62 protein-coding genes and 1 tRNA gene (1 of these 63 cut by a window edge) are annotated in these 54,514 nt (G+C 69.2%); 34 read left to right on the forward strand and 29 right to left on the reverse strand.

The features are described 5' to 3' along the window. Window positions 1–333 precede the first annotated feature (333 nt). Window positions 334–1,242 (forward strand): SDR family NAD(P)-dependent oxidoreductase, encoded by a 909-nt coding sequence (locus SH203_RS11120; protein WP_087121018.1) that lies wholly within the window; start codon window positions 334–336, stop codon window positions 1,240–1,242. 108 nt (window positions 1,243–1,350) lie between these two features. Beyond that, window positions 1,351–2,553, forward strand: a complete 1,203-nt coding sequence (locus tag SH203_RS11125; RefSeq protein WP_087121019.1) for an acetyl-CoA C-acyltransferase — start codon at window positions 1,351–1,353, stop codon at window positions 2,551–2,553. Between the two features lie 150 nt (window positions 2,554–2,703). Here the strand turns inward: SH203_RS11125 and SH203_RS11130 are convergent, their stop codons facing one another. The 4 genes from SH203_RS11130 to SH203_RS15350 form a co-directional block, all read right to left on the reverse strand. Beyond that, complete coding sequence (locus SH203_RS11130; protein ID WP_087121020.1) at window positions 2,704–3,267, reverse strand: demethoxyubiquinone hydroxylase family protein; 564 nt, start codon at window positions 3,265–3,267, stop codon at window positions 2,704–2,706. A 5-nt stretch (window positions 3,268–3,272) separates the two neighbouring features. Next, the gene (locus SH203_RS11135) at window positions 3,273–3,818 is read right to left on the reverse strand and encodes a disulfide bond formation protein B (RefSeq protein WP_087121021.1); all 546 of its coding nucleotides are present in this window, start codon (window positions 3,816–3,818) and stop codon (window positions 3,273–3,275) included. Window positions 3,819–3,858: 40 nt separating this feature from the next. Next, window positions 3,859–4,434 (reverse strand): YqaA family protein, encoded by a 576-nt coding sequence (locus SH203_RS11140; RefSeq protein ID WP_087121022.1) that lies wholly within the window; start codon window positions 4,432–4,434, stop codon window positions 3,859–3,861. Window positions 4,435–4,639: 205 nt separating this feature from the next. Next, entirely contained in the window at window positions 4,640–4,792 is a 153-nt protein-coding gene (locus SH203_RS15350) for a DUF805 domain-containing protein (protein ID WP_143275724.1), read from the reverse strand. A 202-nt stretch (window positions 4,793–4,994) separates the two neighbouring features. On the opposite strand from SH203_RS15350, the gene SH203_RS15655 reads away from it, so the two are divergent. From SH203_RS15655 to SH203_RS11155, 4 genes are all read left to right on the forward strand, one after another. Continuing rightward, on the forward strand, window positions 4,995–5,135 hold the full coding sequence (locus SH203_RS15655; RefSeq protein WP_200808917.1) for a hypothetical protein: 141 nt from the start codon (window positions 4,995–4,997) through the stop codon (window positions 5,133–5,135). Window positions 5,136–5,146: 11 nt separating this feature from the next. Continuing rightward, window positions 5,147–6,103, forward strand: coding sequence for a DUF5694 domain-containing protein (locus SH203_RS11145; RefSeq protein WP_234989479.1), 957 nt, complete (start codon window positions 5,147–5,149; stop codon window positions 6,101–6,103). A 139-nt stretch (window positions 6,104–6,242) separates the two neighbouring features. Continuing rightward, a complete protein-coding gene (hppD, locus tag SH203_RS11150) occupies window positions 6,243–7,343 on the forward strand; it encodes a 4-hydroxyphenylpyruvate dioxygenase (RefSeq protein ID WP_087121023.1) in 1,101 nt (366 codons plus the stop codon). Between the two features lie 6 nt (window positions 7,344–7,349). Then, window positions 7,350–7,529, forward strand: a complete 180-nt coding sequence (locus tag SH203_RS11155; protein WP_234989480.1) for a hypothetical protein — start codon at window positions 7,350–7,352, stop codon at window positions 7,527–7,529. 89 nt (window positions 7,530–7,618) lie between these two features. Here the strand turns inward: SH203_RS11155 and SH203_RS11160 are convergent, their stop codons facing one another. Beyond that, complete coding sequence (locus SH203_RS11160; protein WP_087121025.1) at window positions 7,619–8,734, reverse strand: RelA/SpoT domain-containing protein; 1,116 nt, start codon at window positions 8,732–8,734, stop codon at window positions 7,619–7,621. A 433-nt stretch (window positions 8,735–9,167) separates the two neighbouring features. On the opposite strand from SH203_RS11160, the gene SH203_RS11165 reads away from it, so the two are divergent. The 7 genes from SH203_RS11165 to SH203_RS11195 all read left to right on the forward strand — a co-directional run bounded on the left by SH203_RS11165 (window position 9,168) and on the right by SH203_RS11195 (window position 13,760). After that, the gene (locus SH203_RS11165) at window positions 9,168–9,785 is read left to right on the forward strand and encodes a DJ-1/PfpI family protein (protein ID WP_087121026.1); all 618 of its coding nucleotides are present in this window, start codon (window positions 9,168–9,170) and stop codon (window positions 9,783–9,785) included. A gap of 17 nt (window positions 9,786–9,802) precedes the next feature. Then, complete coding sequence (locus SH203_RS11170) at window positions 9,803–10,864, forward strand: isoaspartyl peptidase/L-asparaginase family protein (RefSeq protein ID WP_087121027.1); 1,062 nt, start codon at window positions 9,803–9,805, stop codon at window positions 10,862–10,864. A 103-nt stretch (window positions 10,865–10,967) separates the two neighbouring features. Next, window positions 10,968–11,234: a hypothetical protein gene (locus tag SH203_RS11175; RefSeq protein WP_087121311.1), complete on the forward strand. Its 267-nt coding sequence runs from the start codon at window positions 10,968–10,970 to the stop codon at window positions 11,232–11,234. Window positions 11,235–11,277: 43 nt separating this feature from the next. Then, window positions 11,278–12,297, forward strand: coding sequence for a fumarylacetoacetate hydrolase family protein (locus SH203_RS11180; protein WP_087121028.1), 1,020 nt, complete (start codon window positions 11,278–11,280; stop codon window positions 12,295–12,297). A gap of 60 nt (window positions 12,298–12,357) precedes the next feature. After that, window positions 12,358–12,894 carry a CcdC protein domain-containing protein gene (locus tag SH203_RS11185; protein ID WP_087121029.1) on the forward strand — a complete coding sequence of 179 codons (537 nt, stop codon included), beginning with the start codon at window positions 12,358–12,360 and terminating at the stop codon, window positions 12,892–12,894. A gap of 273 nt (window positions 12,895–13,167) precedes the next feature. After that, entirely contained in the window at window positions 13,168–13,620 is a 453-nt protein-coding gene (locus SH203_RS11190; protein ID WP_087121030.1) for a hypothetical protein, read from the forward strand. A gap of 55 nt (window positions 13,621–13,675) precedes the next feature. Further along, window positions 13,676–13,760: transfer RNA gene (locus SH203_RS11195), tRNA-Leu, on the forward strand. A 359-nt stretch (window positions 13,761–14,119) separates the two neighbouring features. On the opposite strand, the gene SH203_RS15975 is transcribed toward SH203_RS11195, so the two are convergent. From SH203_RS15975 to SH203_RS11215, 5 genes are all read right to left on the reverse strand, one after another. Beyond that, window positions 14,120–14,386: a DUF6289 family protein gene (locus tag SH203_RS15975; RefSeq protein ID WP_143275726.1), complete on the reverse strand. Its 267-nt coding sequence runs from the start codon at window positions 14,384–14,386 to the stop codon at window positions 14,120–14,122. 221 nt (window positions 14,387–14,607) lie between these two features. Continuing rightward, on the reverse strand, window positions 14,608–14,868 hold the full coding sequence (locus SH203_RS11200) for a hypothetical protein (protein ID WP_087121312.1): 261 nt from the start codon (window positions 14,866–14,868) through the stop codon (window positions 14,608–14,610). 107 nt (window positions 14,869–14,975) lie between these two features. After that, window positions 14,976–15,827, reverse strand: coding sequence for an alpha/beta hydrolase (locus SH203_RS11205; RefSeq protein ID WP_087121031.1), 852 nt, complete (start codon window positions 15,825–15,827; stop codon window positions 14,976–14,978). A 59-nt stretch (window positions 15,828–15,886) separates the two neighbouring features. After that, window positions 15,887–17,932 carry an AsmA family protein gene (locus SH203_RS11210; RefSeq protein ID WP_087121032.1) on the reverse strand — a complete coding sequence of 682 codons (2,046 nt, stop codon included), beginning with the start codon at window positions 17,930–17,932 and terminating at the stop codon, window positions 15,887–15,889. A gap of 142 nt (window positions 17,933–18,074) precedes the next feature. After that, a complete protein-coding gene (locus tag SH203_RS11215; protein WP_087121033.1) occupies window positions 18,075–20,198 on the reverse strand; it encodes a S9 family peptidase in 2,124 nt (707 codons plus the stop codon). Between the two features lie 109 nt (window positions 20,199–20,307). Between SH203_RS11215 and SH203_RS11220 the strand changes: the two genes are divergently transcribed. The 10 genes from SH203_RS11220 (at window position 20,308) to SH203_RS11265 (ending at window position 31,518) form a co-directional block, all read left to right on the forward strand. Further along, entirely contained in the window at window positions 20,308–20,553 is a 246-nt protein-coding gene (locus SH203_RS11220) for a type II toxin-antitoxin system Phd/YefM family antitoxin (protein WP_087121034.1), read from the forward strand. After that, window positions 20,550–20,936, forward strand: a complete 387-nt coding sequence (locus tag SH203_RS11225; protein WP_087121035.1) for a type II toxin-antitoxin system VapC family toxin — start codon at window positions 20,550–20,552, stop codon at window positions 20,934–20,936. Before SH203_RS11220 ends, SH203_RS11225 begins: the two co-directional genes overlap by 4 nt. A 99-nt stretch (window positions 20,937–21,035) precedes the next feature. Further along, a complete protein-coding gene (locus SH203_RS11230; protein WP_087121036.1) occupies window positions 21,036–21,890 on the forward strand; it encodes a 1-acyl-sn-glycerol-3-phosphate acyltransferase in 855 nt (284 codons plus the stop codon). 13 nt (window positions 21,891–21,903) lie between these two features. Further along, window positions 21,904–22,362: a tRNA (adenosine(37)-N6)-threonylcarbamoyltransferase complex ATPase subunit type 1 TsaE gene (gene tsaE, locus SH203_RS11235; RefSeq protein ID WP_087121037.1), complete on the forward strand. Its 459-nt coding sequence runs from the start codon at window positions 21,904–21,906 to the stop codon at window positions 22,360–22,362. After that, the gene (gene amgK / locus SH203_RS11240) at window positions 22,355–23,446 is read left to right on the forward strand and encodes an N-acetylmuramate/N-acetylglucosamine kinase AmgK (protein WP_087121038.1); all 1,092 of its coding nucleotides are present in this window, start codon (window positions 22,355–22,357) and stop codon (window positions 23,444–23,446) included. The genes tsaE and amgK overlap by 8 nt, the downstream gene beginning before the upstream one ends. A 32-nt stretch (window positions 23,447–23,478) precedes the next feature. Then, window positions 23,479–24,174, forward strand: coding sequence for an N-acetylmuramate alpha-1-phosphate uridylyltransferase MurU (gene murU, locus SH203_RS11245; protein ID WP_087121039.1), 696 nt, complete (start codon window positions 23,479–23,481; stop codon window positions 24,172–24,174). After that, window positions 24,171–27,239, forward strand: a complete 3,069-nt coding sequence (gene addB / locus SH203_RS11250; protein WP_087121040.1) for a double-strand break repair protein AddB — start codon at window positions 24,171–24,173, stop codon at window positions 27,237–27,239. Before murU ends, addB begins: the two co-directional genes overlap by 4 nt. Beyond that, window positions 27,236–30,658: a double-strand break repair helicase AddA gene (gene addA / locus SH203_RS11255; RefSeq protein ID WP_087121041.1), complete on the forward strand. Its 3,423-nt coding sequence runs from the start codon at window positions 27,236–27,238 to the stop codon at window positions 30,656–30,658. The genes addB and addA overlap by 4 nt, the downstream gene beginning before the upstream one ends. Window positions 30,659–30,915: 257 nt before the next feature. After that, complete coding sequence (trxA, locus tag SH203_RS11260) at window positions 30,916–31,251, forward strand: thioredoxin (RefSeq protein WP_087121042.1); 336 nt, start codon at window positions 30,916–30,918, stop codon at window positions 31,249–31,251. A 72-nt stretch (window positions 31,252–31,323) separates the two neighbouring features. After that, the gene (locus SH203_RS11265; RefSeq protein ID WP_087121043.1) at window positions 31,324–31,518 is read left to right on the forward strand and encodes a hypothetical protein; all 195 of its coding nucleotides are present in this window, start codon (window positions 31,324–31,326) and stop codon (window positions 31,516–31,518) included. 203 nt (window positions 31,519–31,721) lie between these two features. Here SH203_RS11265 and SH203_RS11270 read toward each other — a convergent pair whose 3' ends face one another. The 11 genes from SH203_RS11270 to SH203_RS11320 form a co-directional block, all read right to left on the reverse strand. Beyond that, window positions 31,722–33,008 carry a folylpolyglutamate synthase/dihydrofolate synthase family protein gene (locus SH203_RS11270; protein WP_087121044.1) on the reverse strand — a complete coding sequence of 429 codons (1,287 nt, stop codon included), beginning with the start codon at window positions 33,006–33,008 and terminating at the stop codon, window positions 31,722–31,724. A 157-nt stretch (window positions 33,009–33,165) separates the two neighbouring features. After that, window positions 33,166–34,056 carry an acetyl-CoA carboxylase, carboxyltransferase subunit beta gene (gene accD / locus SH203_RS11275; RefSeq protein ID WP_087121045.1) on the reverse strand — a complete coding sequence of 297 codons (891 nt, stop codon included), beginning with the start codon at window positions 34,054–34,056 and terminating at the stop codon, window positions 33,166–33,168. A gap of 10 nt (window positions 34,057–34,066) precedes the next feature. Next, window positions 34,067–34,906: a tryptophan synthase subunit alpha gene (gene trpA / locus SH203_RS11280; RefSeq protein ID WP_087121313.1), complete on the reverse strand. Its 840-nt coding sequence runs from the start codon at window positions 34,904–34,906 to the stop codon at window positions 34,067–34,069. Beyond that, the gene (locus tag SH203_RS11285) at window positions 34,903–35,370 is read right to left on the reverse strand and encodes a hypothetical protein (RefSeq protein ID WP_087121046.1); all 468 of its coding nucleotides are present in this window, start codon (window positions 35,368–35,370) and stop codon (window positions 34,903–34,905) included. Before SH203_RS11285 ends, trpA begins: the two co-directional genes overlap by 4 nt. Further along, the gene (gene trpB / locus SH203_RS11290; protein ID WP_200808931.1) at window positions 35,367–36,569 is read right to left on the reverse strand and encodes a tryptophan synthase subunit beta; all 1,203 of its coding nucleotides are present in this window, start codon (window positions 36,567–36,569) and stop codon (window positions 35,367–35,369) included. The genes SH203_RS11285 and trpB overlap by 4 nt, the downstream gene beginning before the upstream one ends. A 73-nt stretch (window positions 36,570–36,642) precedes the next feature. Then, window positions 36,643–37,284: a phosphoribosylanthranilate isomerase gene (locus SH203_RS11295; RefSeq protein WP_087121047.1), complete on the reverse strand. Its 642-nt coding sequence runs from the start codon at window positions 37,282–37,284 to the stop codon at window positions 36,643–36,645. Next, window positions 37,281–37,694 carry a type II toxin-antitoxin system VapC family toxin gene (locus SH203_RS11300; protein ID WP_087121048.1) on the reverse strand — a complete coding sequence of 138 codons (414 nt, stop codon included), beginning with the start codon at window positions 37,692–37,694 and terminating at the stop codon, window positions 37,281–37,283. The genes SH203_RS11295 and SH203_RS11300 overlap by 4 nt, the downstream gene beginning before the upstream one ends. Then, entirely contained in the window at window positions 37,691–37,954 is a 264-nt protein-coding gene (locus SH203_RS11305) for a type II toxin-antitoxin system Phd/YefM family antitoxin (RefSeq protein WP_200808918.1), read from the reverse strand. Before SH203_RS11305 ends, SH203_RS11300 begins: the two co-directional genes overlap by 4 nt. A gap of 19 nt (window positions 37,955–37,973) precedes the next feature. Next, window positions 37,974–38,708: a pseudouridine synthase gene (locus SH203_RS11310; protein WP_087121049.1), complete on the reverse strand. Its 735-nt coding sequence runs from the start codon at window positions 38,706–38,708 to the stop codon at window positions 37,974–37,976. Between the two features lie 181 nt (window positions 38,709–38,889). Then, window positions 38,890–39,789, reverse strand: coding sequence for a class I SAM-dependent methyltransferase (locus SH203_RS11315; protein ID WP_087121050.1), 900 nt, complete (start codon window positions 39,787–39,789; stop codon window positions 38,890–38,892). A 7-nt stretch (window positions 39,790–39,796) separates the two neighbouring features. Then, window positions 39,797–40,597: an undecaprenyl-diphosphate phosphatase gene (locus SH203_RS11320; RefSeq protein ID WP_087121316.1), complete on the reverse strand. Its 801-nt coding sequence runs from the start codon at window positions 40,595–40,597 to the stop codon at window positions 39,797–39,799. 138 nt (window positions 40,598–40,735) lie between these two features. Between SH203_RS11320 and SH203_RS11325 the strand changes: the two genes are divergently transcribed. Beyond that, on the forward strand, window positions 40,736–41,722 hold the full coding sequence (locus SH203_RS11325; protein ID WP_087121051.1) for a cation diffusion facilitator family transporter: 987 nt from the start codon (window positions 40,736–40,738) through the stop codon (window positions 41,720–41,722). A 44-nt stretch (window positions 41,723–41,766) separates the two neighbouring features. Then, on the forward strand, window positions 41,767–42,453 hold the full coding sequence (locus SH203_RS11330; RefSeq protein ID WP_087121052.1) for a glutathione S-transferase family protein: 687 nt from the start codon (window positions 41,767–41,769) through the stop codon (window positions 42,451–42,453). Window positions 42,454–42,457: 4 nt separating this feature from the next. Here SH203_RS11330 and SH203_RS11335 read toward each other — a convergent pair whose 3' ends face one another. Further along, window positions 42,458–42,790 carry a GIY-YIG nuclease family protein gene (locus tag SH203_RS11335; protein ID WP_087121053.1) on the reverse strand — a complete coding sequence of 111 codons (333 nt, stop codon included), beginning with the start codon at window positions 42,788–42,790 and terminating at the stop codon, window positions 42,458–42,460. 60 nt (window positions 42,791–42,850) lie between these two features. Between SH203_RS11335 and SH203_RS11340 the strand changes: the two genes are divergently transcribed. Together SH203_RS11340 and queG are read left to right on the forward strand one after the other, a co-directional pair. Beyond that, window positions 42,851–43,381, forward strand: coding sequence for a DUF2239 family protein (locus tag SH203_RS11340; RefSeq protein ID WP_087121054.1), 531 nt, complete (start codon window positions 42,851–42,853; stop codon window positions 43,379–43,381). Window positions 43,382–43,534: 153 nt separating this feature from the next. Beyond that, window positions 43,535–44,653, forward strand: a complete 1,119-nt coding sequence (queG, locus tag SH203_RS11345; protein WP_087121055.1) for a tRNA epoxyqueuosine(34) reductase QueG — start codon at window positions 43,535–43,537, stop codon at window positions 44,651–44,653. Window positions 44,654–44,992: 339 nt separating this feature from the next. Here queG and SH203_RS11350 read toward each other — a convergent pair whose 3' ends face one another. Both SH203_RS11350 and SH203_RS11355 read right to left on the reverse strand, forming a co-directional pair. Continuing rightward, window positions 44,993–45,520, reverse strand: coding sequence for an FKBP-type peptidyl-prolyl cis-trans isomerase (locus tag SH203_RS11350; protein ID WP_087121056.1), 528 nt, complete (start codon window positions 45,518–45,520; stop codon window positions 44,993–44,995). After that, window positions 45,501–46,703, reverse strand: coding sequence for a threonine ammonia-lyase (locus tag SH203_RS11355; RefSeq protein ID WP_087121057.1), 1,203 nt, complete (start codon window positions 46,701–46,703; stop codon window positions 45,501–45,503). The genes SH203_RS11350 and SH203_RS11355 overlap by 20 nt, the downstream gene beginning before the upstream one ends. 133 nt (window positions 46,704–46,836) lie before the next feature. Between SH203_RS11355 and SH203_RS11360 the strand changes: the two genes are divergently transcribed. Both SH203_RS11360 and SH203_RS11365 read left to right on the forward strand, forming a co-directional pair. After that, window positions 46,837–47,355 carry a hypothetical protein gene (locus SH203_RS11360; protein WP_087121058.1) on the forward strand — a complete coding sequence of 173 codons (519 nt, stop codon included), beginning with the start codon at window positions 46,837–46,839 and terminating at the stop codon, window positions 47,353–47,355. Between the two features lie 114 nt (window positions 47,356–47,469). Beyond that, window positions 47,470–47,664: a hypothetical protein gene (locus SH203_RS11365; protein WP_087121059.1), complete on the forward strand. Its 195-nt coding sequence runs from the start codon at window positions 47,470–47,472 to the stop codon at window positions 47,662–47,664. A gap of 2 nt (window positions 47,665–47,666) precedes the next feature. Here the strand turns inward: SH203_RS11365 and SH203_RS11370 are convergent, their stop codons facing one another. From SH203_RS11370 to SH203_RS11390, 5 genes are all read right to left on the reverse strand, one after another. Continuing rightward, a complete protein-coding gene (locus tag SH203_RS11370) occupies window positions 47,667–48,200 on the reverse strand; it encodes a GNAT family N-acetyltransferase (RefSeq protein WP_087121060.1) in 534 nt (177 codons plus the stop codon). Window positions 48,201–48,364: 164 nt separating this feature from the next. After that, window positions 48,365–48,652 carry a 50S ribosomal protein L27 gene (gene rpmA, locus SH203_RS11375; protein WP_087121061.1) on the reverse strand — a complete coding sequence of 96 codons (288 nt, stop codon included), beginning with the start codon at window positions 48,650–48,652 and terminating at the stop codon, window positions 48,365–48,367. Between the two features lie 101 nt (window positions 48,653–48,753). Then, window positions 48,754–49,308: a 50S ribosomal protein L21 gene (rplU, locus tag SH203_RS11380; protein ID WP_087121062.1), complete on the reverse strand. Its 555-nt coding sequence runs from the start codon at window positions 49,306–49,308 to the stop codon at window positions 48,754–48,756. Window positions 49,309–49,463: 155 nt separating this feature from the next. After that, window positions 49,464–49,997, reverse strand: a complete 534-nt coding sequence (locus tag SH203_RS11385) for a phosphoribosyltransferase (protein ID WP_087121063.1) — start codon at window positions 49,995–49,997, stop codon at window positions 49,464–49,466. Further along, window positions 49,990–50,949: a DUF3426 domain-containing protein gene (locus SH203_RS11390; protein WP_087121064.1), complete on the reverse strand. Its 960-nt coding sequence runs from the start codon at window positions 50,947–50,949 to the stop codon at window positions 49,990–49,992. Before SH203_RS11390 ends, SH203_RS11385 begins: the two co-directional genes overlap by 8 nt. Window positions 50,950–51,047: 98 nt before the next feature. On the opposite strand from SH203_RS11390, the gene SH203_RS11395 reads away from it, so the two are divergent. The 5 genes in view from SH203_RS11395 to SH203_RS11415 are tightly spaced (at most 37 nt apart) and all read left to right on the forward strand, a layout consistent with a single transcriptional unit that may run on beyond the window. Further along, entirely contained in the window at window positions 51,048–51,740 is a 693-nt protein-coding gene (locus SH203_RS11395; protein ID WP_255376568.1) for a cell division ATP-binding protein FtsE, read from the forward strand. Next, window positions 51,737–52,645, forward strand: a complete 909-nt coding sequence (locus SH203_RS11400) for an ABC transporter permease (protein WP_087121066.1) — start codon at window positions 51,737–51,739, stop codon at window positions 52,643–52,645. The genes SH203_RS11395 and SH203_RS11400 overlap by 4 nt, the downstream gene beginning before the upstream one ends. Beyond that, window positions 52,642–53,283 carry a YdcF family protein gene (locus SH203_RS11405; RefSeq protein WP_087121067.1) on the forward strand — a complete coding sequence of 214 codons (642 nt, stop codon included), beginning with the start codon at window positions 52,642–52,644 and terminating at the stop codon, window positions 53,281–53,283. Before SH203_RS11400 ends, SH203_RS11405 begins: the two co-directional genes overlap by 4 nt. Then, window positions 53,284–54,021, forward strand: coding sequence for a 1-acyl-sn-glycerol-3-phosphate acyltransferase (locus SH203_RS11410; RefSeq protein WP_087121068.1), 738 nt, complete (start codon window positions 53,284–53,286; stop codon window positions 54,019–54,021). Window positions 54,022–54,058: 37 nt separating this feature from the next. Then, window positions 54,059–54,514 carry the 5' portion of a MipA/OmpV family protein gene (locus SH203_RS11415; protein WP_234989481.1) on the forward strand. It continues 324 nt past the right edge of the window, so 456 of the gene's 780 nt are visible here — the first part of the coding sequence; it begins with the start codon at window positions 54,059–54,061; the stop codon falls past the right edge of the window.

Here is a 54,514-nt window from a genome sequence, read left to right on the forward strand (position 1 = left end):
AGCCGTTGTTCACTTCATAGTTCCAGTTGGCGCCCGTCGTCGACGACTCGGCGTTGATGTCGTCCATCATGTGGTAGCCGGCGTCGATGGCGCCGTACCAACCATTGGGTTCCGCCGATGCGGCGCCGGCTGCGAACAGCCCGGCCGCGGCGACGGAGGCGAGAAGTTTGAGCTTCATAGCTTCCTCACTGTGTGAATGCGCGAAGCTGCGCACTAGCACAGCATTCCCCGACCGAACGGCGTGGCTGGCGCACGGTTCCGCTCTCGGATTAGGATTGTGTCGACTGTGGCGCCATTTCAACACATTGGACGCCCGAGAACAGGGAGCGATTTATGACGATGCGATTTGACGGACAGGTGGTGATCGTGACGGGCGCCGGCGGCGGCCTGGGCCGGGAGCACGCCCTGGCGCTGGCGGCGCGCGGGGCTAGGGTGGTGGTCAATGATCTGGGCGGGGCGCGCGACGGCTCGGGCGGATCGGCGACGGCGGCCGAGGCCGTGGTCGCCGAGATCGAGGCGGCGGGCGGCGAGGCCATGGCCAATGCGGCCTCCGTCACCGACGCCGCCGCCGTTCAGGCCATGGTCGATCAAGTCATGGCCAAATGGGGCCGGATCGACATTCTGGTGAACAACGCCGGCGTCCTGCGCGACAAGACCTTCGCCAAGATGGAGCTGGAGGACTTCCGCTTCGTCGTCGACGTCCACCTGATGGGGGCGGTCAACTGCACCAAGGCGGTGTGGGAGATCATGCGAGGGCAGAACTACGGCCGGATCGTGATGACCACCTCGTCGTCGGGCCTGTACGGCAACTTCGGCCAGTCGAACTATGGCGCGGCCAAGATGGCGCTGGTCGGTCTGATGCAGACCCTGGCCATCGAGGGTCAGAAGAACGACATCCGCGTCAACTGCCTGGCGCCCACCGCCCACACCCGCATGACCGAGGACCTGGGCGCGGCCCTGCCGCTGGAGGCCCTGGCCCCGGCCCTGGTGACGCCGGGCCTGCTGTATCTGGTCAGCCAGGACGCTCCGACCCGCGCCATCCTGGCCGCCGGCGCCGGCGGGTTCGAGCGCGCCTATGTCACCCTGACGCAAGGCGCCTTCGTCGCCGGCGACGATGCTCCCGAACAGGTCGCCGCCCGCTTCGACGCCATTTCGGACCGCGCCGGAGAGATCGTCCCCGACATGGGCGCCGCCCAGGGCATGATCGAACTGACCAAGGCCCAAAAGGCGCACGGCGCCTGAACAAGAAGGCGCCTTGCGTTGACGCGACGTGAGGCGCCTATCGTCGTCACAGAGGAAACCGGCCTCAATCAGCGTGAAAGCGCGATAGGCCCAAGACAGAGATCATCCATGCGCGAAGCCGTCATCGTCTCCACCGCCCGCACGCCCATCTGCCGGGCCTATCGCGGCGCCTTCAACGACACCCAGGCGCAAAGCCTCGGCGCCCACGCCGTCCGTCACGCGGTCCAGCGCGCAGGCGTCGATCCGGCCGAGATCGAAGACGTGGTCATGGGCGCGGCGCTGCAGCAGGGCGCGACCGGCACCAATGTCGCGCGCCAGATCGCCCTGGCCGCCGGCCTGCCCGCCTCCGTTCCCGGCATGAGCCTGGATCGCCAGTGCGCCTCGGGCCTGATGGGCATCGCCACGGCGGCCAAACAGGTGATCTTCGACCAGCAGAAGATGGCCGTCGGCGGCGGTCTGGAATCCATCTCCCTGGTGCAGAACCAGAACATGAACCTGTATCGGATGAAGGACGAGACGCTGCTGAAGCTGTCGCCCCACATCTATATGTCGATGCTGGAGACGGCCGAGGTTGTGTCGCGCCGCTATGGCGTGTCGCGCGAGCGTCAGGACGCCTACGCCCTTCAGTCCCAGCAGCGCACCGCCGCCGCCCAGGCCGCCGGCCGCTTCGACGCCGAAATCGTGCCGATGACCACGACCATGCTGGTGATGGACAAGGCGACCGGCCAGACTTCATCCAAGGAAATCACCCTGTCCAGGGACGAGGGCAACCGCCCCGAAACCACCCTGGAGGGGCTGCAATCGCTCAAGCCCGTCTTCGGCGGCGGCGAGGAAATCCAGACCGGCGAGTTCGTCACGGCCGGCAACGCCTCGCAACTGTCGGACGGCGCCTCGGCGGTCGTGGTGATGGAGGCCGGCGAGGCGGTGAAACGCAACCTGCAACCGCTCGGCGCCTATCGCGGCATGGCCGTGGCGGGCTGCGAGCCGGATGAGATGGGAATCGGCCCGGTCTATGCCGTGCCCAAGCTGTTGAAGCGCCACGGTCTGACGGTGGACGACATCGGCATCTGGGAGCTGAACGAGGCTTTCGCCGCCCAGGTTCTCTATTGCCAGGACACGCTGGGCATTCCCGACGACCGGCTGAACGTCTCGGGCGGCGCCATCTCCATCGGCCACCCCTACGGCATGTCCGGCGCCCGCATGGCCGGCCACGTCCTGATCGAGGGCAAGCGCCGCGGCGCCAGATACGGCGTCGTCACCATGTGCGTCGGCGGCGGCATGGGGGCTGCGGGATTGTTCGAGATCTTCTGAGAACGGCCACCGTCTCCTCCCCATTTCATGGGGAGGTGGCTCGTAGCGCAGCGGAGAGACGGAGGGGCTCTTCGACGCCCGTGGGACTTCAAAAGCCCCTCCACCACTTCGTGGTCCCCCTACCCGCAAAGCGGGGAGGAGACGCCGCACTCAGACCTTCTCGCTGACCTTGATCGCCACCCGGCATCCGGCCTTGATCACGCCCGACAGCAGCCGATAGGCCGGAGCCTCGCGGCTGCCGTGTTCGACGGCGTGGTCGTGGTGGGCCAGTTCCTCGTCGCGAAACTGCTTCAGCTCGGCGGCCAGGGCCGGATCACGCTCGCCGATCTCGGCGATCTGGTCGGCGTAGTGTTTCTCGATCACGCTCTCGACCGCCTCGGTGCAGGCGTGGGCGGCCTTTTCGCCCATCAGGGCCGTGCCCGCGCCCAGGGCCGAGGCCGCGATCCGCCACAGGGGCGTCATCACCGTGGGCCGCACCCGCCGCTCGTTCAGCAGCCGGTTGAAACGGTCCAGATGCACCGCCTCCTGATCCTGCATCTCGGTCAAGTCGCGCACCATGTCGCCGTGGGCCTTGCGACCCTCGAACACCGCCTTCTGCGCGCGATAGATCAGGACGGCCGCATATTCCCCGGCGTGATCGACGCGCAGGATCTCGTCCATCCGGGCCTTGTCGGCGCCGCGTCCGGGACGGGCCAGGGGAATGGAGCCGCTCATGACGATCAGGCCCTTTCGATCCGGGGGGCGCGGGCGTCCTTGGGCCGTTTGGCGGCCAGCAGGCTGAACACCGCCAGGGCCGAAACGATCAGGGCGTTCCATCCGGCCATCGACAGGCCCAGCCAGCTCCACGCCACGTCGCCGCAGCCGATCACCTTGACCGCCGGCCCCGTGCCCAGCGCCAGCGCCGCCAGACTGTCCATGTCTATGGCGCCGCCGCCGGGCGAACAGGTCGCCGGCAGGGCCCACCATTTATATTCGCCGCCCATGTGGAAGACGGCCGTGATCGCGCCCGTGGCGAAGATGGCGGCCAGCAGGAAGGCGGCGATGCGCGGCGTGCCGCGTCGTCCGCCGCTGAACAGGGTCCAGGCGGTGGCCAGCCCGCCCACGACCACGGCGGCCCAATAGACCTCGCGCTGCTTCAGGCACAGATTGCACGGCGCCAGCCCGCCGAACCGCTCGAAGGCATGGGCCGCGCCCAGCATGGCCAGCGACGCGGCCAGGGCGAAGGCGGTCCACCAACGGGTCAGAAGGCGATAGGCGTCTGTCATCGTGCTTCGCTCTTACCCCGCCTGCCCCCGTCCGTCGATGTCACAGAAGCTTCAGCACGACGATCAGCCCGATCAGGACGACCAGCCCCACGCCGGTCCACAGCGCCAGCCGCTTCTCCACCTGGGCCAGCATGGCCGGTCCCCAGGTCTTCAAGATCCACGCCTCCAGAAAGAACCGCCCGCCCCGCGTCGCCACGGACGCCGCGATGAAGATCGGGAAGCTGAACGCCGCCAGCCCCGAGGCGATCGTCACCAGCTTGTAAGGGATAGGCGTCAGCCCCTTGATCAGAATGACCCACAGCCCCCACTGGTCGAACCACTGACGAAACTGCTCCAGCCCGTCCGAATGGCCCAGCAGCCGCATGATGGCCAGACCCACATCCGTCAGGAAATAGCCGATGGCGTAGCCCAGTATGCCGCCCAGCACCGAGGCGACGGTGCAGATCGCCGCATAGACATAGGCCTTCTGCGGCCGCGCCAGGATCATCGGCGCCAACATCACATCGGGCGGAATCGGAAAGAACGAACTCTCGGCGAAGGAGACCACGGCCAGGGCCTTGGTCGCATGGCGGCTGCGCGCCAGTTCGAACACGCGGTCGTACAGTTTTCGCAGCATATGAATCCCTTCGGCGGCGCCTGATCCCTAGCAACCGCCGTCCGCGCCGTCACGACCGGGCGACGCGCTCAGGTGCGTTTGCCGAACGGTCGGCTGGGGACGACGCCGGGATCATAGGCCTGCTGCGCCCAGGGCGTCGGCGGCGCCGGGCGGGCGGCGACGCCGCTTTCGGCCCTGCCGCGTCGGGCCTCCTCGAACAGGGCGTTCAGCCGCGCCTCGTCCGTCCCGCTGACATCGTCAGCATCAGCGCCAGACCGCTTGCCAGCGACTGAACGACCATGAAGCCGAAATACTCCCGCCGGGACGCGCGCCCCTTGAAGTCGGCATAGCGAAGACGCGGACGCGGCAGGATCGACATCACGGCTCGCGGCCAGCAGGAAATCGACCTCAGCTTGCGACAAGACCGTAGAATACGCCTGAACGGCCAAGGTTAAGGCGACAGTGGCCCAAGCTCGGCCTTAGGTGTCCAAGAATTAACGGGCGCCGCTGGGGCGTCCTGTGAGACACGGCTTCATCGACCGATGGTCGATCGTCCCTCCAACTCCTGATCACGGCGTGTCATGGCCCTGTTTCCTCGTTCGTCCCGCACCGTGTTCGCCGCCGTCGGCCTCTTGCTGACGGCCGCCCTCCCCGCCGCCGCTCAGGATTACCGCCCGTCCTTCCATCCCGATCGGCTGAAGGGGCGCCCGCCGGGGCGCTGAATGAGGTGTTGGTGCTGGGCACGCCCCACCTTTCGAACCTGAGCGACGGCTTCAAGGCCGAGAGCCTGTCGCCCCTGCTGGATCGACTGGCGGCGTGGAGGCCCACCGCCATCGCGACCGAGGATATGTCGGGTCTTCAGTGTGACAGCCTGCGCCGCTATCCGGCGCGTTACGCCGAGACGGTCAAGACCTATTGCTGGGACCCCGCCCCCGCCGCCCTGGCGACCGGGCTGGACGTACCCGCCGCCAACGCCGAGGCCGAACGGCTGCTGGCGGCCTGGCCCGCCCGACCCACGGCGGCCCAGCGGCGGCGTCTGGCGGCGGTGTTCCTGGCGGCCGGCGAGCGCGGATCGGCCCTGGTCCAGTGGCTTCGGCTCGCGCCCGGGGACCGCACCGCCGGCGACGGCCTGAACGACGCATTGGTCGCCATGCTGAACCGGATCAAGGACCGGCCGAACGAGACCTATCTGATCTCCGCGCCGCTTGCGGCCCGACTGGGGCTGGAGCGTCTGTGGAGCGTCGACGACCACTCCGCCGACACGCCTGATCCCGCCGACCCTGCGGAGAAGAAGGCTTACGAGGAGGCCGTCATGGCTGCCTGGGACAATCCCGCCAGCACCGCCCGCCGGGCCGAGGATGTCCGTCTCGGCGCCGCCCTGGACCAGCCCGACGGCGTCCTTCAGATGTATCGCGCCTATAATGCTCCGGGGGCGCCGGACGTCGCCTATCGGTCCGATTTCGGCGCGACCCTCGTCGAACCTTCGCCCCAGGGTTACGGCCGCATCTATCTCGGCTTCTGGGAAACCCGCAATCTGCGCATGGTCGCCAATATGCGCGACGTGCTGGGCCGCTATCCGGGCACGCGGATGCTGACCATCGTCGGCGCGGCGCACAAGGGCTATTACGAGGCTTATCTGGACCAGATGCACGACGTGCGCCTGGTCGATCCCGAACCCGTCCTGCGCTGATAGGGCGAGGTCGCGCGGGGCGTCGTTCATCACGTCCCCGTGGCCTCGTCTTGGCTCCGTCGTTTTCCCCGACTAGGTTCCGCGCCAATCGGCGGCCCTTCGGTTAAGTCCGCCTCAAAACCCGTGCGGGAGACGCGCCATGAACGACATGACCAAGGCCCAGATCGAGCAGCTGGACCAGGAAAACCCCCTCGGCGTCGACGGTTTCGAATTCGTCGAATTCACCGGGCCCGAGCCCAGGGCGATGATCGCGCGCCTGGAGACGATGGGCTTCACCCAGACGCATGTGAACCCCAGGACCGACGTGGTCCGGCTGAAGCAGGGCGACATCAGCTTCCTGGTGCATCGCTCGCCGGTCGCCCACGCCGCCGACTTCGCCCGCGACCACGGGCCTTCGGCCAACGGCATGGCCTTCCGCACCACCGACGCCAAGGCCGCCTACGAGGGCGCGGTCCAGCGCGGCGCCAAGCCGGCCGAAGGGGTCAACGGCGGGGCGCTCGGCGACGACTACCCCTATATCCTGCAAGGCATCGGCGGTTCGCTGCTCTATGTCATCGACCAGTATGGCGACGCTGGCTCCCTCTATGACGCCTGGGACGAGATCGAGGGCTGGGAAGAGGCCGAACGCAAGAATTCGATGGGTCTGGAGGTTCTGGACCACCTGACCCACAACGTCCGTCGCGGCCAGATGCGGACCTGGTCGGGCTTCTACGGCTCGGTGTTCAACTTCGAGGAGCAGAAGTATTTCGACATCAAGGGCAAGGCGACGGGCCTGTTCTCCCAGGCCATGATCGCGCCCGACCGCGCCATCCGCATCCCGCTGAACGAAAGCCAGGACGAGAACTCCCAGATCGAGGAGTTCATCCGGCGCTACAACGGCGAGGGCATCCAGCACATCGCCCTGACGACCGAGAACATCTTCGAGACGGTCGAGGCCATGCGCGAACGCGGCGTGGACTTTCAGGACACCATCGAGACCTATTTCGAACTGATCGACAAACGCCTGCCCAACCACGGCGAGGACGTGGAACGGATGCGCAAGAACCGCATCCTGATCGACGGCTCGGACGAAGAGGGCCTGCTGCTGCAGATCTTCACCCAGGACACATTCGGCCCGATCTTCTTCGAGATCATCCAGCGCAAGGGCAACGAGGGCTTCGGCAACGGCAACTTCCAGGCCCTGTTCGACTCCATCGAACTGGACCAGATCCGTCGCGGCGTCATCAAGGTCGACGCCTGAATGAGGATGCGGCCGCCCACATGGCTGCCCTGGCTCGGCCCGGTCCTCGCGGCCGGCACCGGGGCCCTGGCGGGAGAATACTGGCTGGGCGGCGGCTTCTGGCCGGTCCTGATCGCCGCCCTGATCTGCGGCTTCGCCCCCATCGTCGGCTATCAGGTGTGGAAGCGCCTGCACCATAGGGGGTGAGGGGGCGTAACGGTTTTCGGTGAGGCGAATCGAACCGAAGTCAACTAAGCGCAAGAAGCTGAGACGGTTAAGCAGACGCAGGCGCGCGGCTAAGCTGCGTCATCAACGACTGAATGAGGAAGGGGATTAGGAAAATCGCCCTTCAGAGCTCGGGCGACCAAGCTACTAAAGAGATTCGTGTCAAGAAAGTAGTTTGGGTAAGCGCGCCGCAGCGCGTTGACGTTATCCACTGAAACTAGGACGATTTGAGTTTTAGCGTCCTCAAGCAATGCACCTTCTAGGTCGGTGTATTTTTGGTTTGCCGCTTCCGACTGAAGCGCTTTAAAGCGCCATACTGTTATTTTTTGCGTCGTAGGATCGAGCGACAGAACAAAGTACTTTGCGTCTTTAGCACTACCTATAAACTGGATAGTTGTATTGTAAACACTCAAGGTGTTTTGTACGCGCAATTTTGCAGCTAAGGCGCGTATCTCATTCACCAAATCGTCCTTGTCTGTCGGCGTATTGGGAACTGGATTGCAAGCCTCCATAGCAGCGATTGCTGACCCCATAAGCGCAAAGAATCGCAGCCAGTCTTGGTCGCCTTGATTGGACTTCAATGCCTGCTTTGTGAATATACCCACAGCTTCAACTGCAGTGGCCCAAGCATGCTGCATCTGGGTTCTAATCTGAACTTCAACCTGTAAACCGTCGTAGACTTCAGTGGGCCCATTTCCTTTGTAGGAATAGACCATGTGATGACACCGATACCCATCTTTCTTCGGAAAAGTTATATAATCTTTCTCGTTTCTCAACTTATGATCGAACGATGAGGTTTTGTATTTTTTTATTAGAGTTTTTACACTGGCCATACGCTTAAAAACCGCCCGACATCCGGCGATGTCTTGCATCTGCGTCATCCGCATAGACGGCTGACGCGACAGCTTTGCGTGTATGGATTCAAGGCGCTTAACACGCTGAGCCACGATTACATCCCGCTCGATTTTCCGAGCTTTCGTGCGAAGCGTTATCTGAAAGGTATTGAGTGGGTAGGCATGAGATGATCGCCAATTGTTTAATACTGTAAGCGCGTCAAGCCCATCAGAGGTGGTTACTGGGTATTCCAGGTGAGCAAGGCGACTTCCCGCCCTATCGACGTCCTTACGTTCGTATTTAGGGTCAGCCCAAGCCACAGAATCGCTCCAGAGAAGAACAATACACCACATTCCTACTTGGTGCAGACAAGGAAAAGTGACCAATTCCTACCATGGAATTATGTTTCACTCATCAGGCGTCGGGTTCGAAAGACACCCTGGAGCAAGGATCAGCCCTTCAATCCAAGCCAACCATCCTATCGCGACCAACCAAGCTCCTGATTTCACGGGGTTTCCGATTTTCTTTCGCCAAATGACCTGACCCCACCCCACCTTGGGTTAGACTGGTCTCGATCGGCGCTCCCTTTGAGGAAAGGGCACACATTGCACTCTGTTTTTCGGCGCCGGACGAGGATTTGACGATGCGGGCGGCCGGATCTGGACGGATTGCACTCTTTGCATTGTGTTTTGCCTCTTCACAGGCTCAGGCCCAGGACGCCCCGCGCTGGTCGCTGGCGATCCACGGCGGGGCGGGGGAGAAGCCGGCGACAATGAAAGGGCGCGCATGCAACTGACCATCGGCATCCTTCTGTTCGACGGCGTCGAGGTCCTGGATTTCGCCGGGCCGTTCGAGGTGTTCAGCGTCGCTTCGCGCATCGCGGCGGTGCGGGGCTTCGCCGCGCCTGACCCGTTTCAGGTCCTGACCGTCTCGCGCGACGGCGGTCGGGTCATGGCGCGACATGGGCTCCAGGTGCTGGCGTCCGCCGCCTTCGCGGATCACCCGGCGATCGATGTTCTGATCGTGCCGGGCGGGGTGGTGGACGCGGCCCTGGCCGACCCCGCCATCCTGGCCTGGATCAGCCAGACCGCCGGCAAGGCTCAGTTGACCGCCTCCATCTGCACCGGCGCCTTCCTGTTGGCGGACGCCGGCCTGCTGGACGGTCGGCGCGCCACCACCCACTGGGAGGACATCGACGCTCTGCGCGCGCGATCTCCTCAGGTCCGGGTGATCGAAGACGTCGCCTTCGTCGACGAAGGCGACATCGTCACCTCCGCCGGAATCTCGGCGGGCATCGACATGAGCCTGCATCTGGTGGGCCGCCTGCTGGGCGAGGACGCCGCCGTCCAGACCGCCCGCCAGATGCAGTATGACCGCCGCGCGGCCTCAACTTCCCAGCGCTAGAAAACCGTTCCACGATCATGAAACGTCTCCATCTTCCTCTATTTCTCGGTGCGGCGGCTCTTTCCCTGTGCGTAACGCCAGCCGTCGCCCAGGACGCCCCGCGCTGGTCGCTGGCGATCCACGGCGGGGCAGGGGTGATCGAGCGGGCCAGTCTGACGCCCGAGCAGGACGCCGCCTACCGGGCCTCGCTTCAAAAGGCGCTGGATGCGGGTTCGGCGGTTCTGGCGCGCGGCGGTGCGGCGCTGGATGCGGTGCAGGCGGCGATCCAGGTCATGGAGGACGATCCCCTGTTCAACGCCGGGCGCGGCGCTGTCTTCACCGCGGCGGGCAGGAACGAACTGGACGCCGCCGTCATGAACGGCGCGGACCTGACGGCCGGCGCCGTCGCGGGCCTGACCACCACCCGCCATCCCATCGCCGCCGCCCGCGCGGTGATGGAACGGTCGCCCCACGTCATGCTGATCGGGGCAGGGGCCGACGCCTTCGCCGCCCAGGCCGGGCTGGAGCAGGTCGATCCGTCGTATTTCTTCACCGAGCGGCGCTGGCAGGGTCTGGTCAAGGCCCTGACCGAGGCCGGTCAGCCGATCCCCGACCGCCCGGCCGACGCGCCCGCCGTCGGCGCCCAGGCCGCCCTGCCCGCCCCGCCCCTGAACGAGAGGAAGTTCGGCACGGTCGGCGCCGTGGCCCTGGATGCGCGGGGCGATCTGGCCGCCGGCACCTCGACCGGCGGCATGACCGCCAAACGCTGGGGCCGGGTGGGAGACGCCCCGATCATCGGCGCCGGAACCTACGCCTCCAACGCCGACGGCTGCGCGGTGTCGGCCACCGGGTCGGGCGAATATTTCATCCGCGCGACGGTTGCCCGCGACATCTGTCATCGCACGGCCGAGGGGGCCTCGGTCCAGACGGCGGCTCGGGCCGAGATCGACGAGGTCGGCGCCATCGGCGGCGACGGCGGCGTCATCGTCATGGGCCGGGACGGCGCGCCCGCCTTCGCCATGAACACCCCGGGCATGTATCGCGGCGGCGCCTCGTCGAACACGACCGCCCGCGTCGCCATCTATGCGGACGAGGACTGAACACCTTTCGTCATCCTCCGGGCCTCGCGGCTTGTCGGAGGATGACGAAAGCGGATTTCAGACCATTCAGACGTTTCAGACTCACTTTTTCCAGACCGACCCCATGCCCGCACCCGACGACGAACTGACCCTGATGGCCAATGAGGAGCTGGACGCCGCCTGCGCCATGCCCTTCGTCGAGGTCCGAAAGATCACGCCGTGGGGCGACAGCTATGAAGGCTTCGCCCCCTCCGGCCGCACGGTCGAGGTCGAGCGCCGCTACCTGTGGGCCGTCGAGCCCCAGGGCGGCGTCATCGTCGAGGTCGAAGTCCGCGACCGCGCCGCCCGCACCGGCGCCGAGGCCCGCGCCCTGCTGACGGCCGCCGACTGATTCCGCCGTTCCCAACATCGCAAATCCGGTCTAGGCCTTGGTCATGAAACTCGCCTCGCTCAAGCACGGCCGCGACGGCCGCCTCGTTGTCGTCTCTCAGGACCTGAACTGGTTCACCGACGCCTTCCTGATCGCCCCGACCTTGCAGGCGGCGCTGGATGACTGGGACCGCTGCGGCCCCCGCCTCGAGGCCTTGGCCGAAAGCCTGGAGCATGAGGCCGTGCCGCGCGGCCGCTTCCACGAACGCGACGCCGCCTCGCCCCTGCCCCGCGCCTATCAGTGGGCGGACGGCTCGGCCTATGTGAACCACGTCGAACTGGTTCGTAAGGCGCGCGGCGCCGAAATGCCCGAGAGCTTCTGGACCGACCCGCTGATGTATCAAGGCGGCTCCGACAGCTTCCTGTCGCCGCGCGATCCGATCCCGCTGGCCGACGAAGCCTGGGGCTGCGACCTGGAAGCCGAGATCGTGGTGGTCGTCGGCGACGTGCCGCAGGGCGCGACGCGCGAACAGGCGCTCGCCGCCATTCGCCTGGTCGGCCTGGTCAATGACGTGAGCCTGCGCAACCTGATCCCCGCCGAACTGGCCAAGGGGTTCGGCTTCGTCCAGTCCAAGCCCGCCAGCGCCCTGTCGCCCGTCCTGGTCACGCCCGAGGCGCTCGGCGACCGCTGGCAGGACGGCAAGCTGCACGGCGCCCTGTCGGTCCAGCTGAACGGCCGCGATTTCGGCCGCGCCGACGCCGGGGTGGACATGACCTTCGACTTCGGAACCCTGATCGCCCACCTGGCCAAGACCCGGTCTCTGGGCGCCGGGACCGTCATCGGTTCGGGTACCGTCTCCAACAAGGACGCCGACGGCGGCCCCGGCAAGCCGGTCAGCGAGGGCGGCCTGGGCTATTCCTGCATCGCCGAGGTCCGCACCGTCGAGACCCTCCTGCGCGGCGCCGCCGAAACGCCCTTCCTCCGCTACGGCGACACGGTGCGGATCGAGATGCTGGATGCGCGCCACCACACCCTCTTCGGCGCCATCGAACAGACCGTGACCCCGCTTTCCAGCGCGGGCTGACGGCGCTAGGTTCATCGCAGCGGCCGCGGGGGGCCGCCAAGGTCTTTGGGGAGAGACGACGTGCCGCCTGAAAAACTGATCCCGCTGCTCATGATCCCGATCATGCTGGTGGTCGTGCTGCTGAAGAACCGCAGGAAGCGGGTGCTGAAGCCCCAGTTCCTGTGGGTCATGCCGGCCATCGTCCTGCCGCTGATCGGCCTGGGCCTGTGGGGCATGGCCCAGAACCCGAACGCCGCCCACGCACCGTTCGGCCTCGACGCCTGGGCGGTTCTGGCCGTCGGCGGCGTCCTGGGCGGGATCGCCGGCTGGTATCGCGGCAAGACCGTCACCATCGAAAGAGAGCCGAACGGCGTCCTGATGGCCCAGGCTTCGCCCCTGGGCCTGATGCTGCTGGTCGCCCTGTTCGCCGGCCGGTCGCTGCTGCGCGACCTGATCGAGGGCCACGCCGCCGCCTGGCATCTGAACGCCCTGGCCGTCACCGACGCCTTCCTGGTCTTCGCCATGGGGCTGATCGTCCTGCAGCGCGTCGAAATGTACATCCGCGCCCGCCGCGTCCAGGCCGGCCGCCTGGACGATCATGTCGAGGTCGTGGCTTGATCGTCGCCCTGCTGTCGATCCTGGCCCAGGGCGCGACGCCCGATCTGGCCTGGTCGACGGCCAGGCGGGACGATCTCAGCGTGGCCTACATCCAGTACGATGTCGGCCTGACCGTATCGGCGGTCTGCCAGAACCACGGCTTCGTGCTGGCGGTGGGCGGCTTGCCGGCGCCCCCGGCCGACGCCCGCTATCGGAAGCTTGAGGTGAACCTGTCCGACGACACCCTGCGTTCGGGCGACTGGGCCGTGTCGCCGACCGGCGACCGCACCGGCGGTGTACGCCCGCAGCCTCCTGAACACGCCGCGCCTGATTATCCGGGCGCCCGGCGAAGGCTCTGCGCCGGCCCGCCGATACGAACTGCAGCTGCCGGCCGATTCGGCGCCGCTGGCGGCGGTGATGACCGATTGCGGCGTCCCGCTGCAAAGCGCCTCGGACGCGACCTACGACCCCAACATCTCGGTCGTCACCTGGGATCGGCCGCCGCAAATGGGCGTGCCGTCGCCCATGCCGTCCGTCACCAGCGCGGACGCCCTCATTCGATGCGATGTGGATGCGGGAGGCCGGCCGCAGAACTGCGTGCTGCTGGACGAGCAGCCCGCCCGTTCCGGCTTCGGACGCTATGCGCTTCGGGCGGTTCGCACGGGCCGGGTCCGCCAGATCGACGGCGGCCCGATCCAGCCGGGCGCGACATTCACCACACGAATGACCTTCAACGTCCAGGGATAGGTCACGGGCACTAGACCCGCCTCGCCCGTCTGTGGCATGAGGCGGTCCTTCCGCTGCGGGCGTGGTGGAATTGGTAGACGCGCTGGACTCAAAATCCAGTTCCGAAAGGAGTGCCGGTTCGACCCCGGCCGCCCGCACCACGGATTTTCAGGCTTCCGGCCTTGATCCGTCCGGTTCGCATCCGCGAACATTCGACGACTTCCGACACGAAACGCGAACACCGAGTCACCTTGGCGGCACAGCTTGTTCGCCTAGCGTTCTTATCGCGCTACGCCGCCGATCCGGTCGGTGGCGCGACGGAGGACAGCACATGACGCCCGCCGACCTCCACGCCCAACTCGACGCCATGTAATCCGCCGCCCCCGCCGACGACCGCAAGCCAAGCCAGATCACCATTCCGACCGACACCTGAATCGAAAGCTTCTATGCCGAAACACCTGAACGACGAAGGGCCGCCCCGATCTCCCGGAGCGGCCAACCCACTTCAATCGGTCTAGTCCTAGTAAGGGAACGAGCCCCAAGGTTCAGGAGATGTGATCCTGCACTCTTGGTCGATGATTACTTCGGCGTAGGGCGTCACCACGCCTTGTTGATAGAACCGCCCAGAGCAAGTCGAGGTGTAAGACCCGACCGCAGTCGTGTGCGTGTCGTCGGAATAGTAGATCACATATTCGTGGTGACGAGGGACTGCAGAAGCTGCGCCTGCAAACGCAGCCACGGCGACGAACAGGCCTAAGCCGATTTTCTTCACGTGCGACGATTTCATGTGCCTCTCCAAGGGAGCCAGTCTCCCGTTAGGATTGCGACACAGAGTTGCCGATTTTGCAACTGAAGATAGTTCTCAACGACCGAAGGGCGCCACCTCGAAGGAAAGCCGTCGCTCTGGAGCGATCCAAGACGCTCACCACGCCGTTGGGCGATGCGCGTTTCGCGGGCGCCGGAGCGGCATGGCCGCGCTTGGCGCCCGCGAGGATCTTGTCGCCTAAGTCACCAGTAGCCGCCCGGGCAACTGCCGACGGCTTCCTGGGTCGAATAGGGTGAAGTCGTGCCGTTGACAGGCGAGGCGACGACATCGCCGTTACGGCAACGATCTACATAGAACCCGACTTGGGTGGTGTGGGACGCATCGCTGTAGAATCGATGCATATACATGATGCCCGGAGGCCGCGCCGAAGCGACGGCGGCGAAGAGCGACCCGGCGATGATGGCCGTAGTTGCGGCGAGGCGGATAGTCGAAGCGATCCTCATCTCATTCCTCCAATGGAAGGTCATCTTCCACCGTCATTTCGCGGCTGAATAGGCCGAATTACAACCTTGAATGTTTCCCCCTGCATTCACTGATCGTTTCAGCGCACTCAACCCAGTTCGCGATGAAAGAACCCCGTCACATCCGCCAGCACGGTCGCCTTCTTCCTGAACAGGGGCGAGAAGGTCGCGATCAGGTCGGCGTGGTTCAGGCCAGGATAGAGTTTGGCTTCCGAGCGTCCGCCCACGGCCCGCATCCGCTGATCAAGGATGATCGTGTCCTCGTCGTGGACCACCGTGTCGGCCGTGCCGTGGCCCAGCCAGATCGGCGGGGCGTCGGGGCGCACGAAGGTCACGGGCTGGGTCAATGTGGGGTCCGGCGCGCGGCCGAAGGCGTTGCGGGACGCCGCCACGTCCAACGGCAGGAAGTCGTAGGGTCCGGCCAGGCCCGCCGCCGCCCTTATCAGGTTGGGCCGGTCGACGGCGGCCATATAGCGTCGGTCCAGGGCGATCATCATGGCCAGATGCGCGCCCGCCGAATGGCCCAGAACCCCCAGCCGGGCGGGATCGCCGCCGTACCGGCCCACGACCTCGGCCGCTTTGGCCGTCGCGGCCGCCGCATCCTCGATGAAGGCCGGAAACGCGACCTCGGGCACGATCCGGTAGTCCGGCACGGCCACGACGAACCCCCTCGCCGCCAAGGCCTGGGCGGCCCAGCCGTACTGGTCGCGCGAGCCGGAATCCCAGCCGCCGCCGTAGAAAAACACCAGCGTCGGATACGGCCCCGGCGCCGTGGGGGCGTAGAGGTCCATCCGCTGGCGCGGATCGTCGCCATAGGCGATGTCGCGCGCGACGCGCCGCACGCCGGGATCGCGCGGCCCCAGGGCGTTCAACAGGTTCAGCGGCGAACAGGCCGCGGCGACGGCCCCCAGGGCGGGGGCGAACAGGCCGCGGCGGGTCATGCGTGATCGTCCATAGGCTTCAATACGCCCGAAGCGCCGATTCGGTCGTCCGCCATCGCCTACCGCGCGCCGGCGATCAGGCGGCCGCAATCGGCGTCGTCGGCCAGACCCGGATCGACGAAGGCGAACAGGGCCGTCACCGGCGCCACCACCGCGCCCAACAGACCGGCCAGCCCGCCCTGCCCCACGACGCCGCCGACGTCGACCCCGACCCTGGGCGCGGTCAGGGGCCCGGAGACGGTGATCGGCGCCCACAGGCGCAACAGGCGCGGCTTCTTGGATTCGCCCTCGATCCGCAGGTTCAGCGTCTCGGCGCCCAGGTCGATCGACCCCTTGCCCTGGGCCAGGACGACGTCGGTGTCGATCACGAAGGTCCGGGCCGTCGCCCTGCCCCCGCTGACGTTGAAATCGGCGACGGCGCAGCGGATCTGGCTCTCGGACTGGTCCCCGCTCAGCAGCTTCAGCAGGCCCGCGCTGGCGTTGATGCCCAGCAGTTCGGCGAAGGCCGCCCGCATCCGTCCGTTGGGGACCACCAGGCTCATCGACCCCTTGGACGCGGCGGCGAAGTCGTGCAGCGACGCGCCCGGCCCCTCCAGCCTGGCCCGGCCCAGCGCCCGTCCGCTCAGCGGAACCGAGCCGTTGCGCGCCCGGATGATCGATTCCAGCGGATAGCCGGACAACCGCATGTCCACCGTGTTGTAGGGCGTGTCCCGGGTCGCATCGATGCGCGCCGTTCCGTTCAGCGTACCGCGATTGAAGTCGAAGCTGACGGGGTCCAGCTTCAGCACCCCGGCCTTCAGATCGGCGCCCAGATCGACCGCGCGCACGTCGAACGCATTGGCCTTCACCGCCGCCGCGCGATAGGTCAGCGACCCGTCCATGGCGCGCAGCCGTTCGGTCTGCAGCTTGGCGTCAGGCAACAGCTTGCCGCCCACCACCACCGGCGCCTCGGTGTTCCGGCCCGCCGCATCGGTGCGGGTCCGCGCGCCCAGGACGGCGGCCAGATCGTCGATGTCCAGCCGGCGCGAGCGCAGGTCCGCATCCACCCTTAGACGCCGGGCGGCGTCCACCCGCACCTCGCCCGACAGGTCCGACGCTCCGACCCGGCCGTCGAAGTCCTTGAACGTCCAGACCCGTTCGTTGCGGTTCAACGCCCCCGATAGTCGATAAGGCGGGGTGTTGGGCAGGGTCAGGCCGGTCAGCAGATACAGGTCCGACAGATCGCGCCCCTGCATCGTCAGGGTCGCGTCGAACCGGCCCAGATCGAACGGCCGGGTGATCGCGCCCCTGGCCGTCAGGGACGATCCCGCCCCGCTGACCTCGGCCTCGAACCCATAGGGCCGGTTGCGGCGGATGTTGACGAAGGGGCCGCCCTCGATCTTCAGCGTCAGGGGCGATCCGTGGACCGCGCCGCGCCCCTCCAGCAGGAAGCCGGCCGCGCCGTTCGCCGCCTCATGGGCGTTGACGGCGGCCTGCAGCGTCATCTCCCGCCTCTGCTCGTCGAAGGACAACTGACCGTCGGTGATGACCAGCTGCTGGATGACCGGCAGTTTCAGCCCCTCGCCCGTGTCGGGCCTGTTCGGGTTCAGCTCCCAGCTCTTGCGGCCGTCCCGGTCGGCGATCAGCACCACCTTGGGCCGGGTGAAGCGCAGCAGCGGCATCTCGACCTGGCCCGCCAGCAGTTTCCTCAGCCGCACCGAGGCGTAGATTTCGTCCACATCGGCCGTGTCCTGCGCCCGCGCCCAGTCCGGGCCGCCGATCTTCAGCCCCCGCACGACGGCGGATGGGGTCCAGCTGAACAGATTGACGTCCAGGTCGCCGGTCAGGGCGATCTGCCGGTCGTACCTGGCCGAGGCCCAGCGCCCGATCGGCCCGCGCAGCATGTTCCAGTCGAACAGGGCCAGGAACAGCGCCGCCGCCAGCGTCAGGACCAGAACCACCCCCAGCGCCGTCTTCTCCGCGACGCCCGGATGGCGGGCCGCCGCATAGACCGGATCGTTGTCGCACACCCAGTCGCGCCACGCACGCGCCCGCGCGGCGGCGGGGACCAGCGCGCGGCTGTGAAATCGCGATCCAAAGCCTCGCCAATTCAGGGGTTTCGCCAAGCGCCCGCCTCCAGCCTAAGGGAGCAAACGCGCCACCGCCGGTTTGGCGCCGCCGTTCCGGGCCGTTCGCGTCGAGTCGAAAAAAAGAGGGGCGCGGTCGGCCGACCGCGCCCGTCTCCTCTCGCCCGATCCGAAGGCCGGATCAGCGCGCCGGCGTCAGATATTTGTTCAGCCAGCCGAACACCTCGTTGTGCCATTGCAGGCTGTTGGCCGGCTTCAGCACCCAGTGGTTCTCGTTGGGGAAGACGATCAGGCGGCTGTCGATGTTGCGGCCCTGCAGGGCGGTGAAGGTCGACAGCCCCTGGGCGGTCGGGATGCGGAAGTCGCGATCGCCCTGAACCACCAGCATCGGCGTCTTCCAATTGTCGACGTGATTGGCCGGGTTGAACTTCTGATAGCCTTCCGGGTTACGCCACGGCGCGCCGCCGTATTCCCATTCGGTGAACCACAGCTCCTCGCTGGAGTAGCCCATGGCGAAGGTGTCGAACACGCCGTCGTGGTTGACCAGGCATTTGAACTCGTTGGACCAGTTGCCGGCGATCCAGTTGATCATATAGCCGCCGTAGGAGGCGCCCAGCGCGCAGGCGTTATCGCCGTCCAGGAAGCTGTATTTGGCCTGCGCCGCCGCCCAGCCCTTCTGCAGGTCTTCCAGCGGGCGGTCGCCCCAGTGCTGGCTGATCGCATCGGTGAAGGCCTGACCGTAGCCGGTCGAGCCGTGGAAATCGATCATCACCACCGCATAGCCCGCGCCGGCGTAGGTCTCGGGGTTCCAGCGATAGGACCAGCCGTCGCTGAACGATCCCTGCGGCCCGCCGTGGATCAGGAAGGCGACCGGATATTTGCGCCCCTCGACGTATCCGACCGGCTTGATGACATAGCCGTGGACCGTCTCGTTGTTCCAGCCGGGGAAGCTGAACTGCTCGTACTCGCCGAACTGTTTGGCGGCGAAGGCGGGGTTCGACTGCGTCAGGCGACGGGGCATTTCGCGACCCAGATAGGTCTTGAAATACAGGTCGCCCGGCTCGCGCAGGCTGTCATGGGCGAAGACGAAGCCCGAGGGCGTCTGCTGGAAGGCCGAAACGTGGCCCGCCCCCGTGACCGGCGTGACCACGCCGTTGCGCGTATCCACCGCGAACAGCTTGGTCGCGCCCACGTCGCCGGCGATGGTGTACAGGGTGTGCCCGTCGCGCGACCATTGCAGCGTATCGGCCGACCGATCCCAGTTCGAGGCGATCTCGCGCTTCTGGCCCGTCGCCACGTCCATCAGCACGATCTGATAGCGGTCGGCCTCGAAGCCCGGACGGGCCATGGCGCGATAGGCCAGGGTGCGGCCGTCCGGCGAGAACACCGGACCGGCGTCCCACGCCTTGTTGTCCGCCGTCAGGTTGGTGAAGGTGCCGTCGCCCGACAGGCCGTTGGTCTTCCACAGGTCGAAGTTGGTGCTCCACGGCTCGGTCTGGCCCGCCAGTCGCGCGGAAAAGACTACGGCGTCGCCCGCCGGGGTGAAGACGAACTCGCTCTCGTCGCCGAACGGCTTGGACGGCGTGTCGCCGTCGAAGCCCTTGGTGATCCAGGCCGGCGTTCCGGTCGCCTTGCCGTCGCGGCCGATGGACTGGACGAACAGATGGTTCTGGGTGTGGTCGTTCCAGGTGTCCCAGTGGCGCACGAACATCCGGTCATAGACCTGTCCGGTCGACTTCCGATCCGCCATCGCCTTGCCGATCTCGACCGAGGCGTTCAGGTCGGCCGCGTTCGGATAGACGGCCAGGGAGGTCGCCACCTTGTCGCCCGTCGGGCTGATGCGATAGGCGTTCACCTCCAGCGGCAGGTTCGTCACCTGCACCGGCGTCGCCGTGGGCGAGGCGACGCGCCAGACCTGGCTGGTCCCCGACTTGCCCGACAGGAAATACAGATTGCCGTCCCCGCCCCAGCGCGCGGTGTTGGCGCCCTGGTCCGAGATGGCCAGACGACGCGGCGCGGCGTCCGGCGTGTTCAGGTCCAGCATCCACAGACTGCCCGAACGGCTGTTCGCCGCCACGTCCGTCGTCGTCACCGAATAGACGACGTAACGCCCGTCCGGCGACACCTGCGGATCGCCCAGCCGGTTGGCCGAGATCATATCCTGATAGGTGAAGGCGTCCGACGTCGCCGGAACCGCCGGCTGCGGCGCAGGCGGAACCTGCGCCAGCGCCGGCCCGGCGGCCATCAGGGCGCCCGACAGGGCGATGCTCGCGCAGGCGGCGGACAGAAGGGAACGGTGACGCATGGGTCTTCCTCGGAAATCTTGCTGCGGCAGGCGTAGCACCGCCGTCCGCCCGACGAAAGTTGCCGCGAGCGCCGGGCTTAGCTAAACTGCTTGGTCCAGGGAGCGCGACATGACCACCGTCACCGTCCACCACGCCAAGACTCACCTGTCCAAGCTGATCGCCGCCGCCGAACGCGGAGAAGAGGTCGTCATCGCCCGCGGCGACAAGCCGGCCGTGCGGATCGTGCCTTTTGAACCCGCCGCGAGGCCGGATCGCAAGCCGGGGCGGCTCAAAGGACTCGTCGCCATGGATGATCGCTTCTTCGACCCTCTGCCCGAGGATGAACTGCGCCTGTGGGAGGGTCGCGGCGAATGAGGCTGTTGCTCGACACCCACGCCCTGATCTGGTGGATGTCCGGCGAATCCGGTCTCAGCGCCACCGCAGAAGCGGCGATAAGGGACGGCGGCAACACCGTCTTCGTCAGCGCGGTTTCGGCATATGAAATCGCGCTCAAGCACGGCATGGGGCGTCTGCCTCAGGCCGCGCCGCTGGCCGAACGGTTCGAGGCCGAGGTCGAGATCGAAGGGTTCGCCGTCCTTCCTATCACCGCCCGCGAGGCGTCGCAGGCCGGGCGCATGGACGACGCCCATCGCGATCCCTTCGACCGGCTGCTGATCGCCCAGGGCCTGCTCAACGCACTGACGCTGGTATCCAACGAGCGGCTTTTCGACCGTTTCGGCGTCGCCCGGTTATGGTGACAGACCTCGCCCCCCCATAGCGCCCTCGGGGCGTCGCATCGCCGGGCGCGACGCATCCGGCTTGCCCCTTGGGACCGAACCGGCGACAAGCGGTCTTCCATGGATTCAGCCGCCCGCCCCGCCCGACGCCGACCGCACATCGTCGATGTGCTGATCGCCGAGCGTGCGCCGCGCCTGACCGCCTCGCTGCTGTGGCCGCTGGTGCGTCCGGCGCTCTATGCCGTGCTGGGCTATGGGGCGGCGGTGCGGATGGCCGACGCCATCCAGCCGCTGTCGGGGGCCGGGACGTTCGACCATGTGTCGGACCTGCTGGGGCTGAAGGTGACGGCGACGAACCTCGATCGCCTGCCCGCGACCGGCCGCTGCGTCGTAGTGTGCAACCACCCGACCGGCATCGCCGACGGGGTCGCCGTCTTCGATGCGATCAGGCGGCGGCGCGGCGACATGATCTTCTTCGCCAACGCCGACGCCCTGCGCGTCTCGCCCCGGCTGGACGAGACGATCATCCCGGTCGAATGGGTCCACGACAAACGCACCCGCGAGAAGACGCGCGCCACCCTGAACGCGGCCCGGACGGCGTTCGAGGCCGAACGCTGCGTCGTCATGTTCCCGGCCGGGCGTCTGGCGCGCGAGACGAACGGCGTCCTGACCGATCCCGAATGGGCGCCGACCGCCGCCTCGCTGGCGCGCAAATACGAGGCGCCGGTCGTTCCGATGCACGTCACCGGCCCCTACAGCCGGCTGTTCCACCTGTTCGACAAGGTCTCGCAGGAGCTGCGCGACGTGACCCTGTTCCACGAACTGCTGAACAAGGCGGGCAAGCCGTTCGGCGTCGACGTCGGCCTGCCCATCCCCGCCGACCGGCTGGACGTGGACGCCGCCAAGGCCACCGAGGCGCTAAAGGTCTTCACCGAACGCACCCTGGCCGCCAATCCCAATTCTGTGTTTCCGTGAGGGCGGTGTTCCCATGAAGATCGCCCTGTCCGACGCCGAGGCCACCACCCGTCTGGGCCAGGTCATCGCCCCCCTGCTGGCGGCGGGCGACAGCGTCCTGCTGTACGGCCCCCTGGGCATGGGCAAGTCGACCCTGGCGCGCGGCCTGATCCGCGCCCTGACCAGGCCGGACGAGGATGTGCCCAGTCCGACCTTCACCCTGGTCCAGTTCTACGACAGCGCCCCTCCCGTCGCCCATTTCGACCTCTATCGCCTGACCCGGCCCGAAGAAGCCTTCGAGATCGGTCTCGACGAGGCGCTGGACGAGGGCTGCGCCGTCATCGAATGGCCCGAACGGCTGGGCGACGATCCCGGCTCGTTCCTGGGGCCCGACCGGCTGATCATCGAAATCTCCCAACAGGGCGAGGGCCGCCTTGCGACCGTTTCCGGCGTAGGGGCGTGGGAAGCAAGGCTGAAGGAACTGAATGTCTGACCGCGAAACCCTCCGTCTCGACTTCCTGAAGGCCGCCGGCCTGGCCGAGGCCGCCCGCGCGCCCCTGCCCGGCGACGCTTCCACGCGGCGCTACGAGCGGCTGACGCCCGCGACCGGCCCGACCCTGATGCTGATGGACCAGGCGCCCGCCGCCGAAAGCCCGCCGTGCGATCCGTCGTGGACGCCAGACCAGCGCCGGGCCGCCGGATGGAACGCCGTCGCCCGCCTGTCCGCCGGGCGGATCGAGGCCTTCGCCGCCGTCGCCGCCCATCTGAAACGCCTGGGCCTGTCCGCCCCCGACATCCCGGCGCTGGACGCGCCGAACGGTCTGGCCGTGCTGGAGGATTTCGGCGACGCCCTGTTCGCCCGCGTGATCGCGGACGGCGCGGACGAGACGCCGCTGTATCTGGCCGCCATCGAGGCCCTGGCCGTCCTGCACGCAGCGGGCGATCCGCCCGCGACCCTGCACGGCCCCGGCGGCGACTGGCCCCTGCTGACCTATGACGAGACGGCGCTTCAGGGCGGGGCCGATCTGTTCGTCGACTGGCTGCCGAAGCTGGACGACCGCGTGACCTTCGACGCCGCCGCCATAGCCGACTGGCGCGCGGCCTGGACGCCCGTGGTCGCCTCGGGCGCGGGCGGCGCCTCGGTCATGGCCCATCGCGACTATCACGCCGAGAACCTGATCTGGCTGCCCCAGCGCGACGGCGCCGCGCGCGTCGGCATGATCGACTTCCAGGATGCGGTGCGCGCCCACCCGTCCTGGGATTTGCACTCCCTGCTTCAGGACGCCCGGCGCGACGTCTCGCCCGCGCTGGAGGCCGAGGCGCTGGACCGCTATTTCGCCCTGCGTCCCGGCGTGGACCGCGCGGGCTTCATGGCCGATTACGCGGGGCTGGCGGCGCTGAACCAGGCGCGGATCATCGGCATCTTCGCCCGGCTGATCGCCCGCGACGGCAAGCCGCGCTACCGCCAGTTCCTGCCCCGGATGTGGCGGCATCTGAACGCCAATCTGGACCAGCCGTCGCTGGCGCCCGTCGCCCGCTGGTTCGACCGGCATGTTCCAGCCGAGGTCCGCGCATGACCGCTGTTCCAAAGACCGCGCCCAGAACGGCGATGGTGCTGGCCGCCGGCCTCGGCACCCGGATGCGGCCCCTGACCGACGACCGGCCAAAGGCCCTGGTCGAGGTGGGCGGCCGCGCCCTGATCGACCATGTGCTGGACCGTCTGGCCCAGGCCGGGGTCGAACGGGCCGTGGTCAACGTCCACTGGTTCGCCGACCGGCTGGAGGCGCATCTGGCGGCGCGCGGTCGCGGCCCCGAAATCCTCATCTCCGACGAACGGGCCGAACTGCTGGAGACCGGCGGCGGTCTGAAGAAGGCCCATGCCCTGCTGGGCGACGCCCCGGTCTTCGTCGCCAATATCGACAGCGTCTGGATCGACCGGGGCGATGCGCTCACGGATCTGGTCCGCCTGTGGAACCCCGAGACGATGGACGCCGCCCTGCTGCTGGCCCGCCGCGAGGGCTCCATCGGCTTCGAGGGCGACGGCGATTTCTTCCTTGCCGAGGATGGCCGCCTGACCTTCCGGGGCGAGGCCCCATCCGCCCCCTTCGCCTATATGGGCGTCCACATCACCCGCCCCGGCTATGCCGACGCCGGCCCCGACGGCGCCTTCTCCCTCAGCCCCCTGTGGCGCAAATCCGCCGCCGAGGGCCGTCTGTTCGGCTGCGTGCTGGACGGCGACTGGATGCACGTCGGCGACCCGCAGGCGCGGGATGACGCCGAGGCGAAACTGGCGGGAGAGACGTGAGCCTGTTCGATCCCTTCACGGCGTCCAGCCCGCGCTGGTACGCCATCCCCGCGCACCGGCCCTTCCTCGAAGACCTGGCGGCGGGGGTGCTGGCGTGGCTGGGCGACCTGCCGCCCGAGACCCTGTCGGACGCGACGATCCTGCTGCCCAATCGCCGGGCCGCCCGCGCCTTCACCGGCGCCCTGTCGAAACTGTCGGGCGACCGTCCCGTGCTGCTGCCGCAGGTGCGGCCTCTGGGCGATCTGGAGGAGGACGAGCCGCCCTTCACCCCCGGCGCGCTCGGTCTGGACCTGCCGCCCGCCATCCCCGCCCTGACGCGCCGGTTCGAGATGGCGCGGATGATCGTCGAACGGTTCGATTCCACCCTGTCCCCGCTGCGCGCGCTGGACATGGCCGACGCCCTTGGCGGCTTCCTCGATTCCTGCCAGCTGGAAGAGATCGAGAACCCCGAACGGATCGCTGCGCTGGTCGACGGCGAGATGGCCGAACACTGGGAGCGGTCGGCGAAATTCCTGGGTCTGGCGGTCGAGGCCTGGCCCGAGCGCCTCGCCGAACTGGGTCTGGTCGATCCGGCCTGGCGTCGCGCGACCCTGCTGAACCGCCTCGCCGAACTGTGGGACCATACGCCGCCGACGCAGGCCGTCATCGCCGCCGGTTCGACCGGCACCGTCCCCGCCGCCGGCAAGGTGCTGAAGGCCGTGGCCAGTGCGCCCCTGGGCTGCGTCGTCCTGCCCGGCCTCGATCTCGATCTGGACGCGGACGTCTGGAACCGGCTGGACGAACAGCATCCGCAGAGCGCGATGAAACGTCTGCTGGACCATTGCGAGATCGCGCGCGACAGCGTCCGCCCCTGGTTCCGCCCCGCAACGTCCGCCGCCGTCGAGGCGCGCGGCCTGGCCCGCCAGCGGGTGGTCAACGAGGCCCTGCGCCCGGCCGAGGCCACCGACGACTGGCGCGGCGCCATCCGCGACATCCGTTCGGCGGCTGTCGCGCGCGGCGAGACCCGCGACCCCATCGCCGAGGGTCTTCAGGGCCTGTCGCTGCTGACCGTCCGCGCCGAGGAAGAGGCCGCCGCCGCCATCGCCCTGATGATGCGCGAGACGCTGGAGATGCCGGGCAGGACCTGCGCCCTCGTCACGCCGGATCAGGCCCTGGGTCGCCGCGTCGCCGCCCGGCTGGAACGCTGGGGCGTCGTCCCGGATTCGTCGGCGGGCAGCCCCCTGTCGCGCCTGCCCGCCGGCGCCCTGGTCGATCTGTGCGCCCGCTGGATCGCCGATCCGGTCCAGCCGCACCTGCTGCTGGCCGTGATCAAACATCCGCTGGTCCGGTTCGATCTCGGCGATGCGTCTCAGGCGGCGGCCGTCGCGGCGCTGGAGGAACACGCCCTGCGCGGTCCCCGCCCGCGCGACTTTTCCGCCCTGCATCGTCGCCTGCTGGAGGCGGTCCAGCCCGACCGGCGCGGCAAGGCCCCGCCCGAGTGGAAACAGGCCCGGCTGTCCGCCGCCACGCGGCTGGTCGACCATCTGCAGGCCGCCGTCCAGGCCGCGACCGCCGCCTTCACGCCCGACGCCGACCTGAACCTCGCCGCCTCGGCCCTGACGCGGCTGATCGAGACCCTGGCGGGCCAGAACGCCTGGGCCGGTCCCGACGGAGAGGCCGCCGCCGGCCTGTTGTCCGGCCTGATCGAGGGCGGGGCGTCGCTGGGCCGGGTCCGGCGCGCGGAGCTGGCCGAACTGGTCGCCGCCCTGGTCAAGGAGACGGTGGTGCGAACCGGCGGGGCCACCCATCCGTCGCTGCGGATTCTGGGCGCCATCGAGGCGCGGCTTGTCCGCGCCGACCGGATGATCCTGGCTGGGCTGGAGGAAGGCGTCTGGCCCCAGGCGGCCCCGACCGATCCCTTCCTGTCGCGCCCGATGCGAAAGGCGCTGGGCCTGCCGCCGCCCGAGCGTCGCCTGGGCCAGACGGCGCAGGATTTCGTTCAGGCCGCCTGCGCCGACGAGGTGATCCTGGTCCACAGCGAGCGGCGGGGCGGCCAACCCGCCGTCCGCTCGCGCTGGCTGTGGCGGCTGGAGATGCTGACGCGCGGCGCCGATTCCAGGGACACGCCCGTCGCCCTGTCCCGCCCGACGACCGTGCTGGACTGGACCCGCGCCCTCGACGCGCCCCCGCCTGGCCCGCCGCGCTTCGCCAAACGGCCAGAGCCGCGCCCGCCGGTGCATCGCCGCCCGCGCAGCCTCTATGTCACCCGTATCGAACGCTGGGTGCGCGACCCCTACGCCATCTACGCCCTGTGGGTGCTGGGGCTGGAGGCGATGGAGCGGCCCGGCGCCTCGGCCGAAGCGCTGGCCCGCGGCAACGCCGTCCACGCCGCCATCGAACGGCTGACGCTGGACTGGCCGAACGACCTGCCCGACGACTGCGAAACCCTCCTGCACGACCATCTGCTGCGCGAACTGGGCGCGCGCGGGTTCGAGGATGCGGCCATGGCGCGCGAGGCGCCGCTGGCCCGCAACTGCGCCCGCTGGCTGACCGAGTTCGAGCGGCGGCGTCGCGCGCGCGGCGTCGACATCCTGGTCGAACAGCAGGGGACGATGACCTTCGACGCCCCCGCCGGCCCCTTCACCGTCAAGGCCTTCGCCGACCGGATCGAGCTGGCGTCCGACGGCGCGGCGGTGATGGACTTCAAGACCGGGGCGGCGCCCAGCGCCAAACAGGTCAAGTCCGGCTTCGCCCCTCAACTGACCCTGACCGCCGCCATCCTGGCCGACGGCGGGTTCGAGCGCACCAACGGCCCGGTCACGCCCGACGAACTGACCTATGTGCGCGTGGTGGGACGCAAGACGGCGGGCGAGGTCGTCACCCGCGCCTCGGGCGCTGAGGCCGCCGACCTGGCCCAGGCGGCGCTGGACGGGCTGAAGCGCCGCGTCGCCCGCTTCGACGACGAGAACACGCCCTATGTCTCCTGGGCCGCGCCCCAGTTCATGGGCAATCAGGGCGGCAACTACGACCATCTGGCCCGCGTCTGGGAATGGTCGGTGATCGGCGACGGGGACGACAGCGAATGACCGCCCCTTCTCCCCAGATCGTCGCGGCCGATCCGCGCCTGACCGTCTTCGTCACCGCCAACGCCGGCTCGGGCAAGACCACCACCCTGGTCAACCGGGTGGCGCGGCTGCTGCTGGATCAGGTCGACCCCGGCGCCATCCTGTGCGTCACCTACACCAAGGCCGCCGCCGCCGAGATGCAGGCCCGGCTGTTCGACCAGCTGGGCGGCTGGGCCGTGCTGGACGACGCCGCCCTGTCGCGCGAACTGGCCCGGCTGGACGACGGCGACCCGCAGGCGATGGACCACGCGGCGCTGTCGCGTGCGCGCAAGCTGTTCGCCCGCGCGCTGGAGACGCCCGGCGGGTTGAAGATCCAGACCATCCACGCCTTCTGCGAGAAGCTGCTGCGCCGGTTCCCGCTGGAGGCCGGGGTCTCGCCCCGCTTCACCGTGCTGGAGGACCAGGCCGCGACCGCCCTCAGCCATTCGGCGCGCGAGGATCTGGCCCGCGCCGCCGTCGCCGACCCGGACGGCCCCATCGGCCTGGCCTACAGCCATTTCGCGGTCGAGCTGGACTGGCAGAGGTTCCAGGCCCTGCTGTCGATGATCGAGGCCCGACGCGCCGATCTGCTGGACTATATCGACCGGGCCGAGGCCGGAACCGCGCCCGATCCCTGGTCCTTGACCGGCGCCGAGCGCGACCGCAGCCCGGAGGATCTGGAACACGATTTCGTCGCCTTCATCGACCCCGGAGAGTGGAACCGCATGGCCGAGGCCATGGCGACCGGCTCGGCCAACGACCGCAAGATCGCCGACGCCATGAGCGTCGCCGCCCCGCCCTACGCCGGTTTCGCGGCCCTGGCGGGCGTCTTCTGCACCCAGGCGGGCGAGCCGCGAAAGAGCATGGGCACCAAATCGGCGCCGCAGGGGGCGGTCGGCTGGCTGGTCGATCTCCAGACGAAATTCCTCGCCACGCGCGAGGCCCTGCGAAAGGCCAGGGTCGCCGACGACACGGTCAAGGTCCTGACCCTGGCCCGCGCCCACGCCGCCTTCTACGAGGCCGCCAAGGCCCAGCGTGGAGCCTTGGACTTCCCCGATCTGGTCGCGCGCGCCGCCGCGCTTCTGACCCGAAGCGGGGCCGCCGCCTGGGTGCTGTACAAGCTGGACGGCGGGGTCGATCATGTCCTGATCGACGAAGCCCAGGACACCGCGCCCGAGCAATGGGCCATCGTCCGCGCCCTGACCGGCGAATTCTACTCCGGCGAAAAGACCGGCCGCACCGTCTTCGCCGTCGGCGACGAGAAACAATCGATCTACTCCTTCCAGGGCGCCCGGCCCGAGCGGCTGCGTCAGGAACGCGGCGCCTTCCTGGCCCTGGCCGAGGGCGCCGGCGAACCCTTCGCCGGGCCGGAGCTGAACACCTCCTACCGCTCGACCGAAGAGGTGCTGGCCTTCGTCGACGCCGTCTTCGCCGATCCCGACCGCACCCGCGCCCTGACCGGCCCCCAGGGCGACATCGCCCGCCACATCCCCGCGCGCACGGGCCAGCACGGCGCGGTCGACCTGTGGCCCCTGTTTCTGGACGAGCTCGCGCCCGAGACCGACGCCTGGGACGATCCGGTCGATCAGGAAGGCGCCGGCAGCGCCAGAAAACGCCTGGCCCGCGACCTGGCCCGCGAAATCCGCCGCCAGGTCGAAAGCGGCGTCGCCGTCTTCGACCGAAGCACGCGCGACCTGCGCCCCGCCGGCTATGGCGACTATATCGTCCTGGTCCGCCGCCGCGACGCGACCTTCGAGGAGATCATTCGCGCCCTGAAGACGGAGGGGCTGCCCGTCGCCGGGGCCGACCGCCTGAAACTGTCCAGCCATATCGTCTTCGACGACCTGATCGCCCTGGCCCGGTTCGCCCTCTTCCCCGACGACGACCTGTCGCTGGCCGAGGTGCTTCGCAGCCCCCTGTGCGACGTGGACGAGGACGGTCTCTATGCCTTGGCCGGGCGCGAGAACCGCAAGCCCGGCCAGCTGTGGCGCGATCTGCGCGACCGGGCCGGGGAACGCCCGGAATGGAGCCGCGCCCGCGACGCGCTTCAGGCCGCCCTCGGCGCGCGCGGCGGCGATCCCTTCGCCTTCTTCTCCCAGGTTCTGAACCGCGTGGACGACACGGGGCTGTCGGGGCGCGCCCGCATCCTGGCCCGGCTGGGCCGCGAGGCGGAAGAGGCCATAGACGAGACGCTGAATCAGGTTCTGGCCGCCGAGAACCGGGGTGCCGTCGATCTGGAGACCTGCCTCGCCCAGCTGGAGGCCGCCGACGTCGAGGTGAAGCGAGAGCTGGAAGGCGCGCGCGGCGAGGTCCGCGTCATGACCGTCCACGGCGCCAAGGGGCTTGAAGCGCCCATCGTCATCCTGCCCGACACCACCATGAAGGCGAAGGCGCAGGGCCCCTCCCTGATGCCGGCCGTCACCCCCGAGGACGAGCGCGAGGCCTGGCTGATGGCCCCCGGCTCGGCCCGCGACGACTGCCCCGCCTCGGCCGACGCCCGCGCCGCCCGCCAGACCCGCACGGACGACGAGACCCTGCGCCTGCTCTATGTCGCCCTGACCCGCGCGCGCGACCGCGTCATCGTCATGGGCCGCGCCTCCAGCCGGGGCGCCGAGGCCGGCAGCTGGTGGTCGATCCTCTCAGAAACCTTCGACCGGCTGGGCGAGCGGGTGCGCGAGGTCGAGAACGGCGTGCGCCGCTTCGGCGTCGATCCCGAGCGCCGCACGGTCGTCGCCGCCCCGGCCGGATCGGCCGCCGCCCTGCCCGCCTGGGCCGCCTCCGCCCCGCCCGCCGACGCCGCCGCCCGCTTCGCCTCGCCGTCGCGGATGGAGGGCCAGGTCCGCATCCCCGCCCCCTCGCCCCTGGCGCGCAGCGAGTCCGGCGGCGCCGCGCTGGGCCGGTTCCGGCGCGGCGACCTGATCCACCGGCTGCTGGAACGGCTGCCCGACATCGCCCCCGCCGACCGGGCGGACGCGGCCGTGCGCCTGTTGTCGCGCGAGACCGATCTGGACGCGGCCCAGCGCGCCGAGATGATCGCCGCCGCCTTCTCGGTGCTGGACGACGCCCGTTTCGCCCCCGTCTTCGGCGCGGGGTCACGCGCCGAGGTCGCCCTGACGGGGTCCGCCCCCGACCTGCCGCCCGGCGTCGCCATCAACGGCCGCATCGACCGGCTGGTGGTCACGCCCGACCGGGTTCTGGTCGTCGATTACAAGACCAACCGCCCGGCCCCCGCCGCCCTCGACGCCGTCGATCCGGCCTATGTGCTGCAGGCGGCGGTCTATGTCGCCGTCCTGAAACGCCTCTATCCCGGCCGCCCGGTCGAGGCCGCCCTGGTCTGGACCGACGGCCCGAAACTGATGCCCATCCCGCAGGCGATGCTGGAGGCGGCTCTGGCTTCCTAAACTCCCGTCATCCTCGGGCTTGACCCGAGGATCGGGCGCGCCGCCGCTCATGCGAACGGGCCACGCACCGCCCGATCGACGCCCGGCCTCGGGTCAAGCCCGAGGGTGACGGCGGATGAAGGGAAGAGTTGAATTGCCCGCGATTCGCTCCCACATCTGCGACTGAACGCTGGACAGCCGTCCGGCGCGCCACAATTCGGCGCTCAAGCCGCTCGGCCCCGCGGGCCGAGTGTTAGCGCCACAAAGGGAGACCATTCATGGCGACTGTAAAAGTCACCGACGAAAGCTTTGACGCCGACGTCCTGAAAGCCTCGACCCCCGTGCTGGTCGATTTCTGGGCCGAATGGTGCGGCCCCTGCAAACAGATCGGCCCGGCGCTGGAGCAGATCGCCGACGAACTGGGCGGTCAGGTCACGGTGGCCAAGATCAACATCGACGACAGCCCCATGACCCCCTCCAAACTGGGCGTGAAGGGCATCCCGACCCTGATGCTGTTCAAGGACGGCCAGATGACCTCGATGAAGGTCGGCGCCATGCCCAAGGGCAAGATCGTCGAATGGCTGGCCGAGGCCGGCGTCAAGACCGACGCCTGATCCTTCGCCGTCTTTGAAGATCACGCGCCCGCCGGTCCCGACCGGCGGGCGTTTTCATGTTAGGATGCCGCCATGAGCGACGAAGCCCCCATCACCGACCCGGCGGAAGCCGACGACATCCCCGGCGAAACCCCGGCGCAGAAGGCCCTGCGCCTGAAGACCGCCAAGCTGGACGCCCGCCCCAAGCCCCCGCGCGGCGGCCGCTTCCAGCGCGAACAGGCCGCCCGCATCGCGGCCGGCAAGTCCAAACCCTGGATGACGCGGTAGGTCAGCGCGCAACCCCTCGCCCTCCCCGCCCCGGGGAGGGTGGTCGCGCCAGCGACCGGGTGGGGGCGGCCCGCCAGGGACGCGCCTTGTGAACGAAGGGCAGATGTTCAGGGCGGTTCAGGGCGGCGCACGGCCGCCCCCGCCCGACCTCGCTGCGCTCGGCCACCCTCCCCCACAGGGGGAGGGAGAGCGTCGGGCGACGCTCAGACCGGCCAGGTCTCTTCGCTGGCGCCCAGCACTTCCCCCGCCAGATACAGCGACCCGCAGATGGCCACCCGGCCCGCGCCCAACCGCAGCGCCAGCCTCAGCGCCTCGTCGACCGATCCGGCGGGCGTCGCGGCCAGACCGTGACCCCGCGCCACGGCGGCCAGCGCCGCCGGGTCCGCCGCCGCGCCGTCGAAGTCGACGGTGAAGACGGTGGCGTGGCTGTCCTTCAGAGCGGCGAAGAAACCGCCCGCGTCCTTGTTGGCCAGCATGCCGCAGATCAGGGCCAGCGGACGCGGCGCCCGCGTCTGACGCTCGGCCAGAAACGCCGCCAGCGCCCGTCCGGCATGGGGATTGTGCCCCCCGTCCAGCCACAGTTCGGCCTCGGCCGCCCGCGCCGCCTCGCCGTAAGGACCGGCCGAAATCCGTTGCAGGCGCGCAGGCCAGCGCACGGCCTTCAGCCCCTCGGCGATGGCCGCTTCCGGCAGGTCCAACTCCAGCGCCGCCGCGACGGCCACGCCCGCATTGTCGATCTGGTGCGCGCCCGCCAGCCCCGGCGCGGGCAGGTCCAGGAACCTTTCCTGATCCTGAAACGCCAGCCCGCCGCGTTCCGCCCAGGCGTCGAAATCCACCCCCATGACCGTCAGCGGCGCATGAACCGCCTGCGCCGCCCGTTCGATGGCGGCCATGGCGGCCTCCTGCTGGCGCGCGATCACCCCCGGCGCACCCGGCTTCAGCACCCCGGCCTTTTCCGCCGCGATGCCCGCCAGATCGGTCCCCAGGAACTCGGCGTGGTCGTAGTCGACCGGCGCGATCACGCTCAGCAGCGGCCGCTCGATCACATTGGTCGCGTCCAGCACCCCGCCCAGCCCCACCTCGATGATGGCCAGGTCGGCGGGGGTCTCGGACATGGCCAGGAAGGCGGCGGCGGTGGTGCTTTCGAACACCGTGGCCTCACTGCCGGTCTCGGCCATCGCCGCCTCGATCCGGTCCAGGATGGCGTTCAGCGCCCGATCCTCGATCAGCGTTCCGGCCAGCCTGATCCGCTCGTTGAACCGCACCAGATGGGGCGAGGTGTAGGCATGGACCCGCAGGCCCGCCGCCTCGGCGATGGCGCGGATCATCGCCACGGTCGACCCCTTGCCGTTGGTGCCGGCCACATGGACCACCGGCGGCAGGCGATGCTGGGGATCGCCCAGCGCGGCGCACAGCGCCCTCATCCGATCCAGCGACAGGTCGATCCGTTGCGGATGCCGCGCCCGCAGGCGCTCGGAAATCGGGTCCATTCACCGTCCCACGAATTCGCCCCTTCCACCCACCGTCATCCTAGGCCTTGTGCCTAGGATCCATACGCCCGGTGTCGAAAGGAGAGACCCCATCTCTGAAGCCTGTGTTTCTGGATCCTAGGCACAAGGCCTAGGATGACGAGAGGGAGAGAAAGCGTCAGGCCGCCTGGCGGTTTCCGCCCATCAGCATGGACAGGATCTGGCCCAGAACGCGGGGCAGGTCGGCGCGGGTCACGACCCGGTCCACCATGCCCTTTTCCTGCAGATATTCGGCGCGCTGGAAGCCCGGCGGCAGTTTCTCGCGGATGGTGGCCTCGATCACGCGCGGCCCGGCGAAGCCGATCAGAGCGCCCGGTTCCGCCAGATGCACGTCGCCCAGCATGGCGTAGGAGGCCGTCACCCCGCCCGTCGTCGGGTCGGTCAGGACCACGGCATAGGGCAGTTTCGCCTGTTTCAGCTCCTCGATGGCCAGGGTGGTGCGCGCCATCTGCATCAGCGACAGGGCGCCTTCCTGCATCCGCGCGCCGCCGGCGGCGGTGAAACAGACCAGCGGAACCCGACGGGCCACGGCTTCGCGCGCGGCCTTGATGAAGGCTTCGCCCGCCGCCATGCCCAGAGACCCGCCCATGAAGGTGAAGTCCTGGACGATCACCACCGCCGTCTGGCCGCCCACGGGGCCGACGCCGATGGCCATGGTGTCCTTGCGGCCCGCCGCCTTCCTCGCCGCGTGCAGCCGGTCCTTGTAGGACTTGCCGTCCGAGAACTTCAGCGGATCTTCCGGCACGTCGGGGCTGTCGATGGTTTCATAGACGCCGCCGTCGAAGGTGGCCTTCAGCCGCGTCGGCGCGTCGATCCGCATATGGCGGCCCGACGGCGTGACCCACAGGGCGGTCTCCAGGTCCGACCGATACAGCATCTCGCCGCTGTCGGGGTCCTTGACCCACAGATTGTCCGGGGTGTCGCGGCGCGAGACGATCTTGCGCACGCCGGGCGCAAAGCGGCTGAGCCAGCCGCCGCGCTTTTCCTGAGGCTTGGTCTTGTCGTTCATCCGCGCGCTCTTAGACGGTTTCCGCCACGGAAGCACTAGCGACGGATCGAACCGCGTCGCCCAGCGCCTTCACCTGGGCCAGAACGCGCGGCGCGGCCGGTTCGTTCGCGGCGACGGCGGCGGCCACCTCTTCCACCAGGGCCGAGCCGACGACCACGGCGTCCGCGACCCTGGCGATGGCGGCGGCGCGCTCGGGCGTCTTGATGCCGAAGCCGACCGCGACCGGCAGGCCCGAGGCCGCCCGCACCCGCTTAACGGCCGGCGCCACCACATCGGCGTCCGCCTCCTTCACCCCCGTCACGCCCGCGACGGCGACGTAATAGACGAAGCCCGACGCGCCCTCAGCCAACACCCCCAGCCGGTCGTCGTCGGACGTCGGCGTGGCCAGTCGGATCAGAGAGATCGAAACCTTGTCCAGCGCCTGAACCAGCGGCCCGGCCTCTTCCGGCGGGCAGTCCACCACGATCAGTCCGTCGATGCCGCAGTCGGCCGCATAGGCGGCGAAAGCGTCATAGCCCAGGCTCTCGATCGGGTTCAGATAGCCCATCAGCACGATGGGCGTGGCGTCGTCCCCTTTGCGGAATTCGCGCGCGAGATCCATCGTCGAACGCAGGCCGAAACCGGCCGCCAGCCCCCGGATCGCCGCCTTCTGGATCGGCGGCCCCTCGGCCATCGGATCGCTGAACGGAAAGCCCAGTTCGATGATGTCGGCGCCCGCCGCAGGCAGGCCCTTCAGGATCGCCAGCGCCTCCTCGCGCGACGGATCGCCGCCCATCACATAGGGAATGAAGGCCGCACGGCCCTCGGCCTTCAGCGCCTTGAAGCGCGCATCGATACGGGCGGTGGTCATTGCGGCGGCGTTCCAGCAGCGGCCGGGGCGGCCGATCGCGCGGCGCACACGTCGCCGGGAATGGTGGCGAAGCCCAGATAGGCGGGCAGTTCGGCGACGGCGGTTTTCGTCGTGTCGTAGAAGGCGACCATCTGCATCCCGTCGCAGCCGCCGGCCTCGCGGCGCTTGATCAGGACGACGCGGTTCTCGTCGCCGCCCGCCGCCAGCCAGTTCTTGGACGCCAGATCGGCGATATAGGCGTCAGCCAGGGCGCCGATCTGGCCCAGCGGCGCGGTCACGCACCAGGCCCGGCCCGCCAGATTGTTCAGCCCGCCGCAATCGGGCGACAGCTCCGCCCCGGTCAGCAGGCCGACCTCGGCCGGGCCGCCCTGCGGCGCCGTCGGGGGCGTGGCCGGGGCCTGGGCCTGAACCCCGGCGGCGGACAGGGCCAGCGCGGCGCCGGCGATCGTCAGAGTACGGATCACAGTTCGACTCCCAAATGTCTGGCGACCTGGAAGATGTCCTTGTCGCCGCGTCCCGACATCAGCAGGACGACATCGCCGCCCTTGCCGACTTCGCGCGCCACTTCGCCCGTGCGGGCCAGGGCATGGGCCGGCTCCAGCGCGGGGATGATCCCTTCCAGCTTCGAACACAGCTGGAACGCCTCCAGCGCCTCGTTGTCGGTCGCCGAGCGATATTCGGCCCGGCCGATGTCGTGCAGCCAGGCGTGTTCCGGCCCGATGCCCGGATAATCCAGCCCCGCCGAGATCGAATGCCCCTCGACGATATTGCCGTCGTCGTCCTGCAGCAGATAGGTCCGGTTGCCGTGCAGCACGCCGGGCCGCCCGCCCTTCAGCGACGCCGCATGGTCGGGCGTATCCAGGCCGTGGCCCGCCGCCTCGACCCCGATCAGCCGCACGCCCTCGTCCGCAATGAAGGGGTGGAAGGCGCCGATGGCGTTCGATCCGCCGCCGATGCAGGCCACCACGGCCTCGGGCAGCTTGCCCATCTGGGCCTGCGACTGGCTCTTGATCTCCTTGCCGATCACCGACTGGAAATCGCGCACCATGGCCGGATAGGGGTGCGGCCCCGCCGCCGTGCCGATGATGTAATAGGTGTCCGCGACGTTCGTGACCCAGTCGCGCATCGCCTCGTTCATCGCGTCCTTCAGGGTCGCGGCGCCCGCCGTGACGGGGAAGACCTCGGTGCCCAGCAGGCGCATGCGGAAGACGTTGGGCTGCTGCCGCTCCACGTCCACCGCCCCCATATAGACGGTGCAGGGCAAACCAAAGCGCGCCGCCACGGTGGCCGAGGCCACCCCGTGCTGGCCCGCGCCCGTCTCGGCGATGATGCGCGTCTTGCCCATGCGACGAGCCAGCAGGATCTGGCCCATGCAGTTGTTGATCTTGTGCGCGCCCGTATGGTTCAGGTCCTCGCGCTTCAGCCAGATGTTGGCCCCGCCGAAATGTTCGGTCAGCCGCTCGGCGAAATACAGCGGGCTTTCCCGACCGACATAGTAGGTCAGGAAGCCGTCCAGCTCGGCCTGGAAACTGGGGTCCGCCTTGGCCGCCTTATAGGCCGTGTCCAGCTCGTGGATCAGCGGCATCAGGGTCTCGGCGACGAACCGGCCGCCATAGGGGCCGAACCGACCGGCCGCGTCGGGCCAGGCGTAGGCGTTCGCCAGCGGGGCGGGATCGGCGGCTTGCAGAGGCGTCTGTGCGTTCACGGTTCGACTTTCACGCGGGGAGGCGTCGGAATTACGACCGGCGCACGGCCTCGATGAAGGCCGCGATCCGGCCCGCGTCCTTAACACCCGGCGCGCTTTCGACGCCAGAGGACACGTCCACCATCGGCGCGCCCGTGATCCGCAGCGCCTCGGCCACATTGTCCGGGTTCAGACCGCCCGCCAGGAACCAGGGACGCCGAAACGCCCGGTCGGCCAGCAGGGTCCAGTCGAAACTATGCCCCACACCGCCCGGCAGGACCGACCCTTCAGGCGGCCTGGCGTCGAACATCAGATGGTCGGCGTGGCGGTCCCAGTCGTCCGCCGCCGCGAAGTCCCCCGCCCGCCGGATCGGCAGGGCCTTGATGACCCCCGCCCCCGTCAGCGCCCGCACCGCTTCCGCCCGCCCGGCCGTCTCCGACCCATGCAGCTGGATGAAGTCGGGCCTCAGCGTCCGCGCGATCTGATCCAGCAGCGCATCGTCGGGATCGACCGTCACCGCGACGATCCCGGCCCGCCCCCGCGCCCGTTCGAACAGCGTCGCCGCCGCCTCGGGCGCGATGTGACGCGGGCTTTTTGCAAACACCACCGCCCCCACGAAGTCCGCCCCGCCGTCCAGCGCGGCGTCCAGCGTTTCCGGCGAGGTCAGGCCGCAGATCTTGACTTTGGCGATCATGGGACGATCACCGTCAGTCCGATGTCGCGTGCGACCGCCGCCATGTCCTCGTCCAGCGTGGCGAGGCTGCAACCGTGTCGCACGGCCAGGGCGAGGTGCAGCCCATCGGGCGCGCGCAGTCTCACGTCGTGCCTGACCAGCCGCCGCGCTTCCAGCATGTCGTTGTCGATCACCGAAAGGACGACCCTGCCGCTCAACCATTGGTCCAGTTGCAGTTCGAACTCGCGGCGCTCCTTGTCGAGCAGATTGCGCATCCGCGTCCGCACCCCCAGGGCGGAGGAAAACTCCGTCACGGTCCAGCTGCTCATGACGAAGTCGTCGACGCCCGCGATCCAGGCCGACGCCCGCGCCGTGTGGTTGTCGGTCTGGAACAGAGACATCAGGACGCTGGTGTCCAGATAGACGGTCAAATCTCTTCGTCCCGCATCTTGCGGATCAGGGTGACGGAATCCATCGCCGCCTCGGACTTGATCCGCACGCGCTTGAGCCACTCCATGTCGATCGGGCCGGATGTCGGCTTGACGGCCTGCGCCGGCTCCAGTCGCGCCACGGGCACGCCGCGCCGGGTGATGGTCACGGCCTCGCCCGCCAGCATGCGATCCAGCAGCTTGGGCAGGTTGTTCTTGGCCTCGGCGACGGAATAGCTGGACATGGCCATCAAGATAGCCATCCGACCGTCCAATGTCCAATCAGGCGAAGATCGACGCGATCTCTTCGGGGCTCAGCAGCCGCCATTGGCCGGGCGCTAGATCGGACGGCAGGGTCAGCCCGCCCATCCGCTCGCGGTGCAGGGTCTCGACGTGGTTGCCGGCGGCGGCGAACATCCGCCGCACCTGGTGATAGCGCCCCTCGGTCACGGTCAGCAGGGCCTCGGTCGGCGTCACCACCTCCAGGGCGGCGGGCGCCAGCGGCTTGTCCTCGCCCTCCAGCACCAGCGCGCCCGCCGCGAACAGATCGCCTTCCGTCCCGGTCAGCGGCCGCGCGAGACCGGCGCGATAGACCTTGGCCACATGGCGTTTGGGGCTGATGACCCGGTGCAGCAGGTCGCCGTCGTCGGTCAGCAGCAACAGACCCGTCGTCTGCTTGTCCAGCCGCCCGATGGTCGAGATGGCCGGATCGCGCCGACGCCAGCGGTCGGGCAGGATGTCATAGACCAGCGCCCCCTCTTCCTTGTGCGAACAGGTCATGCCCAGCGGCTTGTTCAGCATCAGGACCAGCCCCTGCACGGGGTCCAGCGGCGCTCCGTCGATCTCCATCCGGGTCGGCAGGTCGGGCGTCACCGGAATGCGCTTCGACACATCCGTCAGGTCCGCCCCGTCCAGCACGATACCCCCCGCCCGCGCCATCCGCGCCATCTCGGCCCGCGAGCCATAGCCCATCGATCCCAGCAGACGGTCGACGCGGGAGGTGGGGGTTTTCGCCATGGCTTTCGTCATCCTCCGGCGCGAAGCGACCGGGGGACCCAGCGGCGCGCGCGAGCGCGAACCTGTCGCGCCCTCGGTTTTTGAACATCGTGCGGCGGATGGATTTCGCCTTCGGCGCCGCTGGGTCCCCCGGTCTGGGCCGCAAGCGGCTTGCCGGAGGATGACGAGGACGAAAGGAAAATCACTTCACCGCCTCGAACAGCTTGTATCCGCCCGCCTCGGCGATCAGCCGCACCCGCTTGAACGCCGCATCCAGCTCCGCCTCATAGGGCAGGTGCCGGTTGGCGACGATCCAGGCGACGCCGCCCTTCTTCAGCAACTCCGCCGCCTTGCGGATGAAGGCCTGACCCAGCCGCCGGTCCTCTGCGCCGCCGTCGTGGAAGGGCGGGTTCGAGACCACGAAATCCTTGTCGCCCTTGGCCTCCAGCGTGCGGGCGTCGGACCACCAGACCTTGGCCCGGTCGTCCGTGATGTTCTGGCGCGCGGCCTGGATGGCGCGGCGGTCCAGATCGACCAGCTTCAGCTTGGTTACGGCGGGCGAGCGCAGCACCACGGTCGACAGCGCGCCGTAGCCGCAGCCCAGATCGACCCCCTCGCCCTTCATCGGCGGCAGGTGTTCGGCCAGCAGGGCCGAACCCGGATCGATCCGGTCCCAGGCGAAGATTCCGGGCTGGGACCAGGCCTCCAGCCCCGCCACGACCTGTGGTCCGCCCGCCGCGATGGCCGCGTCCAGACCCTCGACCGTCTCGGGCCGGATGACGATGCAGCGGCGGTGGTGGGCCTTGGCCGTCTCGGCGACCTCGACCCCGAACGCCTTCAGCTCCTTGCCCAGGCGCGAGCCGCCCTTGTCCTTGGGCGCCATCACGTCCAGCCGCCCGCCGACCTTCAGCGCCTTCAGCGCCAGGGCCAGGACATAGCGCCGCTCCAGCACGCCGGGCGGGGCGTAGATCATCACCATGTCGGCCGAACCGGCCGGCTGGGCCTCCAGCGCCGCCGAATCCGGGATCAGGGGCGAGGTCTGGACAGCCTCACCCGGTGGATCGAACACGACCGGCGGCCGGCCATAGAGAAGCGTGGTCATGCCGGCCTCAGAACCCCATCTGCAGCAGGACCAGGCCCACGACCCCGACCACGATCCGCCACCAGGCGAAGACGCCGAAGCCGCGCCGGGACACGAAGTCCAGCAGGAACCGCACCACCGCCAAGGCCGAGACGAAGGCCACGACAAAGCCCACGGCGATCAGGCCCACGTCGCTGAAATCCAGCGTCTTGTGGTTCTTCAAAAGATCATAGGCGACCGCCGCCCCCATGGTCGGCAGGGCCAGGAAGAAGCTGAACTCCGCCGCCGACCGCTTGTCGGTCTTCAGCAGCAGGCCGCCGGCGATGGTGGCGCCGGATCGCGACACGCCGGGGATCATGGCCAGGCATTGCGACAGGCCGATCAGGAAATAGACCCGCATCGGATAGGTTTCGGCGTCCAGCCATTTGGGCCGCTTGTCCATCTTGTCCAGCGCCAGCAGGATCACCCCGCCGACGATCAGGGCCACGCACACCACCTGCGGCGTCTCGAACAGCACCGTCTTGATGAAGTCATAGGCCAGAAAGCCGATCACCACGGCGGGGGCGAAGGCGACCAGAAGCCCGATCAGGAACCGCCGCGCCTCGGGATCGAAGGGCCAGCGCGTCGCCAGCGCCCACAGCCGTTTGAAATAGACGCTGACGATGGCCAGCAGGGCGCCCAGCTGGATCACGATCTCGAACGTCTTGCCCGCGCTGTGAAAGCCGATGAAATGCCCCAGCAGCAGCATATGGCCGGTCGAGGACACGGGTATGAACTCGGTCAGCCCCTCGACCAGACCCAGGATGATGGCGGCAAGCCAGTCCGACATGAGACCCTCGAAAACGAATGCGCCCGGCACGCCGCGCGCCCGGATGCCTTCCCCCTAGAGCATGATCGTTTCGGACGGAACGACCCGTTTGGGCCGGCGGTTGGCTTTCGGCCACGATTGCGCGAGAAGAAGCCGACAATGACGACGCCCGCCCCCCTCGAAGACGCCCATCTCGCCACGCGGCGCATCACCCGGCTGTCGGTCGGGGTCGCGGTGCTGCTGATCGCGCTGAAAGCCTTCGCCCTGGGCGCCTCCGGCTCGGTCTCCATCCTGGCCAGTCTGGCGGATTCGGCGCTGGACCTGGCGGCGTCCCTGACCACCTTCTTCGCCGTGCGCTGGGCCGCGGCCCCGCCGGACGAGGATCACCGCTATGGCCACGGCAAGGGCGAGGCTTTAGCCGCCCTGGTTCAGGCCGGGCTGGTGTTCGCCTCGGCCGTCTTCATCGGCTGGGAGGGGTTGCAGCGCATCTTCGACCCCCGCCCCGTCACCGCCGGCGCCTGGGCCGTGGGCGTCATGGTCGCGGCCATCGCCATCACCGGCTGGCTGGTGTGGATGCAGACCCGGGCCCTGAAGAAGACCGGCTCTCTGGCCGTCGCCGGCGACCGCGCCCACTACGCCGCCGATCTGGCCGCCAACGCCGTGGTGCTGATCGGGGTGGCGTCGGGCGCCTTCCTGGGCGCGCCGGGTCTGGACGCGGCGGCGGGCGTCGTCGTCGCCGTCTGGCTGTTCTGGGGCGCGACCGGCATGTTGCGGGCCGCCGCCGACCACCTGCTGGACCGCGCCGCCCCCCAGGCCGACCGCGCCGCCGTGACCCAGGCCGTGCTGGCCGATCCGCGCGTCACCGGCGTTCACCAGCTGCGAACCCGTATGGTCGGCCCGGTCATGATGATCCAGATGCACGTCGATCTGGACGGCGCCCTGACGCTGGACGCCGCCCACGCCATCGTGGTCGAGGCCGAACGCCGGGTCCTGGCGCGCTTTCCCGCCGCCGACATCCTGATCCACGCCGATCCGCGCGGCCGGGCCCAGGCCCCCGCCTCCGTCCCCGCCGATCCGACGCTTTCGTCGCAGGCGCCGTCCGAGGCGGCCCCGCCCGCCCCGGTGGCCAAGGGTCCCTGGTCCTGACGCGGTAAACGCCGATTTAACGGGTCGGGGCGCATCACGCTGCGATGGCCGACCCTTGCGTTCTCTTCCACTTCGCCTTCCAGCCCGCTTCGCGCGCCGCGCGACTGGCGCTGGGCGAGGCGCGGATCGACTGGACCGACACGCCGGTCCGGCCGTGGGAGGAGGACTGCCCGGTCAACGACTTCAACCCCTCGGGCCTGCCGCCGGTGGTGCAGACGACCGACCGGGGCCGCCCCCTGACCCTGTGCGAACTGCCCGCCGTCCTGGGCTGGATCGAGGATCAGCAGAAGGGGCCGCTGCTGCTGCCCGCCGACGCCGCCGAACGGGCCGAGGCGCGCCGCCTGACCGGCTGGTTCGAGCGTCGCTTCACCGACGACGTGGACGCCGTCCTGCTGCACGAGCGGATGGAGAAGCCCCTGCTCAAGCTCGGCCCGCCCGAGGCCCGCGCCCTGCGCGACGGCCGCGACGCCCTGAAATCGCATTTAGCCGTGCTGGAGGATCTGGTCGCCGCTCGCGACTGGCTGGCGGGCCGCCGCCTGTCGCAAGCCGACCTGATCGCCGCCGCCCACCTGTCGGTTCTGGACTATTTCGGCGAAATTCCCTGGCAGACCTGGCCCGCGCTGAAGACCTGGTATTCCAAGCTGAAATCCCGCCCCTGCTTCCGCCCCCTGCTCGCCGACCGCTTCGTCGGCGTGCCGCCCTCGGCCTGGTACGCCGACCTGGATTTCTGAGCCGCTAAAGCGCCTCCGCGCCCAGCCGCGCGATCCACAGTTTGGCGCGTCCCGCCAGTTCGTCCTTGCGTCGCAGGTCCGAAATGTCCTCGGGCAGGCGGTCCAGCTGTTCGAAGCGGAAGTCCTCGGGCGAATGCGCCGTCCACGCCGCCTGAAGCGACCGATACGGGCTGCCGCCATGGCGCAGCGTGAACCACAGGCCGTTCTGTTCGGTGTCGATGTGGCGGCTCTTGCCGACCCAGACCTGGCCCGTCGCGCTGCAGATCACGGCGTAGATTCCGGCGATGGTCGGCCGCTCCTTGTATTCGGCGATCAGGGCCTTGCGGCTTGTGGTCATGGCGGCTTTCCTTATTATCCGGGTATTATCCTTAGGCGCTAAATTTATCCGGGTAAATATATGGACGACGAAATTCGCCGGCTGGTCCTGTTCGACGGTCCCGACCGGATCGCCAAGGGACCGGAAGCGGCCGTGTCGGCCGCCTTCCAGGCCGCCCTGTCCGCCTCGCCCCAGGCGTCGCTGCGCGTCTTCGACCTGGCGACCGGCCGTCCGGTCGATCTCGATCTGCGGCCGGCGCCGCCGCGACGCGGCCGCCCGCGCCTGGGCGTCGCCGCGCGCGAGGTCACTCTGCTGCCGCGCCATTGGGATTGGCTGGCGACCCAGCCGGGCGGCGCCTCGGCCGCCCTGCGTCGGCTAGTCGAACAGGCCCGCAAGAGCGGCGCGGAGGACAACGCCCGCCGCCGTCGCACCGACGCCGCCTATGGCTTCATGGTCGAGATGGCCGGCGACGCTCCCGATTTCGAAGAGGCCAGCCGCGCCCTGTTCGCCGCCGACCGCGACCGGTTGACCGCCCTGATCGCGCCCTGGCCCACGGATGTCCGGGCGCAGATCCTCGAACTGTTCGACGGCGACGCCGTCTCCTCCCCATGAAATGGGGAGGGGGACCGCGCGTAGCGTGGTGGAGGGGATCTTGAAGTCCCACGGGCGCCTGCGATGCGGGGCCGCCCCTCCGTCACGGCGCGAAGACGCGCCGCGCCACCTCCCCGCTCCGCAGGGAGGAGACTTCGTGCTATCCCCCGCCCCGTGTCCGACCGCCTGAAAACCTTCATCCGCCAGCGTGCGGCCGAGCTGGGCTTCGATGTCTGCCGGTTCGCCTCGGCGGCCGACGCCTGGCCGGCGGGCGAGCGGCTGCGTCATTTCGTGGACGAGGGCCGGCATGGCGACATGGAATGGATGGAGACGACGCTGGATCGCCGCCAGCACCCCACCGCCATGTGGGACGAGGCCAGGACCGCCATCGTCCTGGGCCTGAACTACGGCCCCGATCAGAACCCGCTGGAGCAGCTGGCCGACCGCTCGGCCGGCTATATTTCGGTCTATGCGCGCGGCGACGACTATCACGAGGTCATCAAGGGCCGGCTGAAACAGCTGGCGGGCCAGATCGCGGCCAGAAACGGCAAGGACATCAAGGTCTTCGTCGACACCGCCCCCCTGATGGAAAAGCCGCTGGCCCAGCGCGCGGGCCTGGGCTGGCAGGGCAAGCACACCAATCTGCTCAGCCGCACCCACGGCAACTGGCTGTTTCTCGGGACCATACTGACCGCCGCCGAGATCGAACCGGACGCGCCCGAAACCGAGCATTGCGGCCGTTGCACCGCCTGTCTCGACGCCTGCCCGACCCAGGCCTTTCCCGCCCCGTTCCAGCTCGACGCCCGGCGCTGCCTCTCCTATCTGACCATCGAATTCGCCGATCCCTGGCCGGTCGAGTTTCGCGCGATGACCGGGTCGCGCCTCTATGGCTGCGACGACTGTCTGGCGGTCTGCCCGTGGAACAAGTTCGCGCAGAGCGCCCGCGAGATCCGGCTGCACCCCCGCCCCGCCTTCGAAAGCCCCCGGCTGCACGACCTGCTGGCGCTGGACGACGCGGCCTTCCGCGCCCTGTTCACCAAGAGCCCGGTCAAGCGGATCGGCCGCGACCGTTTTCTGCGGAACGTCCTCTACGCCGTCGGCAATTCGGGCGACGCGACCCTGATCGAACCGACCCAGGCCCTGCTGGCCGACCCCTCGCCCCTGGTGCGCGGCGCCGCCGTCTGGGCCCTGTCGCGGCTGATGACGGCCGAAGCGTTCGCCGCCCTGTCCCAGGCGACCACCGAGACCGATCCCGACGTCCTGAGCGAATGGCGACGGCCCCAACCCGCATAATCGCCGCGACGAACCCGTGCGATTTCAATGCCCTGACGAAGACCAGCGACCATCACCCTATCGCCTTCGCGCGCCGCGCTATACTGCCCTTCCCGGTCTTTGACATCCGCGAACGACAGAAGTTGCAAACGGCTCGCAAAAATCTGCACGAAAGTGCACTCTAAAAATTCACAGTGCACTTTTCGCGTCTCCTCCCCACTTGTGGGGAGGGGGACCGCGCGAAGCGTGGTGGAGGGGCTCTTGAAGCCCCACAGGCGCGCGCGATGCGGTGAGACCCCCTCCGTCTCTCCGCTGCGCTCCGAGCCACCTCCCCATTTCATGGGGAGGAGACGGCGCCCGTCACCCCATCGCCGTCGCCGCGCCCGATCCGCCGCCAGGCACCTTGGCCACGTCCAGCAATTTCAGCCGGAAGATCAGCACGGAGTTGGCCGGAATCTTGGGATTGCCCCGCTCGCCATAGCCCAGCTCGGGCGGCACATAGAGCAGCCATTCGTCGCCGACGCGCATCTTCTGCAGCGCCTCGGTCCAGCCCTTGACCACCTCTTCCGGCGTGAACACCGCCGGGGCGCCGCGCGCGAACGAGCTGTCGAACACGGTGTTGTCGACCAGCTTGCCCTCGTAATCGACCTTGACCAGATCGTTGCGGTCGGGGCTGACGCCGCCCGCCGGCCCCGCCTGCACCACCTTGTACTGCAGGCCGCTGGGCAGGGTGACGACGCCGTCTTCCTTGCCGTTCTTGGCCATGAAGGCGGCCGCCTCGGTCTTGCCCGCGTTCGGATCGACCGGCGCGGCCTGGCCGCAGCCCGTCAACAGCAGCGCGCCCAAAAGGCCGGAGAGCAGCGCCGCCCTACCCCATTCGAAGTTCATAGCCGCGTTCCTTCAAGGCCTCGCCGATCTCGTCGGCGTGGGCGCTATCGCGCGTTTCGACCATGATGTCGAACTCGGCGCCCTTGGCCGGCACGTCCAGCGCCAGACGGTTGTGGACCACGTCGATGATGTTGCCGCCCAGCCCCCCGATCACCGCCGCCATGGCCGACAGCATCCCCGGCCGGTCGTCGCCCAGGATGCGATAGACCAGCAGTCTCCGTTCCCGGACCATCTCGCGGTTCAGCACCACGGCCAGCATCCGCGCGTCGATATTGCCGCCGGTCAGCTCGATCCCGACCTTCATCCCCCTGAACCGCTCGGGATAGCGCAGCAGGGCCGCCAGCCCCCCGGCCCCGGCGCCCTCGCACACCGTCTTCTCCATCGTCGCCATATAGGAGACGCCGCGTTCGAAATCGGCCTCGTCCACCACGAAGACCTCGTCGATCAGCCGGTCGGCCAGGCCGAAGGGGATGTCGCCCACCGCCTTGATGGCGATGCCCTCGGCGATGGTCTGGCCGGTGCAGACCGGCGGCTGGCCCGCCCGTTTGGCGGTGAAGGACGGATAGCGGGCCGCCTCGACGCCATAGACCTTGATGTCCGGCCGCATCGCCTTGGCCGCGATGGCGCAGCCGGCGATCAGGCCGCCGCCGCCGATCGGCACGATCAGGGCCTCGATCTCGGGCGCGTCCTCCAGGAATTCGATGGCGCAGACGCCCTGGCCCGCCACGATCCCCTCGTCGTCGAAGGCCGAGACGAAGACATAGCCCTTCTCCACCTCCAGCCGTTTGGCCTCCTCGGTCGCGCCGGTGAAGTCCAGGCCGTGGATCACCACCGTCGCCCCGTGCTGGCGGGTGCCGTTGATCTTGGCGAAGGGGGTGCCCTCGGGCATGACGATGGTCACGGGCACGCCCAGCCGCCCGCCGTGATAGGCTAGGGCCTGGGCGTGGTTGCCCGCGCTGGCGGCGACCACGCCGCGCCGACGCTCGTCCGGGCTCAGCAGCAGCAGCCGGTTCAGGGCGCCCCGCTCCTTGAAGCTGCCTGTGAAGTGCAGATTGTCGAACTTGACCCAGACCTCGGCCCCGGTCAGCTCCGACAGGCGGCGGGAATGGCGGGTCGGGGTGTGATCGACCGAGCCGGAGATGCGGGCGCGGGCGGCTTGAATATCGGCGTAGGTCACGGTCATGCGGCCTGTTTCGCGCGTTGTCGCGCCCCGGTCCAGAGCCGGGCGATCTTGACCGTGGAAGTCCGCCCTGCGGTCGTGCGATAGTGGCGCGGGTCGTTCCCCCGCGGCCCGCCTGCTTTCGGAGGAAAAGCCCATGTCCCGCCGCCTCACCCTCGCCGCGACCGCCGTCGCGGGCCTGACCCTGACCGCCCTCGCCGCCTGCGCCCCCACCGTCGGCGGCGGCCTGCCCGTCCGCGCCGCGCCCGGCGCCTTCGTCGAATCGGACTTCGCCTGGTCCCAGGCGCCCGGCCGCAACGCCATCCAGGGCCAGATCGCCTTCGCCCAGGACGGCAAGGCCTTCGCCTGCGTCGGCAACGTCGGCCTGACGCCCGACACCCCCTATACCCGCGCCCGCTTCCGCACCCTGTACGGCTCGACCGAGCGCGCCGCCATCCCGGCCGCCGTGGTCCGCGCCCGCACCGTGGCCGACGCCAACGCCAACTATTCGACCTATGTGCGCTCCGAACAGTGCCGCGCCGGCCGGTTCCAGTTCGACGGCCTGCCGGACGGCGGCTGGTTCGTGATCGCCCCGGTCAAGGCCGACGGCGACCCCATCGTCCTGATGCGCCGCGTCCAGACGCGCGGCGGACGGGTCGTATCCCTGACCCTGTGACCGCGTCGTCGCCTGTCACGAAGATGCGACCCCGGTAACGCGGGTCGCCATCTTCTGGCCGCGAGCGCCCCGGACTGATCCAGACTTCTGTGTGTCAGTCCGGGGGAGCGTTTCTTGTCCCAACACAACATCATCGGGTCCGAGGCCTTCACGCGCGGCCCCTCGGTCATCATCCGCAAATACAAGTCCGGCGGCCTGCGCCGCCGCCGCGCCAAGACTGTGGCCACCTTCATCGCCGGGGCCGCCGCCATGCTGACCGCCGGCCTCGTCGCGGCGGCGGCCATCTACGGCCCCGCCCTGGCCAGCTGACCTCAGGCCAGCCAGACCATCATCCGCGTGTCCGCCTCGGCCGCCCGCGCCCGGCTCCAGGCGCGGCGCGTCTCGCCGGTGTAGAGGAAGCCGGCCTTCTCCAGCACGCGGCCCGAGGCGGGGTTGTCGGCGAAATGGCCGGCGACCAGCGCCCGGCGCTTCCACTTGCGGCTGGCCCAGACCAGTGCGGCGTCCAAAGCCTCGGTGGCGAAGCCCCGGCCCCAGTATTCCCGCCCGATCCAGTAGCCCGTCTCGGGAACCCGGTCCTCGCCCTCGAACAGGCCGATCACCCCGATGGGGCCGACGTCCTCGTGGTCGATGACGAAGGTGTTGGCCCGCGCCGGGTCCTGGGACGCGACCTGCAGCACGAAGTCGTCGGCGTCGCGAACCCGGAACGGGTGCGGCATCCGCTGGGTCATCCGCGCGATGTCCAGATCGTTGGCCAGGGCGGCGATGCGCGGCGCATCCTGGGGCGCGGGCGCGCGCAGCACCAGACGCCGCGTCTCGACGACGGGGGAGGTTTCAATGACGCACATGGCGGTCGCCTCATTCTCTCGACCATCTCCTTGAAGGGCTCGGACGGTCTTCGAGGCGGGGAACGCAAACGGGGAGCCTGGTGATCCAGACTCCCCGCGGAATATTCCCTGGTCCGGATCGGCTGCTGTCGTGAGCAACGCGATCCGGTGAGATCCAGCTCGCGTTACTCGGCGGCCATCGCCACGTTGGCGTCGTCGTTGGCCGCGAGGATCGACACGTAACAACGGCCGCCACGTTTGGTCGTGAACTTCACCGCGCCCTGGGTCAGGGCGAACAGGGTGTGGTCGCGGCCCATGCCGATGTTCTCACCCGGATGGAAGGTGGTGCCGCGCTGACGCACGATGATGTTGCCGGCCAGCACGCGCTCGCCGCCGAACTTCTTCACGCCGAGGCGCTTCGACTCGGAGTCGCGACCGTTACGCGACGAACCACCGGATTTCTTGTGAGCCATCTTGCCGCTCCGTACTTTCTTGAGTGTCCTACCGGCCGTTCGGCCTGCTTGAGGACGTCACTCTGAACTGGTCTGGCGCCGGGAAGGCGCCGGTGAATGTCTTAGGCTTCGTCGCCGGCGGCGTCGGCCTTGGGCGCGGCCTTCTTCTTGGCCGGGGCCTTCTTGGCGGGAGCCGAGCTCTCGACCACGACGCCCTTGACCTCGGCGCCGTCCACGTCGGTCACGACCGTCTCGGTCGAACCCAGCGACGACGTCGCGCCGCGCGTGGCCAGGTTGCGGGCGCGCAGGTTGATCTCGGCCTTGGTGGTCAGATCGACCGTGCCGTCCCACTTGGCGCTTTCGCCGGCGCCTTCGATGCCGGTGATGCGCAGGACCGATTCCATCTGACGATGGCCGTTGGTGCGGCGATAGCCCTGACGACGGGTCTTCTTGAAGATCTTGATCTTCTCGCCCTTGCGGGTCTCGACCAGGGTCGCGCCGACGAAGGCGCCGTCGATCAGCGGGGCGCCCAGGGTCACGCCCTTGTCGCCGCCCAGCATCAGGACGCTGTCGAACTTCAACTCGGCGCCGGCGTCGCCGTCGAGCTTTTCGACGACGATGGTGTCGCCCGGTTGGACCCGGTACTGCTTGCCGCCGGTCTTGATCACCGCGTACATGTTGAAGCCTCAGCGCAAACGCAAAAAAAGATACGCCCCCCGGAGATACCCCCGGCGGCGAAGAGCGGCGACATATACGGAAGGGTGTCCGAGAGTCAACGCCGAACCCGGCGGAAATTCAGCCCCGGCCGGATTATCCCCTCGCCGCCCCCTCCTCAGTCCAGGGCGCAGATGTCGGGCAGGCCACGCAGGGCGCCGGCGTGATCCAGGCCATAGCCGACCAGGAAGCGGTTGGGCGCCTCCCAGCCGACGAAGTCGGGTTCGGGCGCGCGGGGCCTGGGCCAGGGCTTCCTGGCGAAGACGCAGGTGAGAACCTCGGACGCCCCGGCCTCTCTGGCGATGCGGACGGCCTCGGCCAGCGACAGGCCGGTGTCGAACACGTCGTCCAGTATAAGGACGCGGCGCCCCGCGATGGGGCGCTGGAACGGGGCATAGACGTCGATCCGGCCCCGGCTGGTCTGTTCGTCGCCGTAGGAGGCCAGCCACAAGGCGTCGAAGCGGACGTTGCGGCCGACGCGGGCCAGGGCGCGGGTTAGGTCGGCGGCGAACCACAGGCCGCCGGTCAACAGGACGGCCGCGACCGTCTCGTCGTCGATCACGGGCGCGATTCGCTCGGCCAGTTCGGCGACGATGCGGGCGACATCGGCCTCGGGCAGCAGGACGGTCGGCGTCGGGGAGGGTTCAGCCATGATGCGAGGGCGATACCGCCTGGCCATGGGACTTGTCCACCGTCGGCGTGTCCGGGGCCGCGCCGGCCGGGCGGGCCTCGACCGGGGCGGCGTGGGGCGCATCGGCGCCGGGCGCGGTCGCCGACCGCAGGCCGTGCGAGACGGAGGGAGACGCGGCCGGCTGACCCGCCGGGGACTGGGGCGCCGTATGGACCGGGGTCTGAGTCGAGGCCGTGGCGTGATCGCCCGACGGCTTGGCGGGCGCGGGCGGGGTGGGCGCGAAGTCCACGCCGATGCCTGCGCCGTGTCCGCCGGGATCGGGGATCAGGGCGGCGAACCCCTGGACCTTGCCGGGCAGGACGGGCGGGCCGTCGATCTTGACGACCTTGGAGCCGACCTCGGCGCCCTGGGCGTCCAGGAGGGCGACGCGGATCGGGGGCGCCACGATCTCGGCGTCGCGCACATTGCGGACCGCGCCGGACACCAGGACCATGCCGGGCCGGTTCGGGGCGGACTTGGCGCTGAGGGCCTCGAAGTCCAGCCCCACGATGTTCACCGGCGCGCCGATCATCGCATAGGCCGACGCCGCGCGGGGAAAGGCCTGGACGATCTGAACCCGGAACACGAAGGCCGCCGCGATCAGGCCGATGAAGACCGCCGCCAGCCCGGCCCAGACCACGCCGTGGGCCGCCGCGCGCCGCAGCTTCTTCTGGCGTTCGGCGCGGGCGCGGAACGCGCGGGGCAGTTCCGGCGCCGGGGTCTCGGCCAGGCTGGCGGCCTCGGGTTCCGGGTCGGGAGACGGCGTGGACGCGGCGGCCGCCGGCTCGGGCGCCAGGGTCAGTTCCAGCGGTTCGTCAGGGGTCGCGCGCCACACCTCGCCGCACGACTTGCAGCGCACCTTGCGCCCTTCCGGCCCCACGGCGTCGTCGCGAATGAAATAGCTGGTGGCGCAGGCCGGGCAGGTCAGTATCATGTGGCTGACTGCGAGGCTGTCGCCCCCTCCCGTAAGGCGCGACGTCGCGCCCCTGTTCCTGAACCCGTCATCCCATGCCGTCCGCCGAACCCGCCCTCATGACCGAGACCATGACCGAAACCGTGCGCCTGTCGGGCGTCGGCTTCGGCTATGCGGGCGCGCCCGACGTGCTGCGGGACGTTAACCTCATTTTGCCGCGCGGCTCTTTCCACTTTCTTACCGGGCCTTCGGGGGCGGGCAAGTCCTCTCTGCTGCGGCTGCTCACCCTGGCGGATCGTCCGCTGAGCGGAAGCCTTCGCCTGTTCGGGGCCGATGTCACCCGGATCGACCGACGCGACATCCCGGCCTTCCGGCGGCGCATGGGGGTGGTGTTCCAGGACTTTCGCCTGCTGGACCATCTGTCGGCCTTCGACAACGCCGCCCTGCCGCTGCGTCTGGCGGGGGGCGCCGAGGCCGACTACGCCGCCGATGTGGAGGAGATGCTGAAATGGGTGGGGCTGGGTCGGCGCATGGACGCCCGCCCCCCGGCCCTGTCCGGCGGCGAGAAGCAGCGGCTGGCCATCGCGCGCGCCGTGATCGCCCGGCCCGGCCTGATCCTGGCCGACGAACCGACCGGCAGCGTCGATGCGGTGATGGCCGACAAGCTGCTGCGCCTGTTCCAGTCGCTGAACAAACTGGGCGCCACCGTCCTGATCGCCAGCCACGACCAGGGGCTGGCCGAACGCTCCGGCGCGCGGGTGCTGAGGCTTGAGGGCGGACGGTTGCACGAGACGGGGCGGGCCGCCGCATGATCCGCCTGTCCGACTTCAGCCTGTCCAGCCGCCGCCCCGGCCTGTTGCCGCCCGCCGCCGCCGGCGAGCCGTGGCTGATGACGGTGATCGCCGTCCTGTGCTTCCTGGCCTGTCTGGCCGCCGTCGCCGCCTCGGCCGCCGACCGCGCCGCCCACGGCTGGGCGCGACAGCTGGGCGCCGAGGCCACCGTTCAGGTGCGCCCCCGCGTGGGCGAGACCGGCGACACCGCCGCCGCCCGCGCGGCCGAGACCCTGTCGGGCGTCGCCGGGGTCGAGGAGGCGGCCGCTTTGGACCGCAAGGCGGCCGAGGATCTGCTGCGCCCGTGGCTGGGGGATGCGGTCCTGCCCGACCTGCCCCTGCCCCATCTGGTCACTGTGCGGCTGGACCCGCAGGCGCCCGCCAGCGCCGTGACCCTGAGCCGGGCGCTCGCCGAAGCGGGGCTGGACGCCACGGTCGACGACCACAGCCTGTGGCGCGGCGAGGTCGAGCGGTCGGCCAATCTGATCACCGCATTAGCCGGGGCCGCCTTCCTGGCGACGGCTCTCGCCGCCGCCGCCGCCATCGCCTACGCCACCCGCGCAGGGTTGGCCGCCGGGCGCGGGGTGATCGAGACCCTGACCCTGAACGGGGCGACGGACGGGCGGATCGCGGGCCTGTTCCAGCGCCGTTTCGGTCTCTTGGCCGCCGGAGCCGGCGCCATCGGGGCGGGTCTGGCCGGCGTTCTGGTCGCCCTGCTGCGGCTGGCGGGCGGATCGGGCGGGCTGACGGCGGCCCTGCCGGTGGCGTGGGGCGACCTCGTGCTGCTCTCGCCATGCCCGCTGCTGGCGGCTACGGTTGCGGTTCTGGCCGCGAGATTCGCCGCCATGCGGGTTTTGGCTTCGGGCGCGAGCGGGGGGGACGCATGAGATTGCTGAGCGTCGTCGTCATCGCCGGTCTGATCTGGCTGGTCGGCCTGTTCGCCTTCGCCCACCGGGTGCGCGAGCTGACACCCGCCGACGATCCCGCCCGCGCCGACGCCATCGTGGCCCTGACCGGCCCGTCGGCCGAGCGCGTCAACGCCGCCATCCGCCTGCTGGAGCAGGGCAAGGGCGAGCGGGTGCTGATCTCGGGCGTCAACCGCGAGGTGCGCCGCCGCGAGCTGCGCGAACTGACCCCCGGCTCCAGCCGCCTGTTCAACTGCTGCGTCGACCTGGGCTTCGAGGCCGAGGACACCGTCGGCAACGCCCAGGAGATCGCCGCCTGGGCGCGGTCCAAGGGCTATCGCAGCCTGATCGTGGTGACGTCCGACTATCATATGCCACGCTCGCTGGTGGAGATCCGGGGCCAGCTTCCGGGGGTCAAGCTGACGCCCTACGCCGTCTCGACCCCGTCGCTGGACAATGCGCGCTGGTGGCGGGCGGCGGTGACGGCGCGGCGCATGACGCTGGAATATATGAAATACCTGGCCGTCCTGGGGCGCGAGGGCGTGCGTCGCCTGACCCGCGAACGGCCCGCCGCCGCCGCGACGCCCATTTCCGCCGCCGATGAGAAGGCCCCCGCCTAAGTGAATACGCTGCGCTCCCTCCTGTTCACCGCCTGGCTCTATCTGTCGATGCCGATCATCGCCGTCGGCCTGTCGCCCGCCCTGCTGCTGCCGCACCGCTTCGCCATGGGCGTCATCAAGATGTGGGCCAGGATCGTGCTGTTCGGCCTGCGCTGGATCGCGGGGGTGAAGGTCGAGTTCCGGGGGCTGGAGAACCGCCCGTCCGGCGCCGCCCTGGTCGCGTCCAAGCATCAGGGGATGCTGGACATCGTGGCCCTGCTGGCGGTGCTGCCCGACGCCTGTTTCGTGATGAAGAAGGAGCTGATGCCCCTGCCCTTCTTCGGCTGGTTCGCCTGGAAGGCCCGGATGATCGCGGTGGACCGCGCCGGTCACGCCAAGGCGCTGAAGGACATGACGCGCCAGGCTCGGGATCGTCTGGACGAAGGCCGCCAGATCGTCATCTTCCCCGAGGGCACCCGCAACGATCCCGGCGTGCCCGGCGACTACAAGCCCGGCGTCGCCGCCATCTATCGCGATCTGGAAGGCCCCTGCTGGCCCGTGGCCACCAACTCGGGCGTCCACTGGCCGGCCCACGGCTTCCGCCGCCACCCCGGCGTGGTGGTGTTCGACTTCCTGGAACCGATCCCCGCCGGACTGAAGCGCGGGGCCATGATGGCGTTGCTGGAAAGTCGCATCGAGACGGCTTCGTTGGCCCTGCTGGAGCCAAAGGCGGCGCTTGCGCATTCCGATCCCGCCTGACGCCTCCCCCGCTCGGGCGCAGTCAATGGAAACGCCCGTGCTTCGTCCCCTTCTTCTGTCCGTCGCCTTCGCCGCCGTGGCCGGTTCGGCCCTGGCCCAGTCCCAGCCCTATGAGCAGGTCGAGGCGCCCAGGACCTGGCGCGTCGATGTCGGCGGCGGGATCACCCACGGCTTCAGCGCCACGGGCAATGCGGGCGACGACGTCAACTACACCGCCTGGGGATCGGCCAGCTACAAGGACGTGATCTACGCCAACGGTTTGGACGGCCTGGGCTGGAACGCGGTGAAGACCGACGATCTGCGCGCGGGCGTGCAGATCCGCCCCCGCTTCGCCGCCGGCGACATCGAGGGCTCCAGCCTGGATCGACCGGGCCTGGGCGCCGATGCGGCTCTTTACGCCTACAAGCGGTTCGGCGGCATCGTGGTCGGCGGCCGCATCGCCCACGACGTCTCGGGCGACCATGCCGGAACCCAGTATTTCGCCTCAGTCGGG

The sequence above is a fragment of the Brevundimonas sp. SH203 genome (assembly GCF_002157625.1).
Taxonomy (GTDB): domain Bacteria; phylum Pseudomonadota; class Alphaproteobacteria; order Caulobacterales; family Caulobacteraceae; genus Brevundimonas.

Coding starts and splice junctions, on each gene's coding strand:
- SH203_RS15975 (WP_143275726.1), bottom strand. CDS start 14,386: ATGAAATCGTCGCACGTGAAGAAAATCGGCTTAGGCCTGTTCGTCGCC.
- SH203_RS11320 (WP_087121316.1), bottom strand. CDS start 40,597: ATGTCGGACTGGCTTGCCGCCATCATCCTGGGTCTGGTCGAGGGGCTG.
- SH203_RS11205 (WP_087121031.1), bottom strand. CDS start 15,827: ATGACCCGCCGCGGCCTGTTCGCCCCCGCCCTGGGGGCCGTCGCCGCG.
- SH203_RS11200 (WP_087121312.1), bottom strand. CDS start 14,868: ATGAGGATCGCTTCGACTATCCGCCTCGCCGCAACTACGGCCATCATC.
- SH203_RS11135 (WP_087121021.1), bottom strand. CDS start 3,818: ATGACAGACGCCTATCGCCTTCTGACCCGTTGGTGGACCGCCTTCGCC.
- SH203_RS11120 (WP_087121018.1), top strand. CDS start 334: ATGACGATGCGATTTGACGGACAGGTGGTGATCGTGACGGGCGCCGGC.
- SH203_RS11180 (WP_087121028.1), top strand. CDS start 11,278: ATGAAACTCGCCTCGCTCAAGCACGGCCGCGACGGCCGCCTCGTTGTC.
- rplU (WP_087121062.1), bottom strand. CDS start 49,308: ATGTACGCGGTGATCAAGACCGGCGGCAAGCAGTACCGGGTCCAACCG.
- SH203_RS11330 (WP_087121052.1), top strand. CDS start 41,767: ATGGCCGACCCTTGCGTTCTCTTCCACTTCGCCTTCCAGCCCGCTTCG.
- amgK (WP_087121038.1), top strand. CDS start 22,355: ATGTCTGACCGCGAAACCCTCCGTCTCGACTTCCTGAAGGCCGCCGGC.
- SH203_RS11265 (WP_087121043.1), top strand. CDS start 31,324: ATGAGCGACGAAGCCCCCATCACCGACCCGGCGGAAGCCGACGACATC.
- SH203_RS11340 (WP_087121054.1), top strand. CDS start 42,851: ATGGACGACGAAATTCGCCGGCTGGTCCTGTTCGACGGTCCCGACCGG.
- SH203_RS11130 (WP_087121020.1), bottom strand. CDS start 3,267: ATGAGCGGCTCCATTCCCCTGGCCCGTCCCGGACGCGGCGCCGACAAG.
- SH203_RS11355 (WP_087121057.1), bottom strand. CDS start 46,703: ATGACCGTGACCTACGCCGATATTCAAGCCGCCCGCGCCCGCATCTCC.
- SH203_RS11400 (WP_087121066.1), top strand. CDS start 51,737: ATGATCCGCCTGTCCGACTTCAGCCTGTCCAGCCGCCGCCCCGGCCTG.
- SH203_RS11335 (WP_087121053.1), bottom strand. CDS start 42,790: ATGACCACAAGCCGCAAGGCCCTGATCGCCGAATACAAGGAGCGGCCG.
- trxA (WP_087121042.1), top strand. CDS start 30,916: ATGGCGACTGTAAAAGTCACCGACGAAAGCTTTGACGCCGACGTCCTG.
- SH203_RS11325 (WP_087121051.1), top strand. CDS start 40,736: ATGACGACGCCCGCCCCCCTCGAAGACGCCCATCTCGCCACGCGGCGC.
- SH203_RS11370 (WP_087121060.1), bottom strand. CDS start 48,200: ATGTGCGTCATTGAAACCTCCCCCGTCGTCGAGACGCGGCGTCTGGTG.
- SH203_RS11220 (WP_087121034.1), top strand. CDS start 20,308: ATGACCACCGTCACCGTCCACCACGCCAAGACTCACCTGTCCAAGCTG.
- SH203_RS11270 (WP_087121044.1), bottom strand. CDS start 33,008: ATGGACCCGATTTCCGAGCGCCTGCGGGCGCGGCATCCGCAACGGATC.
- addA (WP_087121041.1), top strand. CDS start 27,236: ATGACCGCCCCTTCTCCCCAGATCGTCGCGGCCGATCCGCGCCTGACC.
- SH203_RS11165 (WP_087121026.1), top strand. CDS start 9,168: ATGCAACTGACCATCGGCATCCTTCTGTTCGACGGCGTCGAGGTCCTG.
- SH203_RS11350 (WP_087121056.1), bottom strand. CDS start 45,520: ATGAACTTCGAATGGGGTAGGGCGGCGCTGCTCTCCGGCCTTTTGGGC.
- SH203_RS15350 (WP_143275724.1), bottom strand. CDS start 4,792: ATGTCGATCCTGCCGCGTCCGCGTCTTCGCTATGCCGACTTCAAGGGG.
- SH203_RS11295 (WP_087121047.1), bottom strand. CDS start 37,284: ATGATCGCCAAAGTCAAGATCTGCGGCCTGACCTCGCCGGAAACGCTG.
- SH203_RS11125 (WP_087121019.1), top strand. CDS start 1,351: ATGCGCGAAGCCGTCATCGTCTCCACCGCCCGCACGCCCATCTGCCGG.
- murU (WP_087121039.1), top strand. CDS start 23,479: ATGGTGCTGGCCGCCGGCCTCGGCACCCGGATGCGGCCCCTGACCGAC.
- SH203_RS11310 (WP_087121049.1), bottom strand. CDS start 38,708: ATGGCGAAAACCCCCACCTCCCGCGTCGACCGTCTGCTGGGATCGATG.
- SH203_RS11405 (WP_087121067.1), top strand. CDS start 52,642: ATGAGATTGCTGAGCGTCGTCGTCATCGCCGGTCTGATCTGGCTGGTC.
- SH203_RS11160 (WP_087121025.1), bottom strand. CDS start 8,734: ATGTGGTGTATTGTTCTTCTCTGGAGCGATTCTGTGGCTTGGGCTGAC.
- SH203_RS11155 (WP_234989480.1), top strand. CDS start 7,350: ATGCGGCCGCCCACATGGCTGCCCTGGCTCGGCCCGGTCCTCGCGGCC.
- SH203_RS11395 (WP_255376568.1), top strand. CDS start 51,048: ATGACCGAGACCATGACCGAAACCGTGCGCCTGTCGGGCGTCGGCTTC.
- tsaE (WP_087121037.1), top strand. CDS start 21,904: ATGAAGATCGCCCTGTCCGACGCCGAGGCCACCACCCGTCTGGGCCAG.
- SH203_RS11305 (WP_200808918.1), bottom strand. CDS start 37,954: ATGGCTATCTTGATGGCCATGTCCAGCTATTCCGTCGCCGAGGCCAAG.
- rpmA (WP_087121061.1), bottom strand. CDS start 48,652: ATGGCTCACAAGAAATCCGGTGGTTCGTCGCGTAACGGTCGCGACTCC.
- SH203_RS15655 (WP_200808917.1), top strand. CDS start 4,995: ATGGCCCTGTTTCCTCGTTCGTCCCGCACCGTGTTCGCCGCCGTCGGC.
- hppD (WP_087121023.1), top strand. CDS start 6,243: ATGAACGACATGACCAAGGCCCAGATCGAGCAGCTGGACCAGGAAAAC.
- SH203_RS11225 (WP_087121035.1), top strand. CDS start 20,550: ATGAGGCTGTTGCTCGACACCCACGCCCTGATCTGGTGGATGTCCGGC.
- SH203_RS11230 (WP_087121036.1), top strand. CDS start 21,036: ATGGATTCAGCCGCCCGCCCCGCCCGACGCCGACCGCACATCGTCGAT.
- SH203_RS11215 (WP_087121033.1), bottom strand. CDS start 20,198: ATGCGTCACCGTTCCCTTCTGTCCGCCGCCTGCGCGAGCATCGCCCTG.
- SH203_RS11360 (WP_087121058.1), top strand. CDS start 46,837: ATGTCCCGCCGCCTCACCCTCGCCGCGACCGCCGTCGCGGGCCTGACC.
- SH203_RS11175 (WP_087121311.1), top strand. CDS start 10,968: ATGCCCGCACCCGACGACGAACTGACCCTGATGGCCAATGAGGAGCTG.
- SH203_RS11385 (WP_087121063.1), bottom strand. CDS start 49,997: ATGGCTGAACCCTCCCCGACGCCGACCGTCCTGCTGCCCGAGGCCGAT.
- SH203_RS11390 (WP_087121064.1), bottom strand. CDS start 50,949: ATGATACTGACCTGCCCGGCCTGCGCCACCAGCTATTTCATTCGCGAC.
- SH203_RS11170 (WP_087121027.1), top strand. CDS start 9,803: ATGAAACGTCTCCATCTTCCTCTATTTCTCGGTGCGGCGGCTCTTTCC.
- accD (WP_087121045.1), bottom strand. CDS start 34,056: ATGAACGACAAGACCAAGCCTCAGGAAAAGCGCGGCGGCTGGCTCAGC.
- SH203_RS11140 (WP_087121022.1), bottom strand. CDS start 4,434: ATGCTGCGAAAACTGTACGACCGCGTGTTCGAACTGGCGCGCAGCCGC.
- trpA (WP_087121313.1), bottom strand. CDS start 34,906: ATGACCACCGCCCGTATCGATGCGCGCTTCAAGGCGCTGAAGGCCGAG.
- SH203_RS11315 (WP_087121050.1), bottom strand. CDS start 39,789: ATGACCACGCTTCTCTATGGCCGGCCGCCGGTCGTGTTCGATCCACCG.